Below are 57671 nucleotides of genomic sequence, written 5' to 3' on the forward strand. Positions count from 1 at the left end.
ACGGTTGAAGAAATCATAAACATTATTTACAACCTCCGAGATAAACAAAAAATGATATCTAAAAGAGAGGTATTTTTCAATATGGGACCTGAATATATATCTTCAATTAGAATATCTTCAGGTAAGCTAACTGATGAAATAAATAAGATAAAAGTAAAGGCATTTACTGACCAGATGAATTCCATGTTTAGAAAATTTGAAATAAATACTTGCAAAAGGAAAATTCATTTTATTGGACAGATGTATTTAGAAACAATATATTTTAGATATACCTATGAAAGCAGATCTTCTGTTCCAAGTAATTATAAAGGAGGAGTACCTTTTCAGGGAAGAGGTATGAAGCAAATTACTCATGATTTTAATTACTTAAGTTATTATGATTATGTAAACAAGACTAATTTTACCTCTATTTATGAAAAGTTTTGTAAAAGAGATAAAGAAGGAAGAATAAAAGAAGGAGTGGGTGAATGTATCAATAATAGTAGCAGTGCTAGAGAAAAAGGACTAAACCAAAACTTTTATGAAAACTTAAAGATATTCGCTAAAAGTTTATCTCAAAATCTTTATCATTCTTTCAATTCGGCTGGCTGGTACTCCACAATTCGGCAGCGAAAAACCTTGATTGCAATGGATGAAGGTTTTTCTGATGAAGTTATAAAAAAAGTAACTAAAGCAATTAATGGAGGAGACAACGGATTAGCTGAGAGGATTAATTTTACCAAATGGACAAAAGATTTTTTTAAATACGATACAAAATGCATAAACAAATAATTATACTATTAATATTGATTGTTAATCTTTTATATGCCCAAATTCCCGTTTATAATGAAAATCAAAAAATTGGAAATCTTCACGAACAGGTTACCCAGGATTGTAAAGATTGTTATTATTGGGATTCATATAAGTTATTTGATAAAAAAATTTTAATAAAATTACCCGTTTTTGAAATGGGAAAAGATGAAGAAAATTCAGATAAGACTTATTTTGAAAATGAAATTGACGTTGAAATAAAAAATATAAATTCAAACTTAAAAATTGTAAAATTTAATAGCACATCCAGCGGAAATAGTGACTGGTTATATTTTCAAAGAAAGAAAAATAAAATATTTATCATAAAACAATTATCTTATTTCAACAGCATTCATAAAAAGAAATTGAAGGATGATGATTATAATTCATTTCCTGCAACAGAAGTTTGTACAAAAAATCTGAATATTGAATATAAAAGTAAAATTTCATATTCTGATTTTTTTAATGATAAAAAAAATCTCATTTGTCATCAATGCCCTATTTATATTAAAATTGAAGATTGTTTGAATTCAAAAAATAAAGAATATAAGTGGAAGTAAAGAATCTTAAATGAAAATACAATCAACACTTCTCATTTTATTTTTAGGAATAATTTGTTATAGCCAAAATAAAATTATTGGTTATCTAGATAATGATGCAAATAAAGATTATATAGTATATGATACAAAATCTAATAATAAAATTTATCTATATAAAAATGGGAAATTTAAATTCACTAAAGACATCCCTTCTTTTGATAGCTTTTTCGATGATTACGATGAAGATACAAGCACTTTTTTTATCAATACAAATAATAAGAAAGGCGAAATTATTTTAGGAGCAGAAAGAGGAGCATCATTAAAGGTAAGCACTACTTTATTTTTTAAATACATCTCTTCTGTGAATAGCTGGCTCTTATACAAAGAAGAAAATTCAGAAGTTCAATTTGAAAACCGAATGCCCACAATTACTATCAAATATCATCCATATTCACTAGGAATTGATGGACAAAAGTATCCTGCAAATAAAAAAATGTATTTAGAAGACTCTTTACAAAACAGAAAAATAAGCAACCAAATTTTTAATGACGAATATGAAAAACTGAAATCATCTAAAAATTTGAAAAAATATAATTTCAATTTTTCTCTTGAGGATCTAAACCTTTTATTAAAAAATATACCTCTGACAGAAAATAATGTCAATAAATATAATGACTTTGCATTTTACATAGCCCAAAATGATAAAGAAAACTTTAAAGCCATTTACATTTATAATGAAATTATTAAAAAATTTCCTAAAAGAGTGGTTACCTATCTCAATTTAGCGGATAGCTATTGGCTAATAGACAACAAAGACTTAGCAGAAAAAAATTATAAAAAATATATTGAGTTAATGAAATCTCAAAGTAAGGACCAATCTAAAATTCCTCAAAGAGTTTTCGAGAGAATAAAATAATTAGAGACCAAACATATTTTATGCAGACAATAATAAAATATTACAAATCCCAATATTTCTAAAAAGTGAAAAATGTTATATTTTTAATTCTCATTCAAATTTCGACATTCTGTTTCGCACAGAGTAAATTTGATAAAGCTGATATTAATGATTTTAAAGTCAACAATTTTTCTTTAATATTTTCAAGAGAAAAAATCATTGATTTTGAAAAAGATGCAGGCAAGCTTTCTAATAGCAACGATGTACAATATGAAAAAATACCCTTTTCTCTTACTCGACCTGATAAGATCTTACGTAATGATAGTGCATCTATTTATTTAAAAGGAAAACTTGCTTATGTAAGTTTTGTGGATTTAGAAAAAACAAAATTTTATATTAAATACAAAACAAAAACTTTTTCTTATTCCACAACTATTGAAGCTTTCAGAAAAATATTTCCAATTTCATATAGATCTCCATCAACACTGCCTAGTGTTCCAAAAGAAAATGCCGTTGGATATACTATTTTATTATACAGAGGAAATAAAAAAGCATATCTAAATTTTACTTTTTATTATAATCATTTATCAATGATATCAATCTCTGATAAATACATTAAGATGACAAATTGATTTCTATAATTAAAAAAATGACAAATAATTTTATAATACTATTTATACTGTTAATAACAAACTCATTTACAGCCCAGGCAAAAATTATCCAAGATATAGAGGCAGATGGGATTAAAGATACAATCTCTATTGATGCTGAAAATTTGAAATTAGTTGCGCACCTCTCTACGAAAAAATTTAAAAAAATTTATAGCGGAGAAATAGAATCTTTGGATGGACAAGGAAGAATAAGAGCTACTAAAAATGGATTTGAACTTGATATTGATTGGATGGGAGCCGGATATGCTTATCAGTTTAGATACAATAAATTTGAGAAGAAAATACAACTTATTGGGATGAGTAGATATGAATTTGGTCCTGCAAATAATGACGGAAGCGGTGAATCAAGTGTTAATTTATTAACAGGGAACTACATCGGAAATTGGAATTATTATGACTTAAGAAGAGAAAAACTGATAAAGATTCCTACAATTAAAGCAAAAATGATTTTCCCTAAAACTTTTTTCGAAAATTTCGAGGAAAAAATAGTTTCTGATTATTCTGAAAAATGTGCAAATCTCTTTTTAAACAACAAAGCAAACAGAATAGGCAGATAATAGACGTAATGGAAATTTAACGAAACATTTATAAGGGTAGAAGATCAACAAATCATTATCAATAAAATTATGCCCTACATTTCTCCTTACATTATTCAGCACCATATCTGGAGTGAGGTAGCTATGATGTAAATATTAACTAATTTTATCGTTTTCTACCTCAAAAACCACATCTCAAAACAGCTTCCTTCATCAAGACTCTGATAATTCAGGTAACCTTTGTGGGCTTCCATAATACTTTTTGAAAGCGTTAACCCAATTCCGGAACCGTTATTTCTGGTGGTAAAAAATGGAAGAAAAATTTTATCTTTTATTTCATCTGTTATTCCTGATCCATTGTCAGAAATGCTTAAAACGACGCGGTTATTTTTTTGTTTAATGCTGATTGTAATGATTTTTTCCTCTTTTTCATTCACTGCAAAAATAGCATTCAGAAAAAGATTGATGACACAACGTTCAATCATTTTCTGATCTGCTGAAATAAATTGTTCATCTAAATCAGTAATAACCTTAATTTTATTCTTTTCAAATTCCTGCCTAAGAAAAGCGATTGCATTTTCTGTTATTCTTTTCAGGGAAACGTTTGCCAGTGAAGGTTTTGGAAGTTCGGCAACCTGCCGGTAATTATTAACGAAATTCAGTAGTTGTTTGGATTTCGAATTGATAATCGCCAGGCTCTCCTTCATTTCCTGTTGATCGTCTTTATCTACGACCTCCTGATTGCTGATATATTCTAAATTCTGAATCAGGCTGTTTACCGGAGTTAAGGTATTTAATAATTCATGGGAAATCACTTTCATTAGGTTATTCCACGCCAGTTTTTCTTTTTGTTCAATAATTTTCTGAACAGATTCTAAACTAATAATATAAAAGCTGTGCTGAACATTTTTAACTTGTTTTGTCCTCAAAGAGAAAGATTGTTTGGTGTTCTGACGAATTGAAATATCAAAAAAATCCTGTAAACTTTCATAATTTGTTTCTTTTATCAATTGATAAAACTCAGGGATTTTATTTTCATATAAATTCCACGAATTATATTTTGGAATCTGCAAAATTTCAAGAAAAGTAGGATTTACATAAAAAACATTCCATCCCGTATCTTTTTCAGACAAAATCATTAATCCAATTTCCAGTTGGTCTAAAATACTTTCATAAAGAAGCTTATAAGATGACAACGATAGATGCTCATTTTTACTTTGATAATACAACTTTACGCTGCTGTTCGTTAATTCTGTACCGTCTTCTTTAGGAAATAATGAAAAATCTTTTCTGAGAATTGATAAAATAATTTTCTCTGTTTTTGAAATTTGACTTAAAAATGCTGAATTAGCTAGAAATAAAAATACAGCAATCATCAAAGTGAAAAGAATCACGTTAATCCATTTTCCTTCAATAAAAAAGTGATAGCAAAACATTCCGCTTATAATGGAAAGTAAAATGTAAATCAACCAGATATAATTATTTTTATTCATTCAATTTCAAAATTTTATTTGAATTATAGACCGAATTTTTCCATTCTTCTGTACAGCGCAGCTCTCGAAAGCCCCAAATCTTCAGCGGCTGACGAAATATTTCCTCGGTGCTTTTTTAAAGCTTTTTTTATTAAAACTTCTTCCATTTCCTCAATATTCAGGTTAATAATGGTGTTTTCTTGTTCTTCATGCTGAGGCATCAACAACTGAAGATCAGTTGAGTTGGATAAAATTACACTTCTTTCTAGACAATGATCCAATTCACGAATATTTCCCGGCCAAGGATAATTTTTAAGCTTAGTTAATAAATTTTCGTCTAATTCTAAATTTGGTTTATGATATTTTTGTTTGTATCGGTTCAAAAAATATTGTGACAAAAGATCAATATCTTCTGTTCTCTCTCTCAAAGCCGGAATCTGAATTTCAACGGTATTGATTCTGTAATACAAATCCTGACGAAAACGGTTGTCTCCAACGGCTTTTTTAAGGTTTTCATTAGTAGCAAAAATAAAGCGGACATCCAGTTGCCTTTCTTTTGTTTCACCAATTCTTGAAAGTTTTTTATTCTGAATTAAACTTAAAAGTTTGGTCTGAAGCTGCAACGGAAGATTTCCTATTTCATCTAAAAAAACGGTTCCGTTTTGGGCATTTTCAATCTTTCCGGCATAATCCTGATGCGCATCTGTAAAGGCTCCTTTTTTATAACCGAATAGCTCGGCTTCAAAAAGATTTTCTGAAATACTACCTAAATCAATATGAACAAAGGGCTCACTTTTTCTGTCTGATTGTTCATGAATTGATTCTGCCAATACATATTTTCCGGTTCCGTTTTCGCCTAAAAGTAAAACATTTGCATCGGTAGGCGCTACTTTTTCAATTTGGTCTAAAATATCCCGCATTTTTACGGAGTGAGTGTCTAACTGATATTGATTACTTTTTTGATTGATATTTTCCCACTGGCTTAGTTTTTTATTTTTTCGGGAAATATCAACAGCTAAATTTACCGAAGCGTATAATTTTTCGTTATTCCAGGGTTTTAAGATAAAATCTGAAGCTCCGTTTTTTAAGGCTTCCACCGCAAGCTCAACTTCGCCATAAGCGGTCATTAAGATGATAGGAAGCTGGGGTTCAAGGGTTTTTATTTCGTTCATCCAATACAATCCGTCTTGTCCGTTTTCAAATCCTTTTCGGAAATTCATGTCTAAAACCACTGCATCAATCTGATTTTCAGTTAAAAATTTCAAAATTTTCGTGGGCTGACTGAGACAGCTTACCTGTGAAAAGAATTTTTTTAGCCAAACTCTTGCTGAAAATAAAATATCTTCATCATCGTCGACTATTAAAATATGAGCTTCTTTTTTACGCATTATTTGTTTTTTATTTAATTAAATCAAAACTCTTTTTCAGTTTAAGTTAAAAGTGTCCGTTTTCGCACAAAAAGTGTTCGGAAATGAACAGTTTCTAAAGTTAATCAAAAAGCCTTGTTTCAGATTTTCAATGAATTACAAAATTATAATTCTTTGGTATTTGTATTGTGTAATTAATTGTAAGCAAACGAGTTATCTTTAATATGGATACGAAAATAGTAAAAAAGAAATCTAAATTAAAATTTGTTTTAGGAGGAGTAGTGGTTGTGGCAGGATTATCTGTCTTCAGTATTTACTTTATGGAACAAAAAAAAACGTATAATGTTTCAGCGGAAGATATTCAGACTGATGAAGTTACACGAGGGAAATTTGAAGATATGCTGATGGTGACAGCGCAAACGCAATCATTAAATTCTTCGTTGGTAAATGTACTGGAAGGTGGCGCCATTAAAGCAATTTTTGCGGAAGACGGACAAATTTTGACGAAAGGGCAACCTATTGCGCAGGTTTATAATCCGAATACGGAATTTAATTATCTAAATCAGGAAACGGGAATTATGCAGCAGATCAGCCAGATGAGAAGCTCTCTTTTGGAACTGAAAAATCAGGAATTTGCCCAGGATAAAGAATTATTACAGGCTCAGAATGATTATAATACAGCCTTGCAAAGCTTCAATTTGCAAAAACGTCTTTACGATGCCGAAATCGGTAAAAAGACAGATTATGATATAAGTTTGCAAAATCTTAATTATCAAAAACAGAGAAAATCCATCGTTGAAAATGGTGCTTCTAATGAAAAAAAATCCAGAGCTTCTCAGATCTCCGCGGTAAATTCGTCAATTGCTCAAATGGAAAAAAGTATGCAGATTTTGCGTTCCAATAAAAATAATTTCCTGATTATGTCACCTGCTTCGGGAAGGCTTTCTTCTTTTACTGTCTCGATTGGAGAAAATCTTACGACGGGGCAAAGTATTGGAAAAATTGATTTGATGGATGGATATAAGCTGGTTGCAAAAGTAGATGAATATTATATTAATAAACTTCAAACGGGAATTAAAGGCAGTTTGGAAAACAATGGAAAGCAATATGAAGTGATTATTACTAAAATTCTTCCTGAAGTAAAAGACGGACAGTTTTCTGTAGAATTGAATTTCACGGATGCCAAAGCGGAAAACTTAAAAATAGGGATGACTTTTGGCGTAAAACTGAAACTATCTGCCGATACTCAAAGTCTAATGGTTTCTAAAGGTAATTTTTATAAAGATACTGGCGGAAAGTGGATATTTGTAGTAAAAGGGAATAAGGCTGAAAAAAGAACGGTTGCGCTGGGAAGGGAAAATCCGTTATCTTACGAAGTCGTTTCGGGGTTGAAAGCAGGAGAAACCGTGATTACTTCAGATTATTCTGAACTCAAGAAATACGAAATCCTGGAAATTAAAAAATAAACTGAAACTATAAAAACTAAGATTAAATGATGAAATATAAAAGTATATTAATACTTATTCTGTATCTGATGGCTGCTGATCTCAAATCTCAGTCAGTAAAAGTAGATGTAGAATTCAGTCCCAATATTGCGACCTATTCTATTGTGGAATACTTGGTAGCTAAGGAGCAAGGACGACTTTTTTATATCGATGGAAAGACGGATATAAGTTATCTTCCATTGGCCGATTTGGCGAATAAAGAAATGGAAAAATATGATAATTCCAAGATGATAAAAGATATGCAGGATTATCTGAAAGTGGCTGGTCAACAGCAGGATCTTTCGTATCAGGTATTATTAAAACACAATATTTTTCCAGCAAAAGGCTATGCGTATGCCATTGAAGAAAAAGATCCTGCTAAAAGGGCTGCCGTCGAAAAGTTTGCGGAACAGTTAAGGCTTTTTTATATTGAAAGAAATTTAGAGAAATTCTTTAAAGATCAAGGTGAATTTTTAGAAGGCGCAAAAAAAGAAGTCCGAAATAATATTCCCGATTCGTATATGTCAAAAATGGAAAAATATTATGGTGAAAAGTTTCTCGCTTATAAATTTTATATCAATCCGTTTGATGTATTGCCTTACAGCGAAGTCTTCTGGCATGGGAACGGCCCGATGTTTAAATCTGAACAAGGACAAATTGCCAACATGATCAGCAGTGCCTATGTTCCGTTAAAAAAAGAAAATAATATCAAAGACTATAAAGAATTTGGATTTAATCATCCCGAAACTATCAATTTTCTTATTACTCACGAATTTGGACATTCATTTGTGAATCAGCATTTAGGTCAATATGAAAATAAAATAAATCAAACTAACAATCTGATGTCTGAAGCATTGATCGATAAGATGGATGGACAGGGATATTCTTATTGGCCGTCTTGTGTTGCCGAGCATATTGTAAGAACGGGCGAGATTCGAATTGCTCTTGCTGACGGCAATCACAAGTTAGCGGAAAATTTAAGAAAGCAACATATTAAAGATAATCATTTTGTTCTTATTCCTGAGTTTGAAAAGAAAATGACGGAGTATGAAAACAACCGAAAAAAATATAAAACCATTAAAGATTTTGTTCCTGAGTTACTCACTGTTTTAGATGAAACCAATGTAGAAAAAGTAAGAATGAAACTGAATTTACCTATTGAAAAATATGAAATTACTGTAAAACTTACGGTGCCTGAAAACAGTGGCGATGTTTATATTACGGGAAATCAGTCAGCTATTGGAAGTTGGAATCCACAGAAAATAAAACTGAATAAAATCAGTGAAACAACAAGACAAATTACTTTCACAACATATCCTGATCTGAGATTCAAATTTACGAAAGGAAGCTGGCAAACCGAAGGGATTATTGACGGTATTGAAGAAGGTAAAGACGTTTCTTTGTCCCTAGATCAAAACAAAACTTTGAATTACACCATTAAAAACTGGAAATAATAATTAATCAACAAACTAAAAAATATACCATCATGATAAATATTCAAAACCTATCAAAAATCTATAAAACGGAAGACGTACAAACCAATGCTTTAAATAATGTGAGCCTTCATATCAAAGAAGGGGAATTTGTAGCGATTATGGGGCCTTCAGGATGTGGAAAATCTACTTTTCTTAATATTTTGGGACTGCTGGATGATGCTTCCACAGGCTCTTACAAATTTGCTGATGTAGAAACATTGAATGTTGGCGAAAAGAAAAAATCAATCATCAGAAAGCAAAATATAGGCTTTATATTTCAGAATTTCAACCTGATAGATGAATTAACGGTATATGAAAATATAGAATTACCATTGATCTACAACGGTATTTCTTCTTCTGAAAGAAAAAAACGAGTGGAAGAGATCATGGAGCAAATTAACATTAGCCATCGTGCAAAACATTATCCGCAACAACTTTCGGGCGGTCAGCAACAGAGAGCGGCAGTGGCAAGAGCTTTGGTCACGAAACCTAAATTAATTCTGGCGGATGAACCAACCGGAAATCTGGACAGTTCCAACGGAAATGAAGTAATGAATCTTTTGGCAGAGCTTCACAGAGAAGGTTCTACGATTGTGATGGTAACGCACTCGTCTTACGATGCGGGTTTTGCTTCCAGAATTGTGAACATGAAAGATGGTGAAATTTTCAATGAAGAGCATGCCACGCAAAGAAGAGATGTTTTTGAAAAAGCTGAAGCTCAGGCGTTTCAAAACTAGAAGAATTCATTAACTAAATTATAGTAAACTAATAACCATGAAAACTCATCTTTTTAAAATTTGACCTAAAAACAGGTTGAAGGTGAGTTTCATACCTTATACTATTAGAATTATGTTGAATAACTGGCTTAAAATAGCTTTTATAAATTATAAAAAGAACTGGCTTTCCACGATTATTAATTTGTTTGGTCTTACCGTTGGTCTTACGGGATTTATGCTGATCCTGATGCATTGGAATGACGAAGAATCTTACGAAAGCTGGAATCCTAAAAAGGATGATATTTATTTTTTTCAGACTCAAGATACCAAAGAAAAGTCTTATGGATCATCTATTTCTTACCCTTTGGCCGTTAATGCTAAGGAAAGAATTCCCGAAATAGAAGATTTTGCTTTGTTGACCAATACCGGGATCTCTTTCAAAATGACGACAAAAGTAAAATCAGCCTTTCAGAAAAACGGCTTTTATGTAACAGATCATTTTTTTGAGTTGTTTCCTTTCAAATTAGTTTCAGGAAGTTATAAAAATGCACTGAAAAACGAGTCTGATCTTGCGATATCTACCGATGCTGCTAAAAATCTTTTCGGAAGAACCAATGTTGCGGGTGAGTCTGTGAAATTTGATAATAAAAATTTTGTCATAACGGCTGTATACGAATTACCTGAAGGAAATAGTGATATTAAACCCGATTTTGTCATTCAACCTGTATCGCAGATTAAAAATGATAAAGAGCAATGGGGAAATTTCAATTACGCCTGTTTTTTTAAGCTTAAAAAAGGAGCCGATCCGGATGCTTTCCCGCGAAAATTCTTTGATATTCTGATGATGAGAGCCAATAGAGATGCTAAAAATGCAGGACTGACTCCTCAGGAATTTATCGATGCGTATGGCCCCCAAAGTTCTCTATTAACGCCCCTTGATGAAATGAAATTACATGCAAAATCGACTTGGTTTGGCGGTCCGGATCTTAAAACAATAGTCATATTATTTTCTCTTTCTGTGCTGATTGTAGTTTTATCTGCCATTAATTTCATCAACCTGAAAACCGCGCAGGCTTCTCAGAGAGCTAAAGAAATAGGCGTAAGAAAAGCAATCGGAGGGACAAGATTTTGGTTGATTATGCAGTTTCTTTTAGAGACATTCATGATTTGTTTGTTGTCGTATTTTCTTGCCTTGGCTTTAACCGAAATTTTATTACCAAGCTTCAATAAGTTTTTCAATAAAGAAATGAAACTGAATGACTGGCATATTTTCGCCTACTCGTTCGGAATGGTTACTTTGGTAACGGTAATTTCAGGGTTAATTCCCGCGATTTATTTATCAAATTTTAAAGCTATTGAAACATTGAAGGGAAATTTTTCAAGAAGCAGACACGGAATTTGGTTGAGAAACGGGATTTTGACTTTGCAACTTATTATTTCATCCTTTTTCATCATTGGTGGACTGATCATTAATTATCAGGTGGAATATATGATGAATAAAGATCTTGGTTTTAATGGAAATCAGATTTTCCAAATCACTTTTAATGATCCGGGAAAAAAACCTTGGATGAAATATGAACGATTAAAAACGGAAATATCAAAAATAAAAGGAGTGGAAAGTGTGAGTTATGGAGAAGCTTACCCGGGAACCAATAATTTCAGCAGTTCTAATTTTGATTATATGAAGCAAAGCCTAAACGCACAACATGGGACGATGGATTATGATTATCTTCAGTTTATTGGAGTTAAGTTGCTTAAAGGTCGATGGTTGGATCGGAATTTAGCCTCCGATACCATCAATACCCTGTTGGTAAACGAAGCGTTAGTGAGAAAATTTGGCTGGAAAGATGAAGAAGCTCTAGGACGGGAAGTAAGACCCGGATTTGATATTAAACCTTATAAAATAATTGGGGTTGTAAAAGATTTCAATATCAGAAGCTTAAAAAATGAAGTAGAGCCTATCATGTTTTTCCATTATAAAGAAACACAATGGAAACGATACACAATGAACAATATTCAGATAAAATTAAAGGCTGATGATATCAACGCAACGGTAAAAAGGCTTAAAAATTATTGGATGAAAGATGTAGAGCCGGGCTATCCTTTCGAGTCTGCTTTTATGGACAAAAATTTTGCAAAAACCTTTGAAACCTATCAAAAGCAAAAAACATTGTTCACGATTCTAAATGCTATGGTTTTAATGGTGGCTTTATTGGGATTATTTGCACTGTCTTCTTTAATGATCGAACAGAAACTGAAAGATGTGGCGATCCGAAAAACACTGGGAGCTTCAGACGGAATATTAATTTTAGGCTTAACAAAACAATTCCTTTGGGTTACGTTAGTTGCCGTTCTCATAAGCATTCCTATCAGTTATTATTTAATGAACGAATGGCTGAAAGATTTCGCATATAGAATTGATATGCCTGTTTGGCCATTCATTGCAAGCTTACTTATTTTACTTGTCTTGACATTCGCTGTGGTGAGCATTAAAGCTTATCAAGCGACAAAAGTAAACCTGATAAAATATCTGAAGTACGAGTAATGAATTGATGGTTGATGGTTTTTAGTTGATAGAGATATTGACTAAAAACCATCAACCAAAAACTATCAACCAACAACCAAAACCTATGTTAAAAAACTGGCTCAAAATAGCATTTATCAATTATACAAAAAACTGGCTTTCAACCATCATCAATGTATTGGGATTGAGTGTGGGCTTATGTATTTTTCTGTTGGTGTTTATCCATTGGATAGATGAACGGTCTTATGAAAGCAGGAATACGAATAAAGACCATATTTATCTTGTTGAAAATAAAAATTCTTTCGGATTTATTTCTACTTCCAGTTATCCTGCGTTGTCGGTTTCAAAGGAAAAATTTAGTGAAATTGAAGATTTTGCGATTGCTAATTCCTGGGATTTTTTTAAGACGCGTCTTATTGCGGGAGATCGCTCGGTATATACAAGTGCCACTTGGGCTACAGAATCTTATTTCGATTTTTTTCCCATGGAAAGGATTGCCGGAAATCTAAAAAATGCCATCAGCGATGACGGAAAAATTGCTATTTCAGAAGAAACGGCAAAAGCACTTTTTGGTGATGAATATAAAGAATGTATCGGGAAAATTATTAAAGCCGACGGGCAAAACAATAAAGATTATGTAGTTTCTGCGGTTTATAAGTTTCCTTCCTCCCATACCGTATTCACTCCGGGGTTTGTTCTTCGAAATAAAGATATAGACCGAAATGATCTTCAGTGGACGAATTACAGCTACATTGGTTATTTTAAAATAAAACCCGGAACTGATGTTAGAAATCTGGAGAAAAAACTTTCTGAGCAACTTAATGAGCATGAAAAAATTGCCATGCTGAAATGGTCGGGAAAATATGACGAAAAGGATAAAACAGAGGTTTTCCTCACGCCGATTAGTACCATGAAACTTGATGCGAAAGGGTTGGGAATCAATAAAGGAGATAAAAGATCAATTATGGTTCTGTTAGGATTGTCGGGATTGATTTTATTACTTTCAGGTATCAATTTAATTAATCTGAAAACGGCACAGGCTTCTCAAAGAGCAAAAGAAGTCGGAATAAGAAAGGCAACCGGAAGTACAAGAGGGCAAATTATCACGCAGTTTCTACTGGAAAATCTGATGATCTGTTTGGCATCATTTATCATCGCTTTTGCATTGATAGAGATACTTTTGCCGTCTTACAATAAATTTTTGAATAAAGAAATGCTGCTCAATGATCCCCAAATTTTTATCTATTCAGGAATTTTATTGATTGTTTTTGCCTTTATTTCAGGCATTATTCCTGCGCTGTATCTTTCTAATTTTAAGCCAATTCATACCCTAAAAGGAAATTTTGCAAGAAGTAAACATGGAATTTGGTTGCGAAATTCAATTTTAACCTTACAGCTGGCGGTTTCTTCATTCTTTATCATCTGCTCTCTGATTATTTATTTTCAGGTGAATTATATGCTGAATAAAGACCTTGGTTTTAAAGGCGATCAGGTTATTCAGATTGATTTTAAAAAGACCGATTGGCAAGACGATTATACGTATAAAAAATACCTTAGACTAAAAACTGAAATTTCTAAGATTCACGGTGTAGAAGCTGTTACCGGATCCATCAACACCATGGCAAATGGTATTGCGAATGCTTCATCGGTAAAAAATGCTTTAGACACAACAAAAGCAGTAAATGGCGTCGCGCTGGGAGGAATAGACTATAATTATTTTGAATTTTACAAAATGAAATTTGCTTCGGGAAGAGATTTGGATATGCGAAAAGCTTCCGATACGATGTTTGGGGCGGTGGCTAACGAATCATTCATTAAAAAAATGGGCTGGAATAAAAATAATGCGCTCGGTAAAGAAGTGTATCCTGGTTGGGATTCTCATAAAAAATATAAAATTTTAGGCGTTCTTAAAGATTTTAATATGAATGGTGTAGACGCTCCTGTAGAACCTATTCTGTTTTTTAATTATGATAGAAGCTGGGCGAAAAACAATATGCAGAATGTTCAGATAAAGCTTTCGAAAGAAGATATTAATGGAACGATTGAAAAGATTAAAGAATTCTGGACACTAAAAGCTGAACCAGGCTATCCTTTCGACTATGAATTTGTAGATAAAAGATTTGCAAAAACTTTCGAAAAATTCCAAAAACAACGAACATTATTCACTATTCTGAATTCTATTGTTTTGATAGTTGCTTTACTCGGACTTTTTGCTTTATCGTCACTTCTTATCGATCAGAAATTAAAAGATGTTGCCATTAAAAAAGCCTTGGGAGCCGATGAAAAGATGATCATTTGGGATTTAACAAAAAAGTTTTTATTGATCTGCATCCTGGCGGTTTTTATCAGCTTTCCGTTTGGATATTATGCCATGAACGAATGGCTGAAAGATTTCGCTTACCGAATAGAAATGCCGTGGTGGCCGTATCTTTTGAGTCTTGTTTTGTTGCTGATATTAACTTTTTCTGTAGTTAGCATTAAAGCCTTTAAAGCTACCAAAGTAAACCTTAAGAAATATTTAAAATACGAATAAAATGATCTTTTTCATGATTCATTTATTTCTAATTATCATTCAATTCTACTTTTTAAAATGAAAAGTTTTATTAAAATACATAAACATTAAGAATTTAAGATTTTCATTTTTTTTAAACTTAAAGAACTTAATAAAGATCAATTTATTGATCTCTTAATTTTTAGCAGTGTAAAATTTCTAAAATCCTTAATGTTTAAAAAAGAGAATAAACGAAGTTTATTCAGTTTAAGAAATTTAAGTTTTATTATTTCCTTTATAATAATCATTCAATCCTATTTTTTACAATGAAAAATTTTATTTTCCTATTCATAATAGGCATTTTTCCGGCCCAGCAATCCTGGAATTTGCAGCAATGTCTGGATTATGCTTCTGCAAATCATCCCTTAATTAAGCAGGCAACGGTGAATATTAAAAAGAACGACCGCCAGATCTCAGCTTCAAAAGGGATGTTATTGCCTTCTGTGGATGCAGCGGTAAATCATAGTTATAGCTTCGGGTCATCGATCAATCAGTCTAATAATCAGAGGGAAGCATTGAATACGCAATATGATCAGTTTATTGCACAGGCTAATTTGGAGCTTTTTAATTGGCGAAATTATCTCAACATTTCTTTATCAAAACTGAATAAAGAAACAAGCACATTCAGGCTGAAACAAGCGCAAAATGAAGTAAAACTAAATGTAGTTCAAACTTTTTTCATCTATCAAAACAGTAAAAGCTGGTTGGACGTTCTTCAAACCCAAATTTCGGGAATGGAAGAACAGATCAAACGAACCGAAAAAGAAGTAGAAATCGGAAGCCGTTCAAAAAGTGATATTTACGATATTAAAGCCAATTTGGGAACTTTACAGGAACAATGGGTTTCTGCTAAAAATCAGCGGGATATTGCTAAAATTAATTTATTGAATGCGTTGGCGATTACCCAAGATTCTATAGATTTTGTAGCGGATACTGAAGAAAATCTTGCGGTAATAAATTTTGAAGATCCCGATTTTACAAAGAATTTATTAGAGAAAAATCCGGCATATAAAACGGTTATCGCGGAGATTAATGCTCAGAAAAAATCTGTAAATATCTCCAGAGCAGCTTATTTACCTACTCTGAACGCGAGTTACAGCTGGTCTACTTTTTACAACAGGGTTTTAGGGAAAGATGAGGTAATAACGACCCGTTTTTCCGATCAGTTTACACAAAACAAAAATCAGTCGTTGTTTTTTGGATTGAATATTCCTGTCTTCAATAAATTTCAGGTGAAAAACAATGTGGAAATTGCCAAGCTGAATGTCATCAATTCAAATTATGATAAAGAATTGGTGATTAATAATTTAACGCAAAGCATTAATTCCATTAAAGCTCAATTTCTGAATGCTCAGGAAAAATATCATTTGCTGGAAGCTAATTTTGAAAATCAGAAGCTGTCTTTCCAGAAATCTGAAGAAAAATATAAAGAAGGATTAATGGATGCCTATACTTTTTTTGTGGTAAGAAACAATTGGCTTCAAGCGAATTATAATCTCATCAACAGCAAAAATGACGTTATTCAGCAGACAGAATTGTTAAAAGTATTAGAATCTGAATTAAACTAAGATAAAAAAACTAAGAGCTTGTTGAAAAAATATTTGAGATTTCGATAGTTCGACAAGCTCACTACAGGCTAAGCTCAATCTGACACCTTCAAATGAGACATTTAGTATTAGATTTGTCGGTCTGAGCCCGTCGAAGACTAAAGTCTCGCCATCATTTACTGAAAATATTTTCATTTTATAAAATTCAAATTGATTATAAGGTTTTGATTTTTAGATTTTTAATTTTAAATGATAAACATCATGTACTTTATTTTCATTCTGATGTAACAAATATTCTTTTTGAGGTGTCTTATGTATGAAAACTTCTCATGTAATGAAAATCAAATTAACATCGATTGCCTTATTAGTGGGCATTGTTGCTTTTGCACAGACTAAAAACGATACCATAAAACCTAAGGAAAAGGAAATTGAAGCCGTTACCGTTACCGTAAGAAAACCAACCGTAGAATCTAAAGTCGACAGAACGGTTTTCAATGTAGCCAACAGCTCTATTCTTGCCGGAAATACAACTTGGGACGTATTAAGAATGACTCCGCTTGTGAGCATTGATAATAATGACGCCATAAAAGCAGAAGGAGAATCTGTTACCGTTTATATTAACGATAGAAAATCCGTTTTCACGGGAAAAGAACTGAAGGAATATTTAAAAACCATTCCGGCAGATAATTTAATGAAGGTTGAGGTGATCACAAGCCCTTCTTCAAGATATGAAGCCACAGGATCTGTCATTAATATCGTCCTGAAAAAACGTGATGACGAAGGCCTGAAAGGAAGTGTAACATTTAACAACAGACAGAATACCAAGAATTCGCAATACACGAATTTAAACCTTAACTATCATAAAAAAAGCTTTACACAAACCTTAATCGGAAGTTACAGCGATAACATCAATGTGCAGAAAAACTCAAGTACGTATGTGACTTATGCGAATAATTCTCTGATGGAAATGAGCTCTAGAAATGAAGGAAGATATAAGAGTCCTTCGGTTTCATCTACTTCAGAATATGCATTGAATGACAAAAATACGGTAGGGTTGATTTTAGAGTATTATCAAAGTAATTCCAACTCTTTTTCAAATGCGGAAGGGACGAATTATTTAAATAATGAATTAACAAGTACAATTCAGCAAAACCAGACAGCAACGGGCTTAAACCGTAATTTGGGAACCAATCTTTTCTATAAATATTACGATAAGGAGAAAAACAGAATTTTAGATATTAATGTGGGAACCAACTATTACGGACAGTCGGAAGATAGTTATTTTTTAAGAAATATCTATTCTAATACGCCTTCCGTAAACGAAATTGGGGTTCTTTCTGATATTGAGAACCGAAATTATTATCTGAAAATAGATTACACCCAACCTTTAGGAAAATCCGGGGCGACCTTTGAAGTGGGAGGAAAGATGAATTTCAATAATAATATAATTCCGAATAGCTTATATGGAAATCAGCTGGCCGGGCTTAGTCCGAATGATGCCTTTCATTATGAGGATAATATTAATTCATTATATGCCAATTATAGCAGAACATTTTTTAAGAAATTAGAAACAAGAGTAGGGCTTCGTTATGAATATACCGATTTAAGGATGCGTCAGGATATTTCGGGTGCTTCGAGAAAAGATTCTTACGGTACATTTTTGCCTAATTTGTTATTAAAATATTCTTTTTCAGACAAATATGATCTGAGTTTAACCTACAACCGTAATATCTGGAGGCCCTGGTACTCAGAGTTTAACCCTTTTATGATTCCTAATAACGACGGAATTTACAGCCGCGGGAATATGGATTTGAATCCAAACCCGAGCGACAGATTATACATGAAATTTGGGATTTTAAAGAAATATTTTATCTCTGCAAGATATATGTTTACCGATCAGGATTACTGGACAGATTATATCCCGGGAACCATTCCTGATGCCAACGGAAATCCGCAGCAGGTAACCATTACACAGGAATCCAATTTCAATGGAAAAGTTCATAAATATTATCTGTATGCGAATACCAACCAGACCTTTTTCAAGAATAAATTTACCGTAAATATGGGATTGGGATGGTACTATATCGATAATAGTGATTTTAATGCTAAAAATAAAATTGATAATAATTTCTACATCAGTTATCTGAGTGCTACCGCCAACCTTTCATACACCAATCTTTTTAATAAAAATATTAATTTAAGTGCTTGGGTTGAAGTCGGAAATCAAAGTAACGGAAATTCTTACACCAATAAGCCGAATGTATTTCATAATATTTCAGCAACAAAAATCTTCCCGAAAACCCAGATGGAAGTCAGCTTACAGTTGATGAATATCTTTAAAAGACCGAATTATGATGCTACAAGCTATAACCAATCAGGATTTACCAGAAGTTCTTCAAAATGGGATTGGTACGGAGCTTCCATATCATTCGTAAAACGTTTCGGAAACCAGAAAGTAAAAGAAAATACCAAAACCGATGTTGAAAAAGATGGCGGCGGCGGAAAGTAAATTTTTTTAATGTTAAATTTATAAACGGGCAGTGAATTGATTTCATTGTCCGTTTTTTATTACGAGTTTATTTTTTTTGAAGCTATTCCTGCTTTCCGCACTCGCCATTTATTTTGGTTTCGGCGGCGCGGCTTCGCCGCGCCGCCGAAACCAAAATAAATGAGCTCAAACAAATTCTTCAATCAGGGCTAGGGTAGTTGCCTTTTCATCAAATATAGAAATAGCTACCTAGTTTTTCATTCCTCAGAAATCTAAGCACAGTTCATTAAAATTTATGTTTGGTTATCCTCTATTTTACAAACTTGAAAAAACTTTGTAAGCTTTTATAAGTGAAACGGCTTTGTGTAACTTAAAACAATTGGTAGTCAAAAAAAAGACTTAGTGGGTTCTGTGTTCAAAATTTAAGACTTTGAGTTTTATAGTTAAGCGAGCTAAGTACTGCTATCATTTGCTTAGTAGAACGCCATTGCGACCGAAAATATTTAAAATGAGATGCAAAGCTTTAGCGATCGATAGCGTTAAAAAAAATCAAGAATTATTTCAATCTTTTTCTAATACTATGCCTAGATCCTTACGGGGATGACAAACTTTATGGATACAACATCATCTGTGAAAACTGTGAGAAATAAAATAAGTTTATGTGCAGTTTAAAATAGCATCAGTAATTTACATACAACCTTCTTCGTTTTGCATACATCCACTTCGTGATTTCTGCTCAACTTTGTATCAGTAAAAATAAAAAATATGAGCGTAGAGCAAATAAAATTAGGAAGTCAGGGACTGGTAATTCCCAAATTAGGATTAGGATGTATGGGAATGACAGGTTTTGAAGGAGCCAATATGTACGGAGAATCCGATGAAAATGAAGCGATTGCTACCATTCACCGTTCTTTTGAATTGGGAGGTAATTTTTTAGATACCGCAGATCTGTACGGTCCGTTTAAAAATGAACAGCTTATTGCAAAAGCAATCGGAAGCGATCGTGAAAAATACATTATTGCGACAAAATTCGGATGGGAAATCGATGATCAGGATAAAATAACTTGGGCAATCAACGGATCCAAAGATTACGTAAAAAAAGCCGTAGAAAAATCATTGAAAAACCTGAAAACAGATTATATCGATCTGTATTATATGCACCGTTTGGATAAAAATACGCCGATTGAGGAAACGGTAGGGGCAATGAGCGATTTGGTAAAAGAAGGCAAAGTAAAGTATATAGGTTTATCGGAAGTATCTTCGGAAACCTTAAAAAGAGCACACGCGGTACATCCGATTACGGCTGTTCAGAGTGAGTATTCTTTGTTTGAAAGAACCGTGGAAGAAAAAGGTGTTTTGCAAACATTGGAAGAATTGGGAGTTGGTTTTGTGGCTTATTCACCGCTTGGGCGTGGCTTTTTATCCGGGAACATCCGCTCTGTCAACGATTTGCCGGAGCATGATTTCAGAAGAGGAATTCCGCGTTTTCAGGAGCAGTATTTCCACAAGAACATCGAATTGGTAGAAGCGATAGAAAATATGGCAAAAGAGAAAAATGTAACTTCTTCGCAATTGGCATTGGCATGGATTATGAGCAAAGGTATTGTTCCGATTCCGGGGACAAAACGCAGAAAATATGTAGAACAGAATATAGCATCTGCCGAAATTCAACTTTCTGAAAATGAATTGCAAAAACTCGAAAGTATTGTACCTTTGGGAATCGATACGGGAGCTCCTTATGACGAATTCAGCATGGGGCTTTTAGATTATTAATATTACATTTACATCATGAAAATCATTGCCTCTATTTCAGCTTTTCACCGCCTGTTGTCGCTTCCTCAGCCGAAGCACCCTTTGGTGAGCGTTATTAATTTATCGGAAAGTATTTTCATAGAAGATGAAATTTGGAAAGGTTTTACCAATCGGTTTTACTGTATCGCTCTGAAACGTGAAGCGACCGGAAAAATGCGGTACGGACAACAGCATTATGACTATGATAAAGGAGTCCTGAGTTTTACGGCTCCCCATCAGGTTCATTATTTGGATTTTAACTCGTTCGATTGTGACGGGAAAGGATATTTATTGATTTTTCATGAAGATTTTTTGCTGAAACATCCATTGGCACAAACCATTTCAGGCTTCGGATTCTTTTCCTATGCCGTAAATGAGGCATTACATTTATCGGAAGACGAAGAAAATGATTTGGTTGAAATCTTACATAAAATTGATAAGGAATGCCAGCATATTGATCATCATACTCAGGAAATCATTCTATCTCAAATCGATTTGTTGTTAAATTATTCCAACCGGTTCTATGAAAGACAGTTTATCACTAGAAAAAACGGAAACCATCAGCTATTAGCGAAGTTTGAGCAATATTTAAATGAATACTTTGATCAAGAACAATCTGCTCAGAAAGGTCTTTTAACAGTTCATCAAATTGCGGAAGTCATGAATCTTTCCCCAAATTATTTAAGTGATCTTTTAAGAATTCATACAGGGCAGAATACGCAGCAGCATATTCATGAAAAATTAATCAGCAAGGCAAAAGAAAAGCTTTCTTCCACACAATTGTCTGTAAGTGAGATTGCGTATGTACTTGGATTTGAATATTCGCAGTCATTCAGCACGTTGTTTAAGAAGAAAACGAATATGGCGCCACTGGAATTCAGAGCAAAATTTAAGTTTAATTGATAAGAAAGGAAGAGAGAAGAGGGAAGTTGGAGGTTTTTGATGGTCTGAAAATAATAAATATTATTTGAGCATTAACTTCCAGCCTCCCTCTTCCCTCTTGCAACTTTTTTACTGTTTACGGATTCGGTAAAGTCTTCCGGCATCAGTCACCGTATACAGTGCATTATCCAATCCTTGGGTAATATCTCTGAAACGTTGGTTTTCTGTTGCTAAAAGCCTTTCTTCGCCCACAACTTTATTATTTTCGATCACTAATCGAGCTACATGCATTCCGCTTAATGAAGCTAAGAAAAGATTGTTTTGCCACTCAGGAATCGTATTGCCTTTGTAGAAAGTAATTCCGCTTGGTGAAATCACAGGATCCCAATAATAAATCGGCTGTTCTAAACCATCTTTCTGCTGAATACCATCACCAATAGTTTCTCCAGAATATTCAATTCCATAGGTAATGGTTGGCCATCCGTAATTTTTTCCGGCTTGCACTCTGTTAATTTCATCGCCACCTCTAGGCCCATGCTCACTTTGCCATAAGTCTCCGGTTACGGGATGAATCGCAATTCCCTGTGGATTTCTGTGCCCAATGCTATATAGTTCAGGTAGAGCACCCGATCCTGTAAATGTAGGATTTCCCGGAGCCGGCTGACCGCTCGTTGTAATTCTTAAAATCTTACCGACTGCTGCTGTTACCGATTGTGCTAAAGGTCTCGTTGATATATCGGAGCGTTCGCCTGTACTCACGAAAAGATTTCCTGTGCTGTCGAATAAAATACGACCTCCGTAGTGAAGATTGCCAACATTAGCTGAAGGAGTAGCTCTGTAAATAACCGTCGGATTTTCAATAATTGTTTCTTCATTTGAAAGCCTTCCTTTTGCTACTGAAGTCATATTTCCACCTGAAACATTCTCAGAAAACACCCAGTAAACCATTCTGTTAGAAGTAAATTGAGGGTCAACACACAATCCCAACAATCCGCCCTGTCCGCCTGAGTTTACGGCAGGAAGCCCGGTGATAGGATTACTCACTGTCCCTGTGGGGGTTACAATTCGCATAGTTCCTGTTTTTTGGGTAATCAGCAGTCTTCCGTCCGGTAAATTGGTAATGCCCCAAGGCGAAGTAAGGGATGAAGTTACAATCTCGCTCACGTAAGGAGTATTTGTTTTCATGCCGTTCGCCCGGGTTTGTCCAGCAAAAGCAGGTTGGTAATTGGTATTGCCGGGATTAGTTTCTACAGGCGGCAGGGCAGGGCCATTCTGTTCACCGTTTTCGTCAATACTATCATTACAACTTGCGAAAAGCAATGATGAGGCAATCATTACATGGTAAGCTTTCATTTTCATAATTCAAATTTTTGATGATTTTGATAATTAATACGGGTTTTTTGATGCAAATTACTTGCCGTAATTCACTTTTGTGTGGTTTTTAATAAAATTCATTCAATCGATTGCATTTATTTTTTTGCTTAAATATTTAGCAGTAAATAAAATAGACCTCAATCCTGGCGGATTAAGGTCTTATAAAATGTAAGATTATTTTTTCAGTTATTGTAAAAATTCTATTGCTTTAGAAACAAAAGCATCATGGTTTTGAAAAAATGAAGCATGTCCGGAATCCGGAAAGATCAATAATTCTGAATGCTCTAAATTCTGAGACATATTCTTCGCATTTTGAACCGATACTGGCAAGTCGTTTTCACCATGCACAATTAGTACAGGATTTTTAATCTGTTTGATTTCCTCCAGAGCGTTACTGTTGGGTTGAGCCCATTCTAAAACGGCTGTCAGCTGAGATAGGGAAGTGGCATCATTCAGAGCAATATCTCTATCTGTGGTACGAAGCTGAATTCTGTTAAAAGCTGCTTTTCCGGCGGCAATACTTTCTACAGAATTCGTAAATCCAAACTGAAGAAAAGATTCTTCCGGGTTTAATCCTGCTGCTCCGGCGATGATATTAGGAAGATTTGCCAATCCGATGGCACCTTTTGGTCCGGTTCCTGTTAAAATAACTTTATTAATTAAAGAAGGCTTGGTAAGCACCACTCTTTGAGCAACGAAACCGCCCATTGAAAACCCCATGATATTGATTTTGTTTATATGTAGCGCTTCCACAAAATCTATGGCATCATCTGCCATGGCCTGAATGGTATTCGGTGTTGTACCTTTTGAAGAAGCGACTCCTTTATTATCGAAAATAATGACTTTATATTTTTTTGCCAATCCGTCTGTTACTGCCGGATCCCAGTCGTCCATAGAACCTCCCAAACCGGGTAAAAGCACCAAAGGAATACCGTTATCATTTCCCAAAATACGGTAGGCAAATGTATTGCCTTTAACCTCAACAAATCGTGTTTTGGCGTTCTGATGATTTTCAGCCTGAATTTCCTGAACGGTCATTTCACTTTCTTCTCTGCAAGACATGGATAATGTTGTGAAAAGAGTAAGACATAAAACACTTGTAACTGAGATTTTTCTAATTGTTTTCATTGTAGTTTGTTTTTGTTTGATTATGATGCAAACTTAAAACAGAAGGGAAAGGAAAGCACGCAGAAAGATGTTCAGATAGACAATTTCAAGGCTCAACCGGACGCACGAAAAGTTAAAATCTTTTACAAAAGATAATTTTAACATCAAAAAAAACAATTATGGCATAAATATTATTGTATTAATAAGAAAAAGCACTAAAGATGGAACGTATTAAAGAAAATAAAGAATTAATCAGCAGATATTTAACATTAAGTGTTAAACAGCATTTCGGAGTTGATGTAGATGTAAGCAATGAATATACTTTTGCGGAAAATCTGGTTTCTAAAAAGATGATTATCGCAACCACTTTTACCGAAAAAATAGTAGCAAATCCGGAGCTGAAAATGTTTTTATACTCATTAATCAATGAATTGAATAATGAAAAATGCAGCGTTGATTTTATACGAGAAAAGTTTGATCACCTCAGAGAATCTGATTCTGAAGAAATGGAGAAAATTGTGTAAAATCAATCCCCACCAAATGGCAGGGATTGATAGGTGGAAAAAATTTAATTAAACTTTTTCTTTCAAATATTTTTCAACCTTATCTTCAAGGTCTTCCAAATTAAAAGGTTTTGCAACATAATCGTCTGCCTGAGCCTGCTGGGCTAAAGCTACAATGTCGTTATTTGCCGTTACATAAATCACAGGAATATTTTTAAATTCCTCATGGTTTTTCAAAAGCTTGGTTGCTTCTACGCCACCGATTTTCGGAATCCAGTTATCCATCAAGATAACATCGGGTTGGTACTGAGCCACTTTTTCCAAAATATCATGTGAAGTTTCTGAAATTTCGACCTGATAACCATTCTCTTCAAAAATGATGGTGATCACTTCCAGAATTGTTGTGTCATCATCAAAAATCAAAATTTTCTTTTTACTCATTTTAGGTATATTTAACTTCGTTAGGTTTCTTTATTTTTATAATTGATTAATATAATTCGCTAAATTATTCGGTTTAATGATTAAATCATAATCAATTTCATCTACTGCATGCTTCGGCATATAATCTACTTCTGCGGTTTCAGGATCCTGAATCCAAACTTTACCGTTATTTTTTTTTATGTAGCCCAAACCTTCGACTCCATCGGCATTAGCCCCAGACAAAAGTATGCCAATCATGCTTTCCCCAAAAATTTCTGCTGCCGATTTAAAGGTGACATCAATAGACGGTCTCGAATAATTCATCTTCTCTGAACTGTCCAGTGACATCGTTTTTTTATCTTCAAATAACAAATGATAATCCGCTGGTGTGATGTATAATTTATTATTCTCGATTTCTGTCTTATCTTCTATTTCAATAACTTCCATTGGCGAAAACTGCTGAAGCAAAGTCTGCAAAATATTGCTTGAATTCGCTTTTCTGTGTACCACCAATAAAATGGCAAAATGAAGATTATCATCTAAATTTTTTATCATTTCCAGGATCACCTGCAGGCTTCCCGCCGAACCTCCGATAATGATTAACTCTATATTTGTGTTTTTTGTTTCCATTGGGTAATCATTCTTAGCTATGATCTACTTTCTTCCAGATTTTCTGATCGTCTATTTGGTTGAAATTTTTATCTAATTTAGAAAATCTTAATGTTTCTTTTGCGCCTAAAGCTAAAAAACCTAAATTTTCTAAACTATTATCAAATAAACGGAAAACTCTCTCCTGCAAATGGCGGTCAAAATAGATCAAAACATTTCGGCAGATAATCAACTGAAAACTGTTGAAAGAACTGTCTGAAACCAAATTGTGGGTAGATAAGATCAACTTTTCCTGCAAAGCTTTATCGAATCGTACACTATCATAATTCGCCGTATAATAGTCTGAAAAATCTTTTTTTCCACCGGATGCGATGTAATTTTCAGAATATAATTTCATTTGCTGCAAAGGAAAAACTCCGGCTCTTGCCGTTTCCAACACAGAAGGATTTAAATCTGTTCCGTAGATCAGCGATTTATGATAAAGATTGGCTTCTTTCAGTAAAATCGCCATCGAATAAGCTTCTTCACCCGTTGAGCAGCCCGCTACCCAAATTCTAATTAGAGGATAGGTTCCCAACTGGGGTAAAATTTTTTCCCTTAGTGCTTTAAAAAAGTGCGGATCACGGAACATTTCTGTCACGTTTACTGTAATTTCTTCTATGAAACGCTTTAAATATTCAGGATCGTTAAGTATGGTGTATCTTAATTCTGCAAAGCTCGTAAATCTGTCAATCAAACAGATACGGTTTACCCTGCGTTTAAAAGACGCACGGCTGTATTCGGAAAAATCGTAGCCATACATTTCATAAACATCTTTAATCAGGTATTCTACTTCTTCATCTTTTACGATACTAGGTTCCAGCATTTAGAGTAATTTTTCAATAGCATTCATTAACAGATCTACATCTATCGGTTTTGAAACATAGTCCTGAGCGCCTGCATCCAAGCATTTTTGGCGATCTTCCGGCATAGCCTGAGCGGTAACAGCAATCACCGGAATATGGCTGATAGATGGTGTTTCTCGCATAATTTTAATCGCCTGATAGCCATCCATTTCCGGCATCATCATATCCATCAATACGACCGTAAAATCATTATCATTTTTCAAGACTTCAATGGCTTCCTGCGCCATCGTACAGCTTTCAATCTGATATCCGCGTGCTTTTAATGTTAATTTTAACGCAAATATATTTCGTGGATCGTCGTCCACAATTAAAACTTTCTTATTCATCAGAACTTTTGCTGTTTAACTTTCATACAACCAAACCCTAAGCAGAGACAACAACTGATCGATATCCACAGGTTTTGAGATATAATCGGATGCGCCTGCTGTGATACATTTTTCACGCTCCCCAATCATTGATTTTGCGGTAATGGCAATAATCGGAAGCCTTGCATATTTTGGCATTTTTCTAATTTCCCTAATAGATTCATAACCGTCCATTTCCGGCATCATCATATCCATCAGAATGACATCTATATCCGGGTTTTCTTTTAATTGCTGAAGGGCATGTTTTCCGTCCATCGCCACTACAACTTCAACTTTGTATTTTTCTAAAGCTTTCGTTAAAGAGAAAATATTACGAACATCATCGTCGGTAATTAAGATTTTTTTACCGCTTAAAACTTCCGTTAATGAACCCAATACTTTATTTCGAACATTCTCTATCGAGCTGTTTTTTTCCTCAACCAAATGTAAAAACAAACCGACCTCATCCAAAATTCGCTGATAAGAATGCGCTGTTTTCACCACAATAGAATCAGCATACTGCTTGATTTTCAGCTCTTCAGATTTAGTTAAATTATGTTCTGTAAAGATAATAATTGGAAGGTTTTCCAATCCATCATAACTTTTGATTGATTCAATGATCTGGTATTCGTTTCCTTTTGAGGCTCCAATGTCCAAAATTACGCAATCTACGTGATCTGTTGTCAATGCTTTTACGCTATCTTCAACATTATTTTCTATGGATAAGGAAATATTGAAATTGCTCAGGAAGTAGGAAAGGGCACTCGCATGTTTGGCATTTTCTTCTACAATTAATACTTTTTGTGGACCTTTTTTCAGGGCTTCTTCAATTTTTCTGAAAACATCGGTCATTTGATCCAACGCGACAGGTTTGTTGATGAAATCAATGGCTCCCTTCATTAGACTTTCCTTTTTTACATGCAAAACAGACATCATGTGAACCGGAATATGTTTGGTTTCAGGATTAGATTTTAATTCATCCATCACTTGCCAACCGTCTTTTACAGGTAGCTGAACATCCAGCAAAATAGCATGCGGATGATATTGTAAAGCCGCAGAAAGACCATGATCGCCTCGTACCTCAACTACCGCTTTGTAATTCTGTAAATGGGCGTATTTCAAAAGGGCTTTTGCGAAATTGGTATCGTCTTCAATGATTAAAATAACTTTATCATCCTGTTGAAGATTGTTTCGGTCATCTTCCACATTATCAGGGATTTCAAGTGTGTTGATCGGTTCTGAAACTTCTATTTCCTGATCTCCTAAAATATGCTGAATTTCTTCTACATCTTCACGAATGGTTTCCACCAAATTTCTATCTGTTTCGATAGGCTCAACTTCAGCAACCGCTTTGATTGGAATGATTAAACTAAATTCACTTCCTTCATTAACCTTACTTGTAAGAATCAGTTCTCCGCCTAAAAGTCTTGCAATTTCACGGCTTATTGATAATCCAAGACCGGTTCCTCCAAATTTTCTTCTCGTGGAGCCATCGGCTTGTTGGAAAGCTTCAAAGATAATTTTCTGTTTGTCTTCTGCAATCCCAATTCCTGTATCTTTTACCGAAAAGATGATGAAATCTTTCTTTTTAACATCTTTTTGAATATGTAAATTGATGCTTCCTTTTGTGGTAAATTTCAACGCATTCGACAGTAAGTTTCTCAATACCTGATCTACTCTTAAGCGGTCGGTTTCAATTATTTTTTTAACATCTTCTTCAATGTTGATGTTGAATTGAAGCTTTTTCTCCTGAAATACGGGATTAAATAAATTTTTAAGGTCTTTCACCACATCATCGATCACCACATCCTGATATTCCAGCGTCATTTTACCGGATTCGATTTTGGCTAAATCTAAAATCTCATCAATCAAGGTTAATAGGCTGCTTCCCGAACTTTGAATAACTTTTGCTGATTCAATTTGATCTTCATTTAAATTTTCCTCCGGATTTTCTGCCATCAGTCGTGAAAGCAGAAGAATCGAATTTAAAGGCGTTCGTAATTCATGTGACATATTCGCCAAGAATTCGGACTTATATTTTGTGCTGAGCGCCAGTTCTTCTACCTTTTTCTGAATCTCATTATTACGCTCGGCAATCATGTGATTTCTTTCTTCCAGTAATCTAGAACGTTCTTCTAATTCTGCATTTGCCTGCATCAATTCTTCCTGCTGCACTTTCAGTTCTTCTTCGGAAGCCTGTAATTTTTGAGTCTGAGCTTCTAATTCTGTATTTAAATTCTCCAGTTCCGAATGCTGAACTTGTAATTCTTCAGACTGAGCCTGTGTTTCTTCCAGTAATTGCTGCTCTTTTTCGCGACCTTTTGCCGCACTCAGAGCAATGCCGATATTTCTGCTGCATTCCACAAAATAATCAATTCGATCTTCCTCAAAGTTTGAAGTTGAGCCTAATTCTAAAACACCGATGCTGTGCCCATCAGATAAAATAGGAATCAATAAAATACCGTAAATTTTGATAGTGCTGCTTGCAAAAGTTACGACAAAATCGTCTTCATGAAGATTATTATAAACCTGAGGTTTTTCATTGATAAAGACTTGCCCGACCATTCCTTCTCCAGGTTCGAAAGAACGTTTCATATTACCTTCCAAACCAAACGCTGAACTTAATCTTAAAACACCTTCGTCATAAAGATACAGCGAGCCGTTGATGCAACCTCCGTATTCAATCAATTCATTCAGAGATTCTTCTGAAACTTCTTTTACAGATTTATTTCCGACCAAAGATTCATTTAAAATGGCAAGCCCTTTCTGGCGCCAATCGCTTTTATTAATGGTATCGAACGAACTTTTTAAAGATTCTGTCATATTATTTAATGACTCCACAAGGTCGCCCAGATCATCCTCAGAATTATCAACCACTTTTTGGCTGTAATCTCCTTTTGCAACACGATTCGCAATTTGTTGAATGGCACTTACACGTCTGGCCATTTCAAGATCTTTTGCTTTCAGGGCTTTTTCCAATTTATCACGACGAATAAGATCGGCACGTAGTTTAATATAGAAAAATGCCGTTACAAAGACCGCAGCAAGCGCAGAAAAAATAATAAATAAAACGGTTGTATTTGAAGATTGGTTGAGATCTTTTGTCTTTATAGCCAGCTGTGTTTCTTCATATTGCGAAAAATCTTTAACGATTTGTCGGCATTTATCCATATAAGATTTGCTCTCAACAATTTGCTGTTGCGTCATCATTTGTCCTTTTCTGCGGTTTTCCACAAAAAGTTTCATATTAACCAAGTTGGCTTCTACATTTTTTTCAAGAGAGTCTAACAACTTTTGCTGATGCGGATCCTGAATATCTAAACTTTTTACATATTCAAAAGTTTTAGAATAATCAATCAGACTTCTTTTGTAAGGCTCGAGAAAACTTTCTCTTCCTGTAAGCTGATAGCCACGATTTCCGGTTTCAGCATCCAAAAGGGCAACCAAAACGTCTTTTACAGCGGTTACCGAACGTCTGCTTTTTCCAACGCTTTCGCGATGGGTCATTTGGTTTTGGATACTTAAATAAGAAGCTATTGAGCTTGCTATTAAGATCAAAAGTGAAAATCCTACTCCAAACTGAAGATTTCGTATGATTTTTTTCGGCATGGAAATTAATTTAATGGTAATGTGAAATAGAATGTTGAACCTTCGTCAACAATACTGGAAACTCCGATGTGACCGTGGTGCTGTTTGATGATTTCTGAGCAGATAAAAAGCCCGATTCCCATTCCCTGAAACTGAAGGGAGGACTCTTCAACACGATAAAATTTATTGAAAACAGCTTCCTGTTTAAAATCAGGAATTCCGATTCCGAAGTCGGTAACATTTACTTTTACTTCCTGCTCTTCTTCATCTACAAAAGTGGTTACAATAACCTGGTTGTTTTGTGGAGAATATTTGATGGCATTCGTAAGGAAATTAATGAGAACTTGCTCAATTCTGATCTCATCAAAAGGAATTAAAATATCAGGAATGAAGCCGTCTCGTTTTATTTTTACCTTATTTTCATCATGGGTCTGCAAAATAGTTTCAATAGCATTGCTGATGACATTTTCAAGACTGGCCGGTTTTTTATTGATCTTTAGTTTACCGTTTTCAATTTTAGAAACATCTAAAAGATCGGTAATCAAAGTATTAAGTTTTTCGATCTGATCATGAACTTTTACCATAAATCCTGCCTCGGCACTTTCTTTTTCAAGCTTTAATTTTCGGTCTAACAGCTGAACGTAAGCTTTAATACTTGTTAAAGGTGTTTTAAGCTCATGGCTCGCAATGCTCAGGAATTCATCCTTTTCCTTTTCTACTTTTTTCTGATCATCAATATCGGTGAAGGTTCCCACCCAGTTTTTAATACTATTTTCATCTCGAGCGGGCGTTACTCTCAAAAGATGATAACGATAATCTCCCGTCTTTATATTTTTAATTCGAACTTCAAGTTCCAGAAATTTTCCTTTCTTTTTACAACGTTCAAATTCTTCTTTAATATTGAGGTCATCGGGATGTGTTTCCGGAAATTCCTGTTCAGCGTTGGAATAATCAAACCATTTACAATTTACAAAATCTACGATGCCTTCTTCGTTTAAGGTAAAAGCGATTTGTGGCAAAGACTCCAGCATCAGATGAAAATGATCGATCTGGGATTTCATAATTCCCTGCGATTCTCTTCTTCCTTTCACTTCAAGTTCCAGGCTTTGTTGCGTTTTTTTCATCGCCATATTCTGCTCCTGAAGGTTGTAAAATGTTTTTACCTTCAACATTAGAATTTCGGGATCTACAGGTTTCGTAACATAGTCTTTTCCTCCTGAAGCATATCCTTTGGTGATAAATCTTTTCTCGGTATTTACTGCCGATAAAAATATGATAGGAACTTCTTTCGTTTTGCTGTATCCCGCAAGAGTTTCTGCCACTTCGAAGCCATCCATATCCGGCATCTGAACATCCAGAATAATTAAAGCATAATTGTTTTTTAAAGCTTTTCCCAAGGCTTCTTCACCCGAATCTGCGGTGTCAACTTGAAAATCCTTAGATTCCAGTAATTTTTTTAGTGAATAAAGGTTGCTATGGTTATCGTCAACGATTAAAATCATGAGTAGGTTGTCAAAAATTATTTTAGGTATACTTGTTCAAAAATACTGACAATTATCGGAAAAATAGATATTTTTTAGTCTAATTATCGATAGGTACCACGTTCATAAACTTTTATTTGATATTTTATAGAAAATTTACTTCAAAATATTTTTTATTGAATTAAAAATATATTTCATGCAGTTATTCAATCGTTTAGATATAAAACATCAATGAGCAGTAAAAAAAATATGAAAAAAATTCTCAAAAATCCCTATTCGCGGCATAATGTTTGAATAGAGAGTAGCAACACTTTTTTCACTTAAACATATATTATTAAATTAAAAACCTCCGATTTATGCGGAGGTTTATTTTATTATTTATACCTTTGCAGGGATTCTCATGTTTAATTTGAGTTTTCATGGTTATTAGTTTTTATCCCCGTCGCAAGTCGGGGATTTTGTTTTTTATAAAGAGAAGGCTTTAATCGATTGATTCCGAATTGATAAGTTAAAAAACTTGGGGATTACGCGAAAAGTTTGTATCCATAAAGTTTGTCATTCCCGTAGGGATCTCACCATAGTTTTAGAAAACAAGACTAGAACGATTCTTTATTTTCTCTTTCACGCTATCAAGCGCTAAAGTTTTATATCTTATTTTAAATATTTCGGTCGCAATGGCGTTCTACTCAGCAAATGATAGCAATATTTAACTCGCTTAACTTTAAAAATTCAAAGCCGTTCCACTTACAAAAGACAGTAAACTGACAGTTTGTAATAGTTTATATTAAAAATGAAAACGTATTAACTATTGTTTTTCAGTACGCTAGGAATCATTCCGTATTTTCTTTTAAAAGCAGCTGAAAATGCCGCGGATTTTTGTATCCCACCAAATCTGAAACTTCACTCACATTCATACTTCCGTTGAGAAGCATTTTTTTGCCTGAGTCATTTTAGCGTCGCTCCAAAAATTAAAAACTGTGGTTCCGAAAAGTTCTTTAAATCCTTTTTTTAAAGTAAATTCATTGGTTGCCACATGATGCGCTAATTCTATAAGAGAATGATTTTTATCTAAATTATTAACAATAAATTCTCTTACCGCATATATTTTTTCTTCATCTTTTTTATAAGTGAAGATTTTGAAGTTTCATTGGAGAAAAGCTGCTCAAGCTGTAAAAGGAGAAGTTCGCTTATTTTGGCTTCGAGATAATTTTTTTTGAAAAAGGTTTGCAAATCGTTGAATTTCTTGATTCTGAATTAAAGATTGAAGCGATTTTAAAAGATTTTTCCTTTTAACCTAAAAATTAGAAGAAAACATGAAATATTCAAATAAAATAAAATGGTCGTTCGCGGCAGGAATTGTAGTTTCATTATGTTGGCTGATAGGCGATATTTTCGTTGCCGGTTTTGATCCTAATCCTGCCGATTACCCTATTTTTTCGAAAACCTATGCCGATCAGGTAGATGTTACTTTTGCCACCTGAATGTTGGAAGGTTCTACATCAAGATTAATGTTTGGTGCGTTGATTGGCGCATTAACGGTATCTTTGCTACTTCCCGCAACATGGCTTGTTGTTCAGTTTTTAAAAAATAGAACAAAAGGATATGCCATTTTACCTATTACGTTTTGCTGGTAGGTGCGGTTTTATCTCCGCTGGGGCATGCCGGATTTTTCTATGTAGGTGAAATTTACAAAGCTATTTATCATACAGATGCAGCCGCCCATCCTTATCTTCTGGAAACGGGAAGAGGCTTTATGAAAATGCTCAATATCGCCTGGGTGCAGCAATTGGCGTTTTGGCAATCGGTTGGATTACTTTTGCGGTTTGCATTCTTTTAAACAAAACATTGCTTTCAAGATGGATGGCCATTCTTACTCCGTTTTTATTAACTTTATTCATCATTCCTTTAAAGCAAATATTATCACTTCCGTATTCAGGATGGGTAGGCGGGGCGATTTTCAATATCGCGTACCTTATATTTTTCAGTACGTTGTTGCTTTTATTCAGAAAAAAGCTTTTGGAAAGAGAGGAGGCTTTAAATTAAATACAAATGATCAAAAACTTAAAATAAGAAACTTCTTTCAGTCCAAAATCTAGCGTCTGAATGGTAAATTAAATTTTTTAATCTTTTATTTAGAGTCAGCTGTCTCATTGATGACTCGTGGTTAGCAGGAATAAAATATTCCTGCTTTTTAGCTTTATAATTAATTTTTAAGAAATATCCGTTTAAATAAATTTTTATATCTTGACAATTCTAATCGGAAAATTTTTTCAACTTTTTCGATTTATTTCTGTATTTACTGAATTGTACAATCTGTGAAATCACTCAGATTTTAAAAGTGTTAAAACTTGCTCTATTAATTATTCTTGAATAATTCATGCAGAAAATAAAAATTGATATAACCACTAAAATATGATAATATGAAAATAGGTTTAATTGGATTTGGAAAAGCAGGAAAAGCGGTCGCTAATGTGATCTTGCAACATCCTGATTTTTCATTAGAATGGGTTTTAAGAAGCAGTAAAACCATGGAAAATATTTCTGCGAAAGAATTTCTTGGCGTAGATTCTTCAGATCCTGCCCAGATTTTTTCGCAGCAAAACATAGATATTAATACACTATTTGAAAATCATCCGGTTGATTTTATTATTGATTTTTCCAAAGAAGAAGGAATTTATACTTATGGAAAAGCTGCTGTTCAGAAAAATGTGAAAATTATTTCTGCTATTTCACATTATAACGAAAATGAAAAAGATTATTTAAAAGAGTTGTCAAAAGATGGCGTTGTTTTTTGGTCGCCGAATATTACTTTGGGAGTAAATTATCTACTATTTGCAGCGTCGTTGTTGAAAAATATTGCTCCCGAGGTTGATATTGAAGTGATTGAAGAACATTTTAAAGCAAAAACCGGAATTTCGGGAACTGCCATGAAAATTGCAGAAACACTGGATATTGAAACAGAAAATATCAATTCCGTAAGAGCAGGAGGAATTGTCGGGAAACATGAAGTTATATTCGGATTCCCTTATCAAACGGTTCGTTTGGTTCATGAATCGATTTCGCGGGAAGCGTTTGGTAACGGAGCTTTATTTGTTGCTAAAAATCTTATTAATAAAGAAAACGGACTTTATAATTTTGAAGATATTTTAAAACCTTATTTTTTTAATGAAACAAAAAATAACTAAGAAGAATTGTGAATATTTTTCTAAAATTTTCTAAAATTGATTAAAACTTAAAAAGCAAAAGAGACTACAAAACTGCAGTCTCTTTTAATTTAAATATAGTATAGTTAAGATTCGGTGGCAACTAGAAAATAATTGTTTTGTGCGGGTTCTTTCCCGAATAAGCTTCTGAAAATGTTCTGAAATTCATGAATATATTTACATCTGATGTTATTTCCGTAAATTTTCAAGCCTTCAACAATTTTGTTCGAACTTAGATCAATATCATACTTAATAAAGGTTTCAGGTCTTTCATATCTTATTCTCAGTTCTGAACTGTAAGTTCTTGAAAATCCGAATTTTTCAAGCCATTCTTCTGTGATTTTAATCGGCGTAACTGCCTCTGCAGGAACGGAAAAACCTTCATTATCGCTCTCAATCTTTACAAAATATTGTTTCTTATCACTTTGGAAGATTTCCGTAACAGTAAAAATTTGGTTTTTATATTCCACAAGGTTTTTAATCTTAAGATCCATGACATTCATAATACTTTGCTTTTTAGGTTGTTATATTTCCTGAATAGGAGAAATTTGGTACTTAGTATGTTTGCAAATACTATGCCTAGGATATTAATATTATTTAAATTTTAAATTATTTTTTAGTTTAAAATATAGATAAACTGTTAATATTTAGTTTAAATAATTGATTTTTAAATGTTTGGTAAAAATGCCAAAAGTTAAATTTGTGGTATGTGTGTGGTATTTTTATTTCGGTCTTCAAAACTTAAGAAACATCTTTTACACTTAAATTTAAATATTCAGAGGGAGTAATTTTTTCTATTTGTTTAAAAACACGGTTAAAAGTTGACTGATTAGAAAATCCTGCTTCCGTATAAATATACATAAGTGTAATTTTCTCCAAATCATTTTCTTTCATTAATTTTTTCACATAATTAATTCTATATGTGTTTAAATAATTATTAAAATTCGGAAAATTATTTTGTCGTATTGCCTTTGATATATAGCTGCTATTGATGTTTAATTCTGCCGAAAGTTTAGAAATATTAAAGTTTGGATCTTTATAAAGCTGTTTTTCTTCCATGAAATTTTCAATTTTATTAAAAATTTCCTGATCGAGAATTTCTGTTTTTTCTGAAATAATAGGTTTTAATTCTTGCTTTTGCTCAATTTCATGTTCAATTTCAATCCTTCTGATTTTGTCTTTATAGAAAATAATTAATGCAATTACAGCTACATTAGAAAGTACAAGCAGTGTATCTGTAATTCTAATGTCTTCTTTGCTATGTAAAGGGAAGTTGAAGTTAATATTTTTTGAAATGATAAATCCGATTAAAATGCAGAAAATGACGAATCCGCTATAAAGAATAACATATTTTCTTGAAAAAAATACATAGGCACCCAGAGGAATTGGCAATAACCAAACAAAACTTGCCACAGAATTTTCCCAGAAAGCAAGCATAATATAAAAATCATACAAAGATGCAAGAATAATATACACATGAACCAGCTTGTTAATGGAATATTTTTTTCGGTTAACAATAATATAGGAATAAATAAGGATGAATAAGCCTCCGGCAGTGTACCACGGCATAATATCATCATGAATAAAAAATCCAAAAATAATTGTGAATATAAAAAGTACCGCTGCCATTAATAGAATGTAGTAATGGATGAGTTCTCGTTTATATTTTTCTATCTTCTGAGCCTTTGTGTACTCTTGTATCATTTTTTGTGCCTTAATAATTTTTTTATTGTGTGTTTTTTAGCTAAATACGAAAATTGACTGCTTTAAGTATTTGATAAATAGAGTTTTAATTTTAATAAGTCATTTTCCTGATTTTCATTAATCATTGCAGAAATTGATTTGTCTCTCCTTTTATCTTTGCAAAATACTTCCCCATCATAAAAAATTTCATGTGAAAATATTATTCTATGATTTTAATTTTCGTGAAAAAATTTAACTGTTTGCAAAGATAAGAAGATTCAAATAATTATATAGAAAACACAAAATATTCTCCTTTTTATTTAACAATTTATAAAGTTCAAACATGAAGAAAACAAAATTATCTCTTATCAGCTTTTCGCTGATTTTTCTATCTGCCAAAATGTATTCTCAGGTTGGCATTAATACAGCTTCGCCAAAAGCAACTTTCGATGTTGTAGGAAAACCAGCGATGGCTACGGCTGCCGATGGTGTTATTGCTCCAAGATTAACAGGAGACCAATTGAAAGCTAAAGATGCCGTTTATCTAGCCGACCAAACCGGAGCTTTGGTATATGTAACACAAGCGGTTACCACTGCGTCTCCCAAAACAGCAAAAGTTGATAAGCCAGGATATTATATGTTCAATGGCGAAACCTGGAAATTTGCTTTTGGCGGAAATAACGATGATGATATCGTAATCGGTGAATTGGTATATTATCACGGGAGTATTCCGGCCAATACTTCCGGCGCCAATATTTTAGCGAGCACTTACCTAAGTGATCTTCCAGTGTTGGGAGGTGTGTTAAGATTGGACGCTCAATTCGATGGAAATTCATCAGGAACCGGAGCAATTACCACCTTTAATCCAAGGCTTTATAATGTGAGTTCGGGTGATATCAAAATGTGGGTTTCAGAAATGTCTACCCATACCGGAGATTCGGATAACGGGAATATAAAACTCTCTCCCGGAGCTTTCAGACAGTTTGATGATGGGGTATATTTATCGCAAACTCACAACGAAACGGTGACTTTTGATATCACCATGCAGGAGCCGGAGCCAAGATGGTACAGGGTATATTATGCTTTCAGGGTAGATAATAAATCTACTGCGGGAAGCAGCAATGCCACTACTTCAGATACAAATACTTCAGATAACACAAGAGAATTATTTTTGTCTGTGCAAAGGTTATATTAATGATAAATGATATTGGTTTTAAGAGGTGATTTTTTAATTGCCTCTTTTTTTGTGATTCTAAATGGATTAAATTTTGCTTAATTATTAAATCTATAAGAACTTTTTTTGACAAAGTTTTCTAAATTTATTATCATTGTAACTTAAAATATTTCCACAAATGATAGAAGATTTTCCGTTCTATTTATCTCTTATTGTTGCCATCATATTGCTTATCATGTTGGCGAACAAGATAAAAGTTGCCTATCCTGTATTACTCGTGATTGCAGGTTTGCTCATTAGTTTTATTCCTGGCATTCCTACCATAAAGATAGATCCCGAGCTTATTTTTATTATTTTTCTGCCGCCGCTTTTGTACGAAGCCGCTTGGGCAATTTCATGGAAAGAACTCTGGAAATGGCGACGTATTATCGGAAGTTTTGCCTTTGTCGTTGTTTTTCTAACAGCGATTACAGTGGCTTTTGTAGCTAATCATTTTATTCCCGGATTTTCTTTGGCTTTAGGTTTTTTATTAGGTGGAATTGTTTCTCCGCCAGATGCCGTAAGTGCAAGTGCTATTCTGAAATTCGTGAAAGTTCCTAAAAGAATGTCATCTATTCTGGAAGGAGAAAGTTTACTAAACGATGCTTCTTCCTTAATTATTTTCCGTTTTGCAATGGTTGCAGTCGCGACAGGTCAGTTTATCTGGCAAGATGCGGTCTTAAGTTTTTCATGGATGCTTGTTGGCGGTATCGGAATCGGACTGTTATTAGGCTATGTTTTTATGAAGTCTCAAAAGATTCTTCCTACAGACGCCAATATGGATACCATTCTAACGATCGTTGCGCCCTACGTTATGTATATCGCAGCCGAAGAAGTTCACAGTTCTGGAGTTCTGGCGGTTGTAAGTGGCGGTTTGCTGCTTTCAAATAACAGATTTTCTTTTCTCGGAACCTCTTCTCGTTTGCGTGGTGTGAATGTTTGGGAAAGCTTAGCCTTTGTTTTGAATGGTTTAGTCTTCGTTTTAATCGGGCTCGATCTTCCGGAGATTACTTCTGGTATTGAAGGCGTAAGCTTATCTTCTGCCATTGGTTACGGTTTGTTAATCACAGCGGTTTTAATTGTTGTAAGAATTCTTTCCGCTTATGGAGCTGTGATTGTTACGCTCGTTGCGCGAAACTTTATCAGTGTAGCAGATACAAGAAGTCCAGGGTTTAAAGCGCCAATTATGATGGGGTGGACGGGAATGCGAGGTGTGGTTTCTTTAGCTGCAGCTCTTTCAATTCCTACCCATTTATATACTGGCGGCCCTGCTTTTCCGCAGAGAAATTTAGTGTTATTTATCACTTTTGTAGTTATTCTTACTACGTTGGTTGTGCAAGGTCTTACGCTTCCTTATTTAATCAAAAAGCTCAATTTACCATCTTTTAATGATTATTTGTCTGATGAAGATGCAGATAATGAAATTAAAAGAGGTATTGCGAGGCATACATTAAATCATATCAAAGAAAATCATAATATATTGTTTGAAAGAAGTCATTTCTTACAGCAGATTCATGAAAAATGGCAGGGTAAAATTGATGAAGATGGCGATATTCAACTTTCTCCCGAAGTGCGTGAAGCCTATCTTGATATTTTAAATGCACAGAGAATGTGGCTGATAGAGCAAAATCATAACAATACAGATTTAAATGAAGATGTCATCAGAAAACATTTAATGAAAATCGATTTAGAGGAAGAAAGAGTACGGCTCGTTCATTAATGATTGTTTAAAATATTCATTAAATTTTCCAGATATTCATTTTCTTTCAATACTTTTTGATAAGATTGTTTGGCATAAGCAGGAGAAAGCTCGTAATTCTCTGGTTTTATGCTAAAGTCTTCATTTTCTATGTATTGGTTTAAATGACGCGTGTAATCTTTAATCCATTTATTGATCTTTTTTCGTTTTATTTTACAGATTGTACTGTTTTTAATTTTTTGTAAAGAATTCAATATAAATGATTTATCACCATGGAAATTAATCACATTAGCCATATTGATAAAAGATAGGTTGTGCTTATCCTGTAATACAGAATGTTTGTCGTCTTCAAAAATCATGATTGTAAGGTTTTAATAATTCGATAAATTTTTCGAAACACTGAAATGTATTGCTGAAGAATCAACAGACGGGTATTGAGGAATATTTTTTCAAGATCAGAATGATCTCTCTCAAGGATGTAAAATTATAAGTTAACATGACATTATTATTAAGTGAATATGGTGTAAAACTGTACCTTCAAAAACCTAACCAAAATAATTAGATTTTCTAACATGAGGTATCTTTTGTGAAATTTATTTTAGCAAATGTAATGAAAGGTTAATATTTTGAATTAAATCATTCTTTCTAAACATCAAAAATATTTTCACCAAACAATTGATTATCAGGTTTAATGTGAATCAATCGAATGAAAATTGAAATATATGCGATAATTCATCAAAATTTAATTTGTATAAGTGAAAATTATTCATAGTTTTGTGAAATATTGATACGATTCTAAAAACATAACACGTTTCCATTTCATTTTATCAAATTTGATAAAAAATCAGCATTTTTAATCTTAAATTAAATAGCTGTCTTTACCCAACGGGCCAGATGATATTGTTTCTGGTCCATTTTTATTTATTTTCTGCTGAATAGCTTTTATAATGTTACATTTGTATGAGCATTATTCTTTTAAATTAATCATTAAAATAGGATTGTAAATGGAGCTCAGACAAATACGTTATTTTCTGAAAGCGAAAGAACTTCTTAATTTCACAGAAGCTGCAAATCATTTGTTTATAAGCCAAAGTACACTTTCGCAACAGATTAAACAGTTGGAAGATGAATTGGGAATTTCTTTATTTAATAGAATTGGGAAACGAATTTCTTTAACGGAGGCGGGAATTGTGTTTGCAAAATACGCTGAAAAAAGTCTCCTGAAATCTCAGGAAGGTTTTCTTGCCATGCAGGATTTGAAGGGATCGAAAAGCGGTGAACTCAATATTGGGGTCACGTATGGCATGCGTTCTACTATGATTTCTGCTTTGATTCGTTTTTCGAAAGAATATCCCGGAGTGCGTGTAAATATTGTTTTCGCAACAACATCTGAGTTATTAAACCAGCTTCATCACATCAAATTAGATTTTATTTTAACTTTTGCGGAAGGAAATAGAGTAGAAGTGTTCAATTACACGCCGCTTTTTACCTCGCCGATGGTTTTGGTAACTGCAAAAAGTTCAGCATTCATTCATCATAAAAATATCTCTTTAGAAACGATTGCAGAATTACCTTTAGCAATGCCTACAAAAGGTTACAGCACGACAAGATACATTATGAAAGCTTTTGAGGAAAATAATCTTGAACCTAAAATTTTAATTGAAATTAATGATATTCCGGCTTTGTTGGAGCTTGTGAAAAGTGGCAACTGGAGCTCTATTTTGGCGCAGACAACCATTACCGAAAAAGATGATTTGGTAACAATTCCTATTGAAGGCGAAAACATGATTCGTACGGCGATGGTGATTTCTCTGAAAGATGCTTACGAAAAACAATCGATGAAAAATTTTTATCAATATTTAAAAATCAAATAAAAACCCCTCAAATATTGAGAGGCATGATAAAATTGACTTTATATTGAATGTAAATTCAATCGTTATTTATTATTTTCCAGCCATTTCAGACGGCGCTCGTCTGGCAAATGTTTTACTTTGAAATTTTCAAAAGTTGCCGTAAAGCCTTTTCCATCGGGGCAAGCAGCCATTAAGCCAACCATAACCGGAGAATTATCCTGTAAGTGAGCATTTCTCATCATGACATAATTTTTATCGTCAAACGAATAAAATATTTCTACCGCATCGAGTCTTCGTACGGCTTTTATCCAGACCGCAGGAGGTGTTTTCTCAAGAGTAATTACGCTCCAGTCGCTGGTTGTGTGGGTTACAACGGTGCTTAGGTTATATTTCCCGTCTACAAATTCTACTCCGGCTTTTATGTAATTCTCTTTATCGATTCTCAACATCAATCCCATTTGGTCGAATCTTGTTTTGTAATCGCCAGTTATTTTCACTTTAGCTTCAAATTCACCGCCATAAGTCGTGTAGTAAAACGGAGCATCGTCTACTGTAAAACCATAATGAGAGATCCTCCAGTAATCACTTTGAGGTGTTACAAATAGAGACAGGCTGTTGTTTTTGATTTCCCATTTTTCAGGCTCATTAAACCATGTCATTTTTTCTAAAGTCTGTGCAAAAGCGTTTTGCATTGATGCGGCGAGACAAATACTTAAAAATATGCTCTTCATTTTTTATCTAAACGTGAATTATTAACTTCGCAAAATTAAAACGAAACCTCTTCATCGTCAATACTCATAAATAACCATTTTATGGAAATATTCGAAACCTTAAATCAGACTTTATTGCACGAAAACTGTGATCCGAAGAATGAATGTCAATTAGATATAAATGTTTACAAACAGATCGCTTCTATCTACTCTCATATAGAAAATTATATTTCGGTTTTAAGTGATATGCAAGCCAATAAAAGCATTGTTTTTAAATCTAAAACAGCAATAGAACTTGGGCTGAGATTTGACGAAAATCCTACAGAGATTGATTCTATCTGGGAAGAAGAAATTTTAAGTAAAATTCATCCGGATGATAAGCTTAAAAAATATATTCACGAGATGAGATTTTTTAAACTCATGGAGGAAACAGAGCCTGAAGAAAGATCAGAATTTAATGTGGTTTCCAGAATGAGAATGAAAGACAAAAATGATGAATATCAATTTATTCAGCATAAAATGTTTTATATCTATTCTCCTTACAACGGGAAATTACGATTTGCCATTTGCCTTTACAATATAGCCTTGGAACAATCTATTGAGTTGCCATCGGAATTTTTAATCATTAATGCGGTGAAGGGTGAAATTGTAGCAGAAGATAAATTGAATTATAAAAATATTCTTTCTCAAAGAGAGTTGGAGGTTTTAAAATTTGTTGGGGAAGGCTTCACGAGCAAGGAAATCGCAGGAAAATTATGTATCAGTATCAATACAGTAAGTCGACATCGTCAAAATATTTTAGAAAAATTAAAAGTAAAGAATTCTATCAAAGCATTTAAAGAAATTTCTTTAAAATAAACAGGATATCACTTCAATATCACATTTTAGAGATTTATTTAAAATTCTTGAAAATATTAATAATTAAATAGTTGTTTAATTGAAAAATGAGGGTGTTCTTTACGTCAATTTTACTGCATTTTTATAGTTCTTGATGAATAATATTAATATGTTTAAACGATGAATTTTATTAGAGTTAAATTGATTTTTAAAGCTAAATTTTAAACTCAATACATAATTCTAATATTAATTTTTCATCAACAAAGTTTAATCCTAAAAAAACAGTGCTTTTATTTCCTATTTAAACGATTGGATTTATTGAAATCTATAACGTATTGATTTATAATTTGAAAAATTTTCTAAATAAATATCAAACTTTAGGGAAATATTAATTAATAATGTTAAAATATTGAAGGCATAATAAATTTTCATGAAAAATAACACCTCATCAATGTGAAATAATACTATATTTGTTCTCTAAACAACTAATAAAGATTAAGGATGAGTATTGACTTTACTACGGCTACTTTTAGGGATTTTGAGAATATTCCGGAGCATAATATTTCTCAAAGAGCAGAGATTTTTTATGAATTTTTGAATTACATGAAATCCAACGGACACATGAATTACAGATTGCAAAATACCACGGGTACCAATTCTGTAGTAAATGTAGACATCGAAAACGAAAAGAGAGATTATGTGAGCTTTGTTTCGAGCGATTATTTAGGATTTACACAGCATCCTAAAGTGAAACAGGCGGCAATAGATGGGATTCAGAAGTATGGAACCGGAACGGGGGCGACACCGCTTATCGGAGGATATTTTACTTACCACAATGCGTTGGAAGAAAAAATTGCGTCTTTCTTTGGAAGAAAACAGGAAGAAGCGGCAATTTTTACTACGGGATATACGGCCAATAGTGCGACTTTGCAAGTTTTAATGCAAAAAGAAGATTTGGCTATTTTAGACATGGCGGTACATGCAAGTGTACATGAGGGATGTGCTTTTACCAACAAAAAAACGTTTCCTCACAACAATTTGGAAGCTTTGGAACACATTTTGAAGACATCTGAGAATCTGTACCGTACCAAGCTGGTCATAGTAGACGGCGTGTATTCACAAGATGGTGATACATCTCATATCAAAGAAATTTATAACTTAGTAAAAAAGTATAATGCATTCTTAATGGTAGATGATGTACACGGAGTAGGGATTTTAGGAAAAACGGGAAGAGGAACTTTAGAAGATGCAGAAATGTTGAATAAAGTGGACATTATTACCGGTACCTTTAGTAAAACTTTTGGTAACTTAGGAGGATATGTAATTGCGGATAAAAAAATTGCTGCCATTTTGAGATTTCAGTCTCGTCAGCAAATTTTCTCAGCAACAGCACCTCCCTCTTCATTAGGGATCATTAAGGCAATTGAGCTTATTGATGAAGAACCGGAATGGAGAGAAAAACTTTGGTGGAATATTAATTATTTCAAAAAAGGATTAAATGACTTAGGTTTGGATACAGGAATCACGTGTTCTGCAATTATTCCTGTAAAAATTGGGGATCCGCATGTAACAGGTGATGTAGGAAGACTACTAATTGAAAAAGGTGTGTATACCAACCCGATTTTGTATCCTGCCGTACCAAGAAAAGATGCCCGTATCAGGATGAGCGTAACGGCCAGACATGAGAAAGAGCATCTTGATAAAACGCTTAATGCGTTTGAAGATATCAACAATAAATTGCATATTGCAAAAAAATAATAATATATGCCTAGAAAAGTAGTGCAAGGCCCGATTAGGGATAAAGAAAAAACGAAGCAAAAGTTATTGGCTGCAGTTGGAAAAATTTTAAGAGTGAAGGGTTACTCCGGTCTTAAAGTTAGCAAAATTGCAGCCGTAGCAGGCTTCGACAAAAAACTTATTTATGAGTATTTCGGAAGTACCGAAAAATTAATTGATGAATACATCAGATCTCAGGATTACTGGAGTAAAATTAATGAAGGGATTGAGGTAGATTTATCAGACGGTGGTCAGGAACTTTCAAAATTAGCAGTATTAAATCAGTTTGAAAGTCTTAAAAAGAATAAAGAACTTCAGAAAATTATTCTTTGGGAGCTTTCCGAAAGTAAACCTATTTTAAGAAAATTAGTAGATCAACGTGAGGAAGCAGGAGGTATGTTATTCGAACATATTACCGATCCTCATTTTGGCGAAAAAGCAACAAGATTCAGAGCTATTATGGCTTTAATTATTTCTGGTGCTTACTACTTAAATCTTTATACAGGCTACAATGCTAATAAATTCAACGGAATTGATCTGAAAACAGATGAAGGACGTGCTGAAATTGAAAAAGCTATTGTAGAGCTGATTGATTTTGCTTATCAAAAATAAATGATGAATAAAAATTTTCCAGATTGGTCAGAATTTAAGTGTTTAATAGTAATTTGAAAATTTAAAATTTTTAAATTAGAACTATATTTCTTATTTTTGACCAATGGAAAATTTTATTGTATCTGCTAGAAAATATCGCCCCCAGGAGTTTGACACTGTTGTGGGACAATCTCATATTACAGATACTCTAGAACATGCCATTGAAGAAAATCAGCTGGCGCAGGCTTTGCTGTTTTGCGGTCCTCGTGGAGTAGGGAAAACTACTTGTGCGAGAATCTTGGCAAGAAAGATCAATGAAAAAGATGGTTCTGTTTCAGAAGATGGTTTCGCTTACAATATTTATGAACTAGATGCTGCTTCGAATAACTCAGTTGATGATATTCGTGAACTAATTGATCAGGTGCGTTTTGCTCCTCAGGTCGGTCAATACAAAGTATATATTATAGATGAGGTTCACATGTTGTCTTCTGCGGCTTTTAATGCTTTCCTTAAAACATTAGAAGAACCGCCTGCTCATGCCATATTTATTTTGGCAACCACTGAAAAGCATAAAATTATTCCTACGATTCTTTCACGATGCCAGATTTATGATTTTAAAAGAATTGTCATTGAAGACATTCAGAATCATTTAAGAAATATCGCTCAGAAAGAGAATATTCAGTATGAAGATGATGGTTTATATCTGATTGCCCAAAAAGCAGATGGCGCATTAAGAGATGCCCTTTCAATATTCGACAGACTTTCCACCTTTTCCCAAAAGAATATTACGCTGGCAAAAGCTGCCGAAGTTTTAAATATTCTGGATTATGATCAATATCTGAAAGTGGTTGATCTCGCCAAGGAAAATAAAATTCCGGAAGTTCTTTTTGCCTTCAATGAAATCGTGAAGAAAGGTTTCGATCCTCATATCTTTATTGCAGGTTTAGGAAATCATTTCAGAGATTTGATGATGGCTCAAAATACTTCAACCATAGAGCTGATCGAAGTTGGAGAAAAAACAAAGGCTAAATTTGTTGAGCAGAGTCAGAAATGGAGCCCGCAACAACTCATCGATGCAATTGAAATCTGCAACCATGCGGACATCAATTATAAAAACTCCAAAAACCCAAGACTTACAGTTGAGATTGCTTTAATGCAATTGGCTTCTTTGACGGCTAATTCAGACGTTACAAAAAAAAAAAGTTCCTGATATTAGCTCCGTTTCTTAACGAAGCGAAGGAAGTGAAGCTTCCAAAACCAGAAGTAAAAAAGGAAGTTCAAGCTGAAAAACCAGTTTCAGTTGCTGCGGAAACAGTTCAGGAAGTTGCGATTAAAAAAACAACTTCAAAACCTTTATCAAAACCTGGCATTTCATCAGGGTTCAGTATCAATTCTTTTTTAACAAAAGATGAAACAGTGACTGTCAAAGATGAATCACTGGCTGTAAAGACTGAAAATTTACCTCAAAATCATTTTACCGAAACCGATCTTCAGATGGAGTGGAATTTGTTTTTAAAACAGATTCAATTCAAGGCATCTTTTATTTTTAATGCAATAAAGGGTTTTAAACTGATCAAGATCGACGAAAAAAATATTCAGGTTCTATATCCTTCAGATTCTGCAAAAGTAGAGTTTGACAAGATTAGCGGAGAGTTTTTTAATCATTTTAAAAGAAAGGTTCAAAACTACACCATTGAAATTAATTACAAAAGAGATTTTGAAAATTTAAAGGTGGAAGTAATGACCAAAAGGAAGATTTTTGAAAAACTGATCGAAAAAAATCCATTATTAAAAGATTTAGATGATCTAATGAAGTTTGACTTATCATAATTTTTTATATATTTGTCAAATATTTGTACGAAAAATCATTTTTCGGCAATAATAAAACAATTGAAAAGCCCGTAAATAGGAGATTCACAATATAAAAGTGGAAACAACTACTACACATAAGTCTAATGTAAACCTTTTTGGTTTTGAAACTGCTAATTATTTTAGCGGTTATTTTAGCTTTTCATTTAGTTATTTTAGAAATTTCAGAAATTATTACCGATTTTATTGGTACTGCAGCTGAATTTCTTTCCAAAAAATAATACAGGAATAATAGAAGGTTCTCTTTAATTTCCTACTTCCATTAAAAATTTTTAACGGCATTTTTTGAAAAGAATTATAAATTAAATTTTATAATCCTGATCTCTATTGATATTATTTAACCACAAAAAAAATAGAATTTAAGAATATGAACTTACAAGATTTAAACAACGATTGGATCAATGAGTTTTCAGAACCATTGATGATTGCAGGACCATGTAGCGCGGAAAGTGAAGCTCAAATGTTGGAGACTGCCAAAAGAATTAAAGAAACCAATGCACAGGTACCTATTTTCCGTGCAGGAATCTGGAAACCCCGTACAAAACCGAATGGGTTTGAAGGAGTAGGAGTAATTGGTTTGAACTGGCTAAAAAAAGTGAAGGAGGAGTATGGTTTCAAAACAGCGACGGAAGTTGCGAATGCGCACCATGTTTTTGCAGCGTTGGAAGCAGATGTTGATATTCTTTGGATCGGAGCGCGTTCTACCGTGAATCCTTTCACTGTTCAGGAAATTGCTATGGCTTTGAGAGGAACAGATAAGCCTGTTTTTGTTAAAAACCCGGTAAACCCAGATTTAGCGCTTTGGATTGGTGCTTTGGAAAGGCTTTTGGGGCAGGATATTAAAAAATTAGGAGCAATCCACAGAGGTTTCTCAACATACCAAAAAACTAAATACAGAAACAACCCGAATTGGCAGATTGCTTTGGATTTTAAGAGCCAGTTCCCGAATATTCCTATGTTGATCGATCCTTCTCACATTTGTGGAAACAGAACAGGATTGGCAGATGTTACGCAGGAAGCAATGAACGTTGGTTACCAAGGTGCTATCATTGAAACACATTGTAATCCTGATGAGGCATGGAGTGATGCTTCACAACAGATTACACCAGAAGTTTTGGCAGAATTGATCGGGAATTTAAAGATCAGAAATGCAGGAATTGCAGGTTTTGATGATGAAATGGGAAGACACAGAACGCTGATTTCTGATTTGGATTTCCAACTGATTGAACTGCTTTCTCAAAGAATGAAAATTTCAGGAAAAATCGGTAAGCTGAAGAAAGAAAATGACATTGCGATCTTCCAGCCGGAACGTTGGAAAGTGATCACAGAATACGCTGATCAGAAAGCAATAGAAACAGGAATGTCTCAGGAATTTATCGAGAAAGTGTTTAAAGCAATTCACGAAGAATCTATTGAGGTTCAGAATAATATTATGATCAATGAATAATTAGTTTAGAGGGTTTTAGAGTTTGACAGTATGAGTGTTTGAGGTTTTTTTCAAGTATTTAATTTATTGTTTTTGCGGTTTATATAGATGTTTGTCTAATTTTATCTAAAAAAACTAAAGCAAAATTAAGTATCACTAACACAAGATAATATATTCCCAAACTCTCTGACTCTTCAACTCTAAAACTCTCCAACTCAACTAAAGCTCTCCAACCTAAAATTCCTTATATTTGCAGCATCTTAATATATGAAAGGAAAAATCATTAAATCTACGGGAAGTTGGTATCAGGTTTTAGAATTGGAAACCCAGAAAATTTTCGAGGCCAGAATTCGGGGGAAATTCAAATTAATAAAAACAAGACTTACCAATCCGCTTGCTGTAGGAGATTTTGTGGAATTTCAGCTGGAACAGGATGATATTGCCTGGATCACGAAAATTGATCCTCGGAGAAATTATCTGATCAGAAAATCTGTAAACCTTTCAAAAGAAGCACACATTATTGCTTCTAATATTGATTTGGCTTGCTTTATTTTCACCTTAAAACATCCAGAAACATCTCTCGGTTTTCTTGATCGTTTTTTAGCATGTTGTGAAGCTTATAATATTACTCCATTGATTTTATTCAACAAAATCGATGTTTTACACGAAGAAGAAATTGAAATTGTAAAAGATGTAGAATTTCTTTATCAGCAAATTGGCTATGACTCTTTAGAGATTTCGTCTTATTCAAGGTTGAATTTAGATCAGCTTCAGGAACTTCTGAAAGATAAAACTTCTGTGTTTTTCGGGCATTCAGGATGCGGAAAATCAACATTAGTGAATGCTTTACAACCTGATTTGAACCTGAAAACTTCTGAAATTTCAGATACTCATTTAAAAGGAAAACACACCACAACATTTGCGCAAATGCACTTCTGGGATTTTGGAGGAAATGTAATTGATACTCCAGGAGTTCGTGAATTTGCCATGATTGACATCGAAAAAGAAGAAGTACAGCATTATTTTCCTGAAATTTTCAAAAAGAGAGAAGAATGTAAATTTCATAACTGCCTTCACATCAATGAACCGAAATGTGCTGTTCTTGATGCTTTGGAAACTGGAGAAATCCAGCATTCGAGATACGCAACGTATATTAAGTTGATGGATGAAGCTGAAGAAGCAGCTCAAAAATAATATATGATGAATTCGGGAAAGCCTATTCCTGTTCACAACCTGTCTTATCAGGATTTTCAGCTGACGACCTTAGAAAATGGTTGTGCTGAAAACTTTAATGATATTCACCGTCATAATTTTTATGAAATCCTTTGGTTTTTAGAAACTCAAAAAGACAGTTCGCTTGAATTGGATTTTGAAAAGTGTTATCTTATTGATAATCAAATCTGTATATTGGCTGCCGGACAGGTTTTCAATATGAAGCTGCAAGGAGAGAAGGGGTATGTTTTTGCTATAAGCAAAGAGATTTTTCAGGAGATTTGTGATGTTGAAATGGTTTTGATTGACGGAATTAAGCCTTTTCAGCTTCCTTTAAAAGTTAAAAATACCTGCGAATCATTGGTTGCTCTCATGGAAAAAGAATATCACGATGAGTATCGCATGAATCTTTTGACATCTTATCTAAAATCTTTTTGTATCGTTATCACAGGTGAATTATTATCACAGGAAAATATTTCGGGTGATAAACAAAGAATCCAGGAATTAATTAAACTTATAGAAGAGCATTATCTTGTTGAAAAAGAAACTCCGTTTTACGCAAAAAAACTTAGCATCAGTTCGCATCATCTTAATGATATTGTTCGTTTGGGAAGAGGGACAACGGTGAAGAAGATGATTGCCCAGAGATTGTTGCTGGAAGCGAAAAGAGAGCTTAGTTTTGGCACTTGTACGGTAAAAGAGATTGCATTTAAATTAGGTTTTAATGACGCTTCTTACTTTTCACGTTTCTTCAAAAAACACATTGGTAAAAGTCCTGAAAGTTTTAAGTCAGAAAAATAATAAATACTTTATTGAATTGATCATTGAGGTGGATTTTACTATTGAGTCAAATTTTATTAATATTTTTTCTTTAAATAATAATCCTCACTTTGTACTAGGATCTCTTCAGTTTCTTTATTGAATCATCTTCTTTTTTATAAGAATTTTGCCATCGAAAATTCCACTTTTTGGATAAATGTATCGATTTAAAAATTTTTTATGAGGAACCTTAGTATTATTGTATTTATTTTAGCTCTTTTAAACACATTAGAATCTTTGAGTATCGACCTGTATCTTCCTGCTTTTCCGAGTATGGCAAAGATTTTCTTGACCGACATCGGGCATATACAGATCTCGATTTCTATATTTTTTGCAGGTTTTGCCATCGGTCAACTTTTGTGGGGACCATTATCCGACAGGAAAGGAAGAAAACCAATGTTATATTTTGGGCTTTTGCTGTTTATTTTCGGAGCGGTTGCGATTATTTTTACTAAAAATATTTATGTATTATGGATCATGCGTTTCATCCAGGCTTTTGGCGGAAGTGCGGGAATTGTGATTGGACGTGCCATTGTAATTGATTTGTATGACAAAGAAAAAGCAGTCACTGTATTTTCCAAGCAATCTCAAATCAGCGGAATTGCACCTATTGTCGCTCCTTTATTGGGCAGTGTCTTCCTGAGATTTTGGGGCTGGAACAGTGCATTTACCTTTCTGAGTATTTTGGGTGCCTTAACTTTATTGTTGGTTGTAAAATTTGTTCCTGAAACGAATTCTAAGATCACATCACCTAAAATAGAGACGGATGAAGTAAAATTAGCAGATCAGTTAAAAATCATTATTTCAAACCGCGAATTTATCTGTAATACCATTATCGGAAGTATTGCCTTCGCGTCTTTAATCATCTATATTTCAAATGCTCCTTTATTGTTCATGGAAATTCATGGTTTTGCCAGCGAAACGTTCAGCTTTATTTTTGCCTTCAATTCGATGGCGCTTATTCTAGCGGCTTATATGACTCCGAAATTAACGAAGAGAATTATGAATACCAAACTGTTGTTATTTGCTTCTATTGTGTTGTTTTCAATGAGCAGCCTTCATTTATTGGTTTCAATAAATAATTTAAGTGTAGGATTAGAAATAGCGGTTTTATTTCTTTCATTAATAGCTATTGGTTTACTTTTTCCACTTACGACAGCACATGCATTATCTCCGTTTAAAGAAGGAAGAGGAACGGCGGCTGCTTTAATGGGTTTTATGCAGCTAATGGTTACGTTTCTAATTTCTGCTTTGGTTGGTTTTTTAGAGTCAAAATCAATTATGCCGATGATCATTGCCCGAATTGCCATTTCAATGATTGCAGTATATTTTGCCTATCTTATTTTTTCGAGACAAAAAGTGGTGGCATAAATAGTGACATCGAGGTTGATTAATTTAATGATTTGGCAGGATAAATTAATTTTAAAATTTATTCATATTTATCTTATTGATTGAATTTGAAACAATGGTTTGTTGAAGTTCTAAAAGTTGTAGGGTTTTATTGAAAAGTATGAAAAGAATCTTCTGAAATGCCTATCAATAAAAAACCCAGCCGAAGCTGGGTAAAAACTAATAACCATGAAAACTCAAATTAAACATGAGAATCGAATTAGAAGAAACAATTACTGTGCCAAACTTTTGTTCATGATTTCTTAATAAAAGTTATTTTTATGTTAAAATTATTTTAAAATTAAAATCAAAGATATTTTTTGTAATTTTGCGGCATTAAAAAAATATACATTTATGTCTAACATTACATTTACAATGATTAAGCCTGATGCAGTTGCTGACGGACATATCGGAGCTATTTTAGGGAAGATTTCTGAAGGAGGTTTTAAGATCAAAGCGTTAAAATTAACTCAATTGACTGTAGCTGATGCAAAAAAATTCTATGAAGTTCATGCTGAAAGACCATTTTATGGTGAATTGGTAGAATTCATGAGTTCTGGACCAATCGTTGCTGCTGTTTTGGAAAAAGAAAACGCTGTTGAAGATTTCAGAACATTAATCGGAGCTACAAACCCTGCTGAAGCTGCTGAAGGAACAATCAGAAAAATGTTTGCAAGAAGCATCGGAGAAAATGCTGTTCACGGTTCAGATTCTGACGAGAACGCACTTATCGAAGCTCAATTTCACTTTTCAGGAAGAGAGATTTTCTAAGAAAAACAAACTTCAAAATATAAAAACCGTAGAATTTTCTACGGTTTTTCGTTTATAAATTATTCTCGATCGCACCTACTTTTTCTCGGTATAGCTCAAGCGGTTTATCAAGCAAAACGGCAATAATCTTCATATTTTTATCCAGTCTTTCTTTAGGAATATCAATGTAAATTATTCCCGGTCTGTCGCTCCAATACAGTTTATTATAAATTTTATGGTTGATAATCGAACCTTCTCCTACAATGCGAATTCGGGCAATTCCGTTTTTTATTCCTTTCAAAGCAATCGGTCCGGTTGGCGTACCTTCCACAAATAAATATACCGTTTGTTTGTCCTTCGAAAGCGTACTCATCCCTGAATAATGTCCATTTGGTAATCCTTTTTCGGTTTTAAATAAGGCTTCTGCATTTTTACTAAGCCAATTAAAGGTTTCCGAATTCATTTTTGAGGTTTTATTGATTTTCATATCCAGCCCATCACTCGTCAAACCTGAATTATTAAACATATTATTCCCTTCATGCAATTGATCGGCAATTTCATAAACAGCTTCTTTTGTATTGTTGTTTTCTAAAGCTTCAGAAAGTGACCGCTGATCTTTTTTAGGATTTGAAAATTGAAGTTTATCCTTACAATCAATTTCCAAAACGGTAACATCCTGATCAAACTTTGAATTTGTTAGATTAAATGTGTAATTTCCTTTATTATCAGGTTTAAAATTGATTTTTAAATTTTGATCACCGATAATTTTCGCTGAAAGTGGAGGAGTGTCTAAACCATAAATTTTAACAAATTCTTTTGCTTCTTCAAGATAAAGGAATAATTTTTTACCATCTTTTGAGAATGAAGATTTTCCTTTATAATTTTCAAACGGTAATCCGCGTCGGGTTCCGTAGATCGCTTCTTTATTTTTTGATGTCCATCTTGCTAAATTCTGTAAAATTTCAACTTGCTTTGTCGGAATTGTACCATCAGATTTCGGACCGATATCCAATAGTAAATTTCCACCCATACTAATGACATCTGCGAGCGTTCTCACAATCATGTTTGGTGTTTTATAGTTGTCATCAAACGGCTGATAACCCCAAGAATCATTCATGGTGTAACACAATTCCCAATATTCACTTTGAGGATTTACAACAGGAATTCCCTGCTCTGGAGTTTCGTAATCACCATGCGTATTGAGTCTGGAATTAATAATAATATTTGGATTAAATTTTCTTAGATTTTCTAGCGTTTTCGGAGCCTGCCATTCTTCGGAAGTGTGTTCCCAATCGCCGTCAAACCACAATAAATCGGGTTTGTATTGAGAGGAAAGTTCGTTGAGTTGCCCTTGATAATAATTAACAAATTTTTGCCATCGCGCATTATCATTTTTAATTTCGTAGCGTTTTTTTGTTCTGGTATTTACGTCATAATAAGGATGACTCCAATCCGGAAGTGAAAAATAAAGTCCTGTTTTTAACCCTGATTTTTTTAATTCTGAAATAAAAGGAGTTAAAACATCTTTTTTTACCACAGAATTTTTAGGAATTGAAATCGCTTTTTCCTCTTTCGTATTCCAAAGAGAAACGCCGTCATGATGTTTTGTCGTAATCACGGCATATTTCGCCCCTGAATTTTTTATCAGCTGAACCCAATTTTCCGGTTGATATTGTGAAGCCGTAAAACCATTCAACTGTTTCATATAATTATCATGGTTGATGTAATTGTTGAAAAACGACCATGATTCTGAAATTCCATCAACTGAATAAATTCCCCAATGGATAAAAATTCCCAGTTTGGCATCTTGAAACCATTCCATTTTTTGTTGATCGAACGATGTTTTTTGACCATTTATATTTTGGAATGATAAAAATAACCCTAATAAACTAACTGTAATTTTGCCTTTCATTTATGCTTTATTTACCAGACTAAAATAAGCAAACGCTATCAAAATTTTAATTTTAAATGTAACGATTTATTTAAAATCGCAAAAAGAGTGTCATTTTAATGTTGAAATTGAATTATATTTAGCAATAGTATTCATTCGGTTTAGTATTTTAACTTAATTGAAAATTGGAATACTTCTTGCAATTATTCACAGAAAAACAATTTATGAAAATTCCAACATTATTAATGGCGAGTTTGGTTACAGTAAGCCTGTCGGCACAAACCATGAAACCTGTTGCAAAAAAAGGTAAAAAAGTGGTAAAAAAAGTAAAAACCGCTGAGACTCCCAAAGCACAACCGGCACAGCCTATCGCCAAAAAAGATACTGTAATACACCGCTCAGGATATTGCCCTGCCTGCGGAATGGGATAATTTATGAAACCACATTTAGGATTGGCAATGATGGCGGAGGCAGATTTTGTTTCTGCTATTCTACCCTTGTTGCAAAGTAATGAAATTGATGTGTTGGAATGGTCTTTTGATACATCTTATAATGCTGATGAACCCGACTGGCTAAACGAATTACTTGATTTTTATTCTGAGAATAATCGTTTAATAGGTCACGGTGTTTATTATTCTTTATTCGATGCGAAATGGACTGATCGACAGGAAGATTGGCTTAAAAAGTTAAAATCAGAAACTCAAAAGCGTCATTATAATCATATTACGGAGCACTTTGGGTTTATGAATACGGAAAATTTTCATCAGGGAATTCCGTTGCCGATTTCTTTGCATCAAAAAACATTACAAATAGGAAAAGATAGACTTTCAAGATTGCAAGATGTTTTGAATGTTCCTGTAGGTATAGAAAATCTTGCCTTTTCTTTTTCTATTGATGATGTAAAAGAGCAGGGTGAGTTTTTAGAAAAATTAATTGAAGATATTGATGGCTTTCTAATTTTGGATTTGCATAATATATATTGTCAGGCTCATAATTTTGATGTTGATATTCAGGATTTAATCAATTCTTATCCTTTAGACAAAGTAAAAGAAATTCATCTTTCTGGCGGAAGTTGGCAGAAAAGTGTGTATGGGAAAGAAAAGTTGATTAGAAGAGATACGCATGATGACGCAATTCCTGAAGAACTTTTTAATGTTTTGCTTTATGTTTTTTCGAAATGTAATAATGTAGAATATGTCATTATTGAGCGATTAGGAAATACGATAACGACAGGGATTGAAAAGGAAAATTTCTTTGATGATTTTAAGAAGGTTCGCGAAATAATGAATGTTTCAGATTTTCAGTTGAATTCAAAAAAATGGAATAAACCTGATTTATCATTAACGGAACCTTTGGAAGATCTATCCTTATATAAAGAGCAGGTACTTCTTACTAAAATGCTGTTTGAAAATGAAAAACCGGAACTGATAAAAGAATATCCTTTTTCTTATTTTAATACAGAAAATTGGGATTTAGAAATGCTTAATACAGCTAGAAATATTATAAAAAAATGGAATCCGTATTAAGCTAAATGGTATTTTGCCTAGATTATTTTTGTTAAATTGAATGAAATCAAGCAATTAGTTTATTTTACTTTATTAATTATAGAATTCCATTATATTTTATTTTAATAAAAGTATCCGTATTTCTACGGAATCTAAAATCCGTATTTCTACGGATGTTTAATCTATAAATTATGTAGACCTTTACATCAGCATTAGACAAGGGAAATTTAAGCATTTCAAGTCTTCAAAAAACTAATAACCACGATTGCTGAGATTTTCTAAGGGAAAAAGGTAGCCTTTTGGCTGCCTTTCTTTGTCTAAAAAGTATGTGGAAGTAAATTTGCCGATATTTTTTACATTTTAAATAAATTCTCAACATCTTTCATATCTGAATTTTCAAATCATTTCACTATTTTTGGATCATGATTAAAGCAAGAAATATCCATAAATCTTATGGGAATTTAGAGGTATTAAAAGGGGTTGATATTCATATCAAAACGGGAGAGGTGGTTTCTATCGTCGGAGAATCGGGAGCTGGAAAATCTACGCTGTTGCAGATTTTAGGAACGCTTGATTTACCAAGTAATTCTAAAAAATTTGATACCGAAATCGAGATCAACGGAAAATCTTTCATCAATATGAATGATAAACAACTTTCTAAATTCAGAAATGAAAATATAGGATTTGTGTTTCAGTTTCATCAATTGCTTCCGGAATTTACGGCGCTGGAAAACGTTTTGCTTCCAACAAAAATTGCTGGATCTAATGAAAAAGAAGCGATTGAGAAGGCTTATGCTTTGTTTGAAGATTTAAAAATCGAGCAGAGAATTCATCATAAACCCAATCAGTTATCGGGTGGTGAAGCGCAAAGAGTGGCGGTTGCAAGGGCTTTAATCAATTCGCCGAAAATTATTTTTGCAGATGAACCGACCGGAAACCTTGATTCTAAAAATGCAGATGATTTACATCGATTATTCTTTGATTTAAGGGATAAATACAATCAAACTTTTGTGATTGTAACGCACAACCCGAATCTTGCCGAAATTACCGATCGAAAATTAGTCATGAAAGACGGAATGATTATCGAATAAAAATTTCCTAACAAATGATGAAACACTTTATTTTTTTATTTCTTTTCTTAATTTCCTGTTCGAAAATAGAATCTCAGGCGACAAATGCGTCAGATT

The 57671-nt window shown here is 33.5% G+C and carries 52 protein-coding genes (1 of these 52 running past the window's edge); 37 read left to right on the forward strand and 15 right to left on the reverse strand.

The features are described from left to right. From OXQ85_RS17500 to OXQ85_RS17520, 5 genes are all read left to right on the forward strand, one after another. Positions 1–771, forward strand: a 771-nt coding sequence (locus OXQ85_RS17500; RefSeq protein WP_267406153.1) for a hypothetical protein, incomplete at its 5' end; no start/stop codon positions are given. Further along, positions 756–1349 (forward strand): hypothetical protein, encoded by a 594-nt coding sequence (locus OXQ85_RS17505; protein WP_267406154.1) that lies wholly within the window; start codon positions 756–758, stop codon positions 1347–1349. The genes OXQ85_RS17500 and OXQ85_RS17505, both read left to right, overlap by 16 nt. 10 nt (positions 1350–1359) lie before the next feature. Continuing rightward, positions 1360–2244: a hypothetical protein gene (locus OXQ85_RS17510; protein ID WP_267406155.1), complete on the forward strand. Its 885-nt coding sequence runs from the start codon at positions 1360–1362 to the stop codon at positions 2242–2244. Positions 2245–2309: 65 nt separating this feature from the next. Continuing rightward, positions 2310–2855: a hypothetical protein gene (locus tag OXQ85_RS17515; protein ID WP_267406157.1), complete on the forward strand. Its 546-nt coding sequence runs from the start codon at positions 2310–2312 to the stop codon at positions 2853–2855. A gap of 17 nt (positions 2856–2872) precedes the next feature. After that, on the forward strand, positions 2873–3451 hold the full coding sequence (locus OXQ85_RS17520; RefSeq protein WP_267406158.1) for a hypothetical protein: 579 nt from the start codon (positions 2873–2875) through the stop codon (positions 3449–3451). 155 nt (positions 3452–3606) lie between these two features. Here OXQ85_RS17520 and OXQ85_RS17525 read toward each other — a convergent pair whose 3' ends face one another. Together OXQ85_RS17525 and OXQ85_RS17530 are read right to left on the reverse strand one after the other, a co-directional pair. Then, on the reverse strand, positions 3607–4923 hold the full coding sequence (locus OXQ85_RS17525; protein ID WP_267406159.1) for an ATP-binding protein: 1317 nt from the start codon (positions 4921–4923) through the stop codon (positions 3607–3609). A gap of 23 nt (positions 4924–4946) precedes the next feature. Beyond that, positions 4947–6290: a sigma-54 dependent transcriptional regulator gene (locus tag OXQ85_RS17530; RefSeq protein ID WP_267406161.1), complete on the reverse strand. Its 1344-nt coding sequence runs from the start codon at positions 6288–6290 to the stop codon at positions 4947–4949. A 203-nt stretch (positions 6291–6493) separates the two neighbouring features. On the opposite strand from OXQ85_RS17530, the gene OXQ85_RS17535 reads away from it, so the two are divergent. From OXQ85_RS17535 to OXQ85_RS17575, 9 genes are all read left to right on the forward strand, one after another. Continuing rightward, positions 6494–7735 carry an efflux RND transporter periplasmic adaptor subunit gene (locus OXQ85_RS17535; protein ID WP_267406163.1) on the forward strand — a complete coding sequence of 414 codons (1242 nt, stop codon included), beginning with the start codon at positions 6494–6496 and terminating at the stop codon, positions 7733–7735. 26 nt (positions 7736–7761) lie between these two features. Then, on the forward strand, positions 7762–9207 hold the full coding sequence (locus OXQ85_RS17540; protein WP_267406164.1) for a DUF4932 domain-containing protein: 1446 nt from the start codon (positions 7762–7764) through the stop codon (positions 9205–9207). Positions 9208–9239: 32 nt separating this feature from the next. After that, positions 9240–9965, forward strand: coding sequence for an ABC transporter ATP-binding protein (locus tag OXQ85_RS17545; RefSeq protein WP_267406165.1), 726 nt, complete (start codon positions 9240–9242; stop codon positions 9963–9965). 112 nt (positions 9966–10077) lie between these two features. After that, on the forward strand, positions 10078–12489 hold the full coding sequence (locus OXQ85_RS17550; RefSeq protein ID WP_267406166.1) for an ABC transporter permease: 2412 nt from the start codon (positions 10078–10080) through the stop codon (positions 12487–12489). Positions 12490–12574: 85 nt separating this feature from the next. After that, positions 12575–15001 carry an FtsX-like permease family protein gene (locus tag OXQ85_RS17555; protein ID WP_267406167.1) on the forward strand — a complete coding sequence of 809 codons (2427 nt, stop codon included), beginning with the start codon at positions 12575–12577 and terminating at the stop codon, positions 14999–15001. A 284-nt stretch (positions 15002–15285) separates the two neighbouring features. Beyond that, positions 15286–16587, forward strand: a complete 1302-nt coding sequence (locus tag OXQ85_RS17560; protein WP_267406169.1) for a TolC family protein — start codon at positions 15286–15288, stop codon at positions 16585–16587. A gap of 313 nt (positions 16588–16900) precedes the next feature. Further along, positions 16901–19075: an outer membrane beta-barrel protein gene (locus OXQ85_RS17565; protein WP_267406171.1), complete on the forward strand. Its 2175-nt coding sequence runs from the start codon at positions 16901–16903 to the stop codon at positions 19073–19075. 744 nt (positions 19076–19819) lie between these two features. Then, a complete protein-coding gene (locus tag OXQ85_RS17570; protein ID WP_267406172.1) occupies positions 19820–20827 on the forward strand; it encodes an aldo/keto reductase in 1008 nt (335 codons plus the stop codon). 15 nt (positions 20828–20842) lie between these two features. Beyond that, positions 20843–21748, forward strand: a complete 906-nt coding sequence (locus tag OXQ85_RS17575; protein WP_267406173.1) for a response regulator transcription factor — start codon at positions 20843–20845, stop codon at positions 21746–21748. A 108-nt stretch (positions 21749–21856) separates the two neighbouring features. Here OXQ85_RS17575 and OXQ85_RS17580 read toward each other — a convergent pair whose 3' ends face one another. Both OXQ85_RS17580 and OXQ85_RS17585 read right to left on the reverse strand, forming a co-directional pair. Continuing rightward, a complete protein-coding gene (locus tag OXQ85_RS17580) occupies positions 21857–23086 on the reverse strand; it encodes a PQQ-dependent sugar dehydrogenase (protein WP_267406174.1) in 1230 nt (409 codons plus the stop codon). Positions 23087–23287: 201 nt separating this feature from the next. Next, positions 23288–24229: an alpha/beta hydrolase gene (locus OXQ85_RS17585; RefSeq protein ID WP_267406175.1), complete on the reverse strand. Its 942-nt coding sequence runs from the start codon at positions 24227–24229 to the stop codon at positions 23288–23290. A 200-nt stretch (positions 24230–24429) separates the two neighbouring features. Between OXQ85_RS17585 and OXQ85_RS17590 the strand changes: the two genes are divergently transcribed. Beyond that, on the forward strand, positions 24430–24732 hold the full coding sequence (locus OXQ85_RS17590) for a hypothetical protein (protein WP_267406176.1): 303 nt from the start codon (positions 24430–24432) through the stop codon (positions 24730–24732). 48 nt (positions 24733–24780) lie between these two features. Here the strand turns inward: OXQ85_RS17590 and OXQ85_RS17595 are convergent, their stop codons facing one another. Genes OXQ85_RS17595 through OXQ85_RS17620 form a run of 6 tightly spaced genes read right to left on the reverse strand, consistent with a single transcriptional unit; the run spans position 24781 to position 32079 of the window. Further along, on the reverse strand, positions 24781–25152 hold the full coding sequence (locus tag OXQ85_RS17595; RefSeq protein ID WP_267406177.1) for a response regulator: 372 nt from the start codon (positions 25150–25152) through the stop codon (positions 24781–24783). 36 nt (positions 25153–25188) lie between these two features. Further along, the gene (locus OXQ85_RS17600) at positions 25189–25761 is read right to left on the reverse strand and encodes a chemotaxis protein CheB (protein ID WP_267406179.1); all 573 of its coding nucleotides are present in this window, start codon (positions 25759–25761) and stop codon (positions 25189–25191) included. A 13-nt stretch (positions 25762–25774) separates the two neighbouring features. Then, the gene (locus tag OXQ85_RS17605; RefSeq protein ID WP_267406181.1) at positions 25775–26605 is read right to left on the reverse strand and encodes a protein-glutamate O-methyltransferase CheR; all 831 of its coding nucleotides are present in this window, start codon (positions 26603–26605) and stop codon (positions 25775–25777) included. Continuing rightward, on the reverse strand, positions 26606–26971 hold the full coding sequence (locus OXQ85_RS17610; protein ID WP_267406183.1) for a response regulator: 366 nt from the start codon (positions 26969–26971) through the stop codon (positions 26606–26608). 15 nt (positions 26972–26986) lie between these two features. Next, the gene (locus OXQ85_RS17615) at positions 26987–30598 is read right to left on the reverse strand and encodes a response regulator (protein ID WP_267406184.1); all 3612 of its coding nucleotides are present in this window, start codon (positions 30596–30598) and stop codon (positions 26987–26989) included. A 5-nt stretch (positions 30599–30603) separates the two neighbouring features. Then, entirely contained in the window at positions 30604–32079 is a 1476-nt protein-coding gene (locus OXQ85_RS17620) for a response regulator (RefSeq protein WP_267406185.1), read from the reverse strand. A gap of 1292 nt (positions 32080–33371) precedes the next feature. On the opposite strand from OXQ85_RS17620, the gene OXQ85_RS17625 reads away from it, so the two are divergent. From OXQ85_RS17625 to OXQ85_RS17645, 5 genes are all read left to right on the forward strand, one after another. Continuing rightward, the gene (locus OXQ85_RS17625; RefSeq protein ID WP_267406186.1) at positions 33372–33539 is read left to right on the forward strand and encodes a hypothetical protein; all 168 of its coding nucleotides are present in this window, start codon (positions 33372–33374) and stop codon (positions 33537–33539) included. Beyond that, entirely contained in the window at positions 33540–33692 is a 153-nt protein-coding gene (locus tag OXQ85_RS17630) for a hypothetical protein (protein ID WP_267406187.1), read from the forward strand. Further along, positions 33683–33895 (forward strand): hypothetical protein, encoded by a 213-nt coding sequence (locus OXQ85_RS17635; RefSeq protein WP_267406188.1) that lies wholly within the window; start codon positions 33683–33685, stop codon positions 33893–33895. Before OXQ85_RS17630 ends, OXQ85_RS17635 begins: the two co-directional genes overlap by 10 nt. After that, complete coding sequence (locus tag OXQ85_RS17640) at positions 33853–34101, forward strand: hypothetical protein (RefSeq protein ID WP_267406190.1); 249 nt, start codon at positions 33853–33855, stop codon at positions 34099–34101. Before OXQ85_RS17635 ends, OXQ85_RS17640 begins: the two co-directional genes overlap by 43 nt. A 377-nt stretch (positions 34102–34478) precedes the next feature. Next, the gene (locus OXQ85_RS17645) at positions 34479–35243 is read left to right on the forward strand and encodes a dihydrodipicolinate reductase C-terminal domain-containing protein (RefSeq protein WP_267406192.1); all 765 of its coding nucleotides are present in this window, start codon (positions 34479–34481) and stop codon (positions 35241–35243) included. A 104-nt stretch (positions 35244–35347) separates the two neighbouring features. On the opposite strand, the gene OXQ85_RS17650 is transcribed toward OXQ85_RS17645, so the two are convergent. After that, entirely contained in the window at positions 35348–35764 is a 417-nt protein-coding gene (locus OXQ85_RS17650) for a hypothetical protein (protein WP_267406193.1), read from the reverse strand. A 238-nt stretch (positions 35765–36002) separates the two neighbouring features. After that, positions 36003–36965, reverse strand: a complete 963-nt coding sequence (locus OXQ85_RS17655; protein ID WP_267406194.1) for a helix-turn-helix transcriptional regulator — start codon at positions 36963–36965, stop codon at positions 36003–36005. A gap of 322 nt (positions 36966–37287) precedes the next feature. Between OXQ85_RS17655 and OXQ85_RS17660 the strand changes: the two genes are divergently transcribed. Next, positions 37288–38139, forward strand: coding sequence for a hypothetical protein (locus OXQ85_RS17660; RefSeq protein ID WP_267406195.1), 852 nt, complete (start codon positions 37288–37290; stop codon positions 38137–38139). Between the two features lie 157 nt (positions 38140–38296). Further along, entirely contained in the window at positions 38297–39877 is a 1581-nt protein-coding gene (locus OXQ85_RS17665; RefSeq protein WP_267406196.1) for a Na+/H+ antiporter, read from the forward strand. On the opposite strand, the gene OXQ85_RS17670 is transcribed toward OXQ85_RS17665, so the two are convergent. Next, positions 39874–40215, reverse strand: coding sequence for a hypothetical protein (locus tag OXQ85_RS17670; protein ID WP_267406197.1), 342 nt, complete (start codon positions 40213–40215; stop codon positions 39874–39876). The genes OXQ85_RS17665 and OXQ85_RS17670 overlap by 4 nt on opposite strands. 645 nt (positions 40216–40860) lie before the next feature. On the opposite strand from OXQ85_RS17670, the gene OXQ85_RS17675 reads away from it, so the two are divergent. After that, entirely contained in the window at positions 40861–41730 is an 870-nt protein-coding gene (locus tag OXQ85_RS17675) for a LysR substrate-binding domain-containing protein (RefSeq protein WP_267406198.1), read from the forward strand. A 62-nt stretch (positions 41731–41792) separates the two neighbouring features. On the opposite strand, the gene OXQ85_RS17680 is transcribed toward OXQ85_RS17675, so the two are convergent. Beyond that, positions 41793–42440 carry a DUF1349 domain-containing protein gene (locus OXQ85_RS17680; RefSeq protein ID WP_267406199.1) on the reverse strand — a complete coding sequence of 216 codons (648 nt, stop codon included), beginning with the start codon at positions 42438–42440 and terminating at the stop codon, positions 41793–41795. A gap of 81 nt (positions 42441–42521) precedes the next feature. On the opposite strand from OXQ85_RS17680, the gene OXQ85_RS17685 reads away from it, so the two are divergent. From OXQ85_RS17685 to OXQ85_RS17730, 10 genes are all read left to right on the forward strand, one after another. Continuing rightward, entirely contained in the window at positions 42522–43277 is a 756-nt protein-coding gene (locus OXQ85_RS17685; RefSeq protein ID WP_267406200.1) for a helix-turn-helix transcriptional regulator, read from the forward strand. A 480-nt stretch (positions 43278–43757) separates the two neighbouring features. Further along, positions 43758–45014: an aminotransferase class I/II-fold pyridoxal phosphate-dependent enzyme gene (locus OXQ85_RS17690; RefSeq protein WP_267406201.1), complete on the forward strand. Its 1257-nt coding sequence runs from the start codon at positions 43758–43760 to the stop codon at positions 45012–45014. A 6-nt stretch (positions 45015–45020) separates the two neighbouring features. Next, positions 45021–45644, forward strand: a complete 624-nt coding sequence (locus OXQ85_RS17695) for a TetR/AcrR family transcriptional regulator (protein WP_267406202.1) — start codon at positions 45021–45023, stop codon at positions 45642–45644. A 103-nt stretch (positions 45645–45747) separates the two neighbouring features. Further along, on the forward strand, positions 45748–46833 hold the full coding sequence (dnaX, locus tag OXQ85_RS17700) for a DNA polymerase III subunit gamma/tau (protein ID WP_267406203.1): 1086 nt from the start codon (positions 45748–45750) through the stop codon (positions 46831–46833). A gap of 32 nt (positions 46834–46865) precedes the next feature. Then, positions 46866–47453: a hypothetical protein gene (locus tag OXQ85_RS17705; RefSeq protein WP_267406205.1), complete on the forward strand. Its 588-nt coding sequence runs from the start codon at positions 46866–46868 to the stop codon at positions 47451–47453. A 406-nt stretch (positions 47454–47859) separates the two neighbouring features. Next, complete coding sequence (locus OXQ85_RS17710; RefSeq protein ID WP_267406207.1) at positions 47860–48939, forward strand: chorismate mutase; 1080 nt, start codon at positions 47860–47862, stop codon at positions 48937–48939. 246 nt (positions 48940–49185) lie between these two features. Next, positions 49186–50112 (forward strand): ribosome small subunit-dependent GTPase A, encoded by a 927-nt coding sequence (gene rsgA / locus OXQ85_RS17715; protein WP_267406209.1) that lies wholly within the window; start codon positions 49186–49188, stop codon positions 50110–50112. A 3-nt stretch (positions 50113–50115) separates the two neighbouring features. Further along, positions 50116–50931, forward strand: coding sequence for a helix-turn-helix domain-containing protein (locus OXQ85_RS17720; protein ID WP_267406211.1), 816 nt, complete (start codon positions 50116–50118; stop codon positions 50929–50931). Between the two features lie 198 nt (positions 50932–51129). Next, complete coding sequence (locus OXQ85_RS17725) at positions 51130–52320, forward strand: multidrug effflux MFS transporter (RefSeq protein ID WP_267406213.1); 1191 nt, start codon at positions 51130–51132, stop codon at positions 52318–52320. Between the two features lie 372 nt (positions 52321–52692). Then, positions 52693–53109, forward strand: coding sequence for a nucleoside-diphosphate kinase (locus OXQ85_RS17730; RefSeq protein ID WP_266175093.1), 417 nt, complete (start codon positions 52693–52695; stop codon positions 53107–53109). Positions 53110–53161: 52 nt separating this feature from the next. Here OXQ85_RS17730 and OXQ85_RS17735 read toward each other — a convergent pair whose 3' ends face one another. Continuing rightward, positions 53162–55000: an alpha-L-fucosidase gene (locus OXQ85_RS17735; protein WP_267406214.1), complete on the reverse strand. Its 1839-nt coding sequence runs from the start codon at positions 54998–55000 to the stop codon at positions 53162–53164. A gap of 203 nt (positions 55001–55203) precedes the next feature. On the opposite strand from OXQ85_RS17735, the gene OXQ85_RS17740 reads away from it, so the two are divergent. From OXQ85_RS17740 to OXQ85_RS17755, 4 genes are all read left to right on the forward strand, one after another. After that, entirely contained in the window at positions 55204–55410 is a 207-nt protein-coding gene (locus OXQ85_RS17740; protein ID WP_267406215.1) for a hypothetical protein, read from the forward strand. A gap of 3 nt (positions 55411–55413) precedes the next feature. Continuing rightward, a complete protein-coding gene (locus tag OXQ85_RS17745; protein WP_267406217.1) occupies positions 55414–56505 on the forward strand; it encodes a DUF692 family multinuclear iron-containing protein in 1092 nt (363 codons plus the stop codon). 401 nt (positions 56506–56906) lie between these two features. After that, a complete protein-coding gene (locus tag OXQ85_RS17750; RefSeq protein ID WP_267406218.1) occupies positions 56907–57575 on the forward strand; it encodes an ABC transporter ATP-binding protein in 669 nt (222 codons plus the stop codon). A 14-nt stretch (positions 57576–57589) separates the two neighbouring features. Beyond that, positions 57590–57671, forward strand: partial view of a murein L,D-transpeptidase catalytic domain-containing protein gene (locus OXQ85_RS17755; RefSeq protein WP_267406219.1) — the 5' end (the start) only. 500 nt of this gene lie beyond the right edge of the window; the window shows 82 of its 582 coding nt (coding positions 1–82); it begins with the start codon at positions 57590–57592; the stop codon falls past the right edge of the window.

The organism is Chryseobacterium sp. GM_Chr_2 (assembly GCF_026540445.1).
Lineage (GTDB): Bacteria > Bacteroidota > Bacteroidia > Flavobacteriales > Weeksellaceae > Chryseobacterium.

Bases quoted from the DNA above. Each gene is read 5' to 3' on its own strand.
- OXQ85_RS17505 (WP_267406154.1), top strand. From the start codon at position 756: ATGCATAAACAAATAATTATACTATTAATATTGATTGTTAATCTTTTA.
- OXQ85_RS17510 (WP_267406155.1), top strand. From the start codon at position 1,360: ATGAAAATACAATCAACACTTCTCATTTTATTTTTAGGAATAATTTGT.
- OXQ85_RS17520 (WP_267406158.1), top strand. From the start codon at position 2,873: ATGACAAATAATTTTATAATACTATTTATACTGTTAATAACAAACTCA.
- OXQ85_RS17525 (WP_267406159.1), bottom strand. From the start codon at position 4,923: ATGAATAAAAATAATTATATCTGGTTGATTTACATTTTACTTTCCATT.
- OXQ85_RS17530 (WP_267406161.1), bottom strand. From the start codon at position 6,290: ATGCGTAAAAAAGAAGCTCATATTTTAATAGTCGACGATGATGAAGAT.
- OXQ85_RS17535 (WP_267406163.1), top strand. From the start codon at position 6,494: ATGGATACGAAAATAGTAAAAAAGAAATCTAAATTAAAATTTGTTTTA.
- OXQ85_RS17540 (WP_267406164.1), top strand. From the start codon at position 7,762: ATGATGAAATATAAAAGTATATTAATACTTATTCTGTATCTGATGGCT.
- OXQ85_RS17545 (WP_267406165.1), top strand. From the start codon at position 9,240: ATGATAAATATTCAAAACCTATCAAAAATCTATAAAACGGAAGACGTA.
- OXQ85_RS17550 (WP_267406166.1), top strand. From the start codon at position 10,078: ATGTTGAATAACTGGCTTAAAATAGCTTTTATAAATTATAAAAAGAAC.
- OXQ85_RS17555 (WP_267406167.1), top strand. From the start codon at position 12,575: ATGTTAAAAAACTGGCTCAAAATAGCATTTATCAATTATACAAAAAAC.
- OXQ85_RS17560 (WP_267406169.1), top strand. From the start codon at position 15,286: ATGAAAAATTTTATTTTCCTATTCATAATAGGCATTTTTCCGGCCCAG.
- OXQ85_RS17565 (WP_267406171.1), top strand. From the start codon at position 16,901: ATGAAAATCAAATTAACATCGATTGCCTTATTAGTGGGCATTGTTGCT.
- OXQ85_RS17570 (WP_267406172.1), top strand. From the start codon at position 19,820: ATGAGCGTAGAGCAAATAAAATTAGGAAGTCAGGGACTGGTAATTCCC.
- OXQ85_RS17575 (WP_267406173.1), top strand. From the start codon at position 20,843: ATGAAAATCATTGCCTCTATTTCAGCTTTTCACCGCCTGTTGTCGCTT.
- OXQ85_RS17580 (WP_267406174.1), bottom strand. From the start codon at position 23,086: ATGAAAATGAAAGCTTACCATGTAATGATTGCCTCATCATTGCTTTTC.
- OXQ85_RS17585 (WP_267406175.1), bottom strand. From the start codon at position 24,229: ATGAAAACAATTAGAAAAATCTCAGTTACAAGTGTTTTATGTCTTACT.
- OXQ85_RS17590 (WP_267406176.1), top strand. From the start codon at position 24,430: ATGGAACGTATTAAAGAAAATAAAGAATTAATCAGCAGATATTTAACA.
- OXQ85_RS17595 (WP_267406177.1), bottom strand. From the start codon at position 25,152: ATGAGTAAAAAGAAAATTTTGATTTTTGATGATGACACAACAATTCTG.
- OXQ85_RS17600 (WP_267406179.1), bottom strand. From the start codon at position 25,761: ATGGAAACAAAAAACACAAATATAGAGTTAATCATTATCGGAGGTTCG.
- OXQ85_RS17605 (WP_267406181.1), bottom strand. From the start codon at position 26,605: ATGCTGGAACCTAGTATCGTAAAAGATGAAGAAGTAGAATACCTGATT.
- OXQ85_RS17610 (WP_267406183.1), bottom strand. From the start codon at position 26,971: ATGAATAAGAAAGTTTTAATTGTGGACGACGATCCACGAAATATATTT.
- OXQ85_RS17615 (WP_267406184.1), bottom strand. From the start codon at position 30,598: ATGCCGAAAAAAATCATACGAAATCTTCAGTTTGGAGTAGGATTTTCA.
- OXQ85_RS17620 (WP_267406185.1), bottom strand. From the start codon at position 32,079: ATGATTTTAATCGTTGACGATAACCATAGCAACCTTTATTCACTAAAA.
- OXQ85_RS17625 (WP_267406186.1), top strand. From the start codon at position 33,372: ATGAAATATTCAAATAAAATAAAATGGTCGTTCGCGGCAGGAATTGTA.
- OXQ85_RS17630 (WP_267406187.1), top strand. From the start codon at position 33,540: ATGTTGGAAGGTTCTACATCAAGATTAATGTTTGGTGCGTTGATTGGC.
- OXQ85_RS17645 (WP_267406192.1), top strand. From the start codon at position 34,479: ATGAAAATAGGTTTAATTGGATTTGGAAAAGCAGGAAAAGCGGTCGCT.
- OXQ85_RS17650 (WP_267406193.1), bottom strand. From the start codon at position 35,764: ATGAATGTCATGGATCTTAAGATTAAAAACCTTGTGGAATATAAAAAC.
- OXQ85_RS17655 (WP_267406194.1), bottom strand. From the start codon at position 36,965: ATGATACAAGAGTACACAAAGGCTCAGAAGATAGAAAAATATAAACGA.
- OXQ85_RS17660 (WP_267406195.1), top strand. From the start codon at position 37,288: ATGAAGAAAACAAAATTATCTCTTATCAGCTTTTCGCTGATTTTTCTA.
- OXQ85_RS17665 (WP_267406196.1), top strand. From the start codon at position 38,297: ATGATAGAAGATTTTCCGTTCTATTTATCTCTTATTGTTGCCATCATA.
- OXQ85_RS17670 (WP_267406197.1), bottom strand. From the start codon at position 40,215: ATGATTTTTGAAGACGACAAACATTCTGTATTACAGGATAAGCACAAC.
- OXQ85_RS17675 (WP_267406198.1), top strand. From the start codon at position 40,861: ATGGAGCTCAGACAAATACGTTATTTTCTGAAAGCGAAAGAACTTCTT.
- OXQ85_RS17680 (WP_267406199.1), bottom strand. From the start codon at position 42,440: ATGAAGAGCATATTTTTAAGTATTTGTCTCGCCGCATCAATGCAAAAC.
- OXQ85_RS17685 (WP_267406200.1), top strand. From the start codon at position 42,522: ATGGAAATATTCGAAACCTTAAATCAGACTTTATTGCACGAAAACTGT.
- OXQ85_RS17690 (WP_267406201.1), top strand. From the start codon at position 43,758: ATGAGTATTGACTTTACTACGGCTACTTTTAGGGATTTTGAGAATATT.
- OXQ85_RS17695 (WP_267406202.1), top strand. From the start codon at position 45,021: ATGCCTAGAAAAGTAGTGCAAGGCCCGATTAGGGATAAAGAAAAAACG.
- dnaX (WP_267406203.1), top strand. From the start codon at position 45,748: ATGGAAAATTTTATTGTATCTGCTAGAAAATATCGCCCCCAGGAGTTT.
- OXQ85_RS17710 (WP_267406207.1), top strand. From the start codon at position 47,860: ATGAACTTACAAGATTTAAACAACGATTGGATCAATGAGTTTTCAGAA.
- rsgA (WP_267406209.1), top strand. From the start codon at position 49,186: ATGAAAGGAAAAATCATTAAATCTACGGGAAGTTGGTATCAGGTTTTA.
- OXQ85_RS17720 (WP_267406211.1), top strand. From the start codon at position 50,116: ATGATGAATTCGGGAAAGCCTATTCCTGTTCACAACCTGTCTTATCAG.
- OXQ85_RS17725 (WP_267406213.1), top strand. From the start codon at position 51,130: ATGAGGAACCTTAGTATTATTGTATTTATTTTAGCTCTTTTAAACACA.
- OXQ85_RS17730 (WP_266175093.1), top strand. From the start codon at position 52,693: ATGTCTAACATTACATTTACAATGATTAAGCCTGATGCAGTTGCTGAC.
- OXQ85_RS17735 (WP_267406214.1), bottom strand. From the start codon at position 55,000: ATGAAAGGCAAAATTACAGTTAGTTTATTAGGGTTATTTTTATCATTC.
- OXQ85_RS17740 (WP_267406215.1), top strand. From the start codon at position 55,204: ATGAAAATTCCAACATTATTAATGGCGAGTTTGGTTACAGTAAGCCTG.
- OXQ85_RS17745 (WP_267406217.1), top strand. From the start codon at position 55,414: ATGAAACCACATTTAGGATTGGCAATGATGGCGGAGGCAGATTTTGTT.
- OXQ85_RS17750 (WP_267406218.1), top strand. From the start codon at position 56,907: ATGATTAAAGCAAGAAATATCCATAAATCTTATGGGAATTTAGAGGTA.